We start from the raw sequence: 57,671 nt of genomic DNA, 5'->3' as shown, positions 1-57,671 counted from the left end.
CGTGGTGTCCAGGAAGGCGTTCGGGATGGTGCCGCCCATGTTGTTGACCACGATGTCGAGGCGGCCGAGGCCCTCGACGGCGCGCGCGGCGAGCTCGGCGGCCGCGTCCGGCCTGCTGAGGTCGGCGGGGACGACGAGGGCGCGCCGGCCGGCCGCCTCGATCTCCGCGGCCACCTTGCGCAGCTGCTCCTCGGTGCGGGCGGAGATCGCCACGTCCGCGCCGGCCTGGGCGAGCGCCACCGCGGCGGCCGCGCCGATCCCGCGGCCCGCGCCGGTCACCACCGCGACCCTGCCCTCGATTCGGAACCGGTCCTGGATCACCGGCGTCACCTCCCGGTCGTTCGCCCGTGACCGCCCAGCCTAGACAGGAACTAGAACCTGTTTCAATACGCTGCGCGCGGCGGTGCGGTCACGCCAGGAAGTCGGTCTCCCGGCCCGTCCCCGCGGCGCGGGCGGCCCGGTAGGCCGTCCAGCTCAGCGCGAGGTCCTGCCAGGGCAGGCCGACCGGCGCGTACACCGTCACCTCGCCGTCCTTCACCCGGCCCGGCACCTCGCCGAGCAGCAGGTCGCGCAGCGTCCCGGCCGCGTGCTTGACGTCCAGGCCCGCGCCCGCGAGCACCCCCATCTCGACCGCGAGCGGCACGTCGTCGACCACCACCCGGGCGCCCTCCAGCAGGTCGGCCGCCAGCTCGGCCTTCCCGGGCTCGTCCGCGCCGAGCGAGGTGACGTGGGTGCCCGGCGCGACGTCGGCGGCGTGCAGCAGCGGGCGGCGCGCCCACGTCGCGACGACGACGATGCCGGCGCCCCGGACGGCGTCGCGCGGGTCGGCGGCGACCGACGCCCGCGCGCCGAGCCGCTCGCCGTGCCGCTCCGCGAACGCGGCGGCGCGCTCGGCGTCCAGGTCGCAGACGGTCAGCCCGCGCACCGGCCGCAGCTCCGCCAGCCCCCGCATCACCAGCTCGGCCTGCGCGCCCGCGCCGATGACCGCGACCGTGTCGGCGGCGGGACGGGCCAGCGCGTGCGTGCCGAGCGCGGCGGCGAGGCCGGTGCGCCACGCGGTGACGGTCGCCGAGTCCAGCAGCGCGAGCAGCTCGCCGGTGCCGAGGTCGTGCAGGCACACCACGCCGCGCAGCGCGGGCCGCGATCCCGGGAACTTGGCGTTCACCTTCACCGTGTAGGCGGGGATGTCCTCCACCACGCCGGGCAGCAGCGCCGTGGCGGTGCCCTGGCCCGGCACCTTCGCCACGACGCGCCGCGGCACCGTGCCGTCCTCCGCGGCGGTGAAGCCGCGGCGCAGCGCCTCGAGGCACGCGGCGGGGACGAGCAGCGATTCCAGCTCGGAACGGGACAGAAGCAATGTCACCGGATCATTCTCCCGTCCCCGCCGTCAGGTGTCACGTGCGTCACGCCCGGCCCGGGGGTCACTCCGGACGGCGCCGGGCCGCGGTCAGCCGGTCCCAGTCCGCCAGCCAGTCGTTCCCCTGCCCGTCGATGAACGACCCGGGCGGCGGCGTCACGCCGTGCTGCCGCAGCCAGGCGCCGGGGCGGCGCATCGCGGGCCGGACGCTGCCGTCGCTCGGCATCAGCTGCGGCGGGATCGGCCCCGGCATCGCCTGCGGGACGTGCGCCTCGCCCGCCACGTCGGCCAGGTCCTTCTCCTCGGCCATCCCGATCGGGCCCTCACGCCGCGCGTTGAAGAACTGGTTGACCGCCGGGTGCGTGCTGGACAGCACCATCTCGCGCGGCCCGAACATCACCAGCCCGCGGCGGAACAGCAGGCCGAGGTTGTCGGGCAGCACGCGGGCGGTGCCGATGTCGTGCGTGACGATCAGGAACGTCGCGCCCATCTCGGCGTTGAGGTCGACGAACAGCTGGTTCAGGTAGGCGGTGCGGACCGGGTCCAGGCCGGAGTCCGGCTCGTCCGCCAGGATGATGTCGGGGTCGAGGACGAGCGCGCGGGCCAGCCCGGCGCGCTTCTTCATCCCGCCGGAGATCTCGCCGGGCAGCTTGTGCTCGGAGCCGGAGAGCCCCACCATCTCCATCTTCTCCAGCACGATCCGGCGGATCTCCGACTCGCCCTTCCGGGTGTGCTCGCGCAGCGGGAACGCGATGTTGTCGAAGATGTTCATCGAACCGAACAGGGCGCCGTCCTGGAACAGCACGCCGAAATGGCGGCGCATCTCGTAGAGCCGGCCCTCGGCGAGCCGGGGGACGTCTCCGCCGCCGACGTAGACGTGGCCGCGGTCGGGGCGCAGCAGCCCGACGAGGTTCTTCAGGAACACCGACTTGCCGGTGCCGGACGGCCCGAGCAGCGCGGAGATCTCGCCCGCCGGGACGGTGAGCGACACGTCCTCCCAGATGACCTGCCGCCCGAACGACTTCCTCAGCCCTTCCACCCGGATCTCGACTCCCATGGGCACTCCCGTGCCGGGGAACCGGGGGCGGGGGATCCGCGTCATATGTCCGGTCCCCCGTCGCCTCGACCCTACGACGCGGAGCGCCGCGCGGGGAGGCCCATTGGACTCCGCGTCCAGCCGCGGCCCGGTTCGCCGCCCGGCCGCCGAACCCGCGCGCCCGGCGGGCGCGCCGCTCCCCCGCCCGCGACCGGCGGCGCGCACCCATGGTGACAAGACGATCACCAGCACTTAGGCACTTTCTTCCCTTTCGTCCCGGATGACGCTTCTTCCACGATGTGCGGAACCTCCGGTGCACCACACGGGTGTGCCCGCTCCCCCCTGGAGGCACAGTGAAGATCCGTCACGCACGCGTCGGCGGCGCCGTCACCCTGACGGCGACCGGCCTGCTGGCGACCGCCCTCGCAAGCGTCCCCGCGCACGCGGCGTCCCCGTCCGCCGCGTCCGCCGCCGGCACCGTGTTCGCCGCGAGCACCGCGGCCGGGCAGGAGGCCGTGGGCGCGGCGCTCGCGCAGCGGCTCGGCTCGCACACCGCCGGCTCCTACCTGAAGGGCGACCGGCTGGTCGTCACGGTGACCGACGCCGCGTCCGCGCGGGCCGTCCGCGCCGCCGGCGCGGTGCCGCAGACGGTCGCGCGCAGCGGCGCCGACCTGAAGAAGGTCATGGCCGCGCTCAAGCGCGACGCGACCGTCCCCGGCACCGCCTGGGCCGCCGACCCCGCCACCGACCAGGTCGTCCTGACCATGGACGGCAGCGTCAAGGGCGCCGCGCTGAAGAAGGTGAAGGCCGCCGCCGCCAAGCAGGGCGCGGCCGTCCGCACCGAGCGCGTCGCCGGGAAGTTCCGCACGTTCACCCGCGGCGGCGAGGCCATCTACACGAGCGGCGCCCGCTGCTCGCTCGGCTTCAACGTCCGCAGCGGCAGCACCTACTACTTCCTCACCGCCGGGCACTGCACCAACATCGGCACCACCTGGACCGACTCGTCCGGCCGCACGCTCGGCCGCACGGTCCGCAGCGTGTTCCCCGGCCACGACTACGGGCTCGTCCAGTACACCTCCACCCCCGCCGACACCCAGGGGTCCGTGAGCCTCTACAGCAGCGGCACCCGCGACATCACCGGCGCCGCGAACGCCACGGTCGGGCAGACCGTGTACCGCAGCGGCAGCACCACCGGCCTGCACAGCGGCCGCGTCACCGCCCTCAACCAGACGGTGAACTACCAGGAGGGCAGCGTCAGCGGCCTGATCCGCACCACGGTGTGCGCCGAGCCGGGCGACAGCGGCGGCTCGCTGTTCGCCGGGTCGAGCGCGCTCGGCCTCACCTCCGGCGGCAGCGGCGACTGCACCTCCGGCGGGACGACGTTCTTCCAGCCCGTCACCGCCGCGCTGAGCGCCTTCGGCGTCTCGGTCTACTGAGTCGCAGCGGTCGAGATCGGCGGCGGGGCGGTGTCCGGGGCTTCCTGGACGCCGCTCCGCCGCCGTCCCATGTCAGGCCGGGACTTCGAGCGTGCGGTGGATCTCCTTGATGACCTGCGGCTGCCGGGGCGTCAGGTAGAAGTGGTCGCCGGGCAGGACCGTCAGCGCGAAGCGGCCGGTGGTGACCGTCCCCCAGCCCTTCGCCTGCTCCTCGGTCACGTGCGGATCGGCGTCCCCGATGATCGCGGTGATCGGGACGGTGAGGCGCGTCCCGTCCCGGTGCTCGTACGCCTCGATCAGCGCGAAGTCGTTGCGCACGTACGGCAGGACCAGCTCGCGCAGCTCCGGGTCCTGCAGCGCATCGGCGTCGGTGCCGCCGAGCTCGACCATCGCCTCGACCACGCCGTCGTCGTCCCGGTCCGCCACGCGCTCGTCGCCCCGGTCGTGCGGGGGACGGGCGCCGGACGCGAAGACGTGCACGGGCGGGGTGCCCCGCTCCTGGAGCAGCCGCGCCACCTCGTAGGCCAGCACGGCGCCCATGCTGTGCCCGAACAGCGCGGCGGGACGGTCCATCAGCGGCGCCATCGCGCCGGCGATCAGCCGGGCGAGCTGGTGCGCGTCGGTGACGAACGCGTCCGCCATCCGGTCGGCGCGGCCCGGGTACTGGACGGCCTGCACCTCGACGGCCGGGCTGACCGCCTGCGCCCACGGCCGGTAGAACACCGCGGACCCGCCCGCGTGCGGGAGGCAGAACAGCCGCATCGACGCCCACGGCCGGGTCTCCGGGCAGCGGAACCAGCTCACGTGATCAGCTCCTCCTCCTGGAACCGGCGGGACGCGGACCGCGGGTCGTGCGGCAGCGGCCACGGCGCGACCCGCGGGTCCGGGACCAGCTTCGGCCCGGTCGTCTCGGCCGCCACCTTGAAGCCGCGGCGCCGGTAGTTGGCCATCGCGTTCGGATGATCGAGCGTACTGGTGCGCAGCCAGACCCGCGAGGCGGGGCCGCTGCCGGCGGCCCACAGCTCGCCGCGCTGCCACGCCCGCCGGGTGCACTGCTCGACCAGGTAGCCGCCGTAGCCGCGGCCGACGAACGCGGGGGTCAGCCCGACGAGGTGGATCTCGGTGTCGCCGCCCGGCTGGGCCTCCAGCTCGAAGAACCCGGCGATCGTCCCCTCGGCCATCGCGAGCCAGGTGGACAGCTCGGGGCGCTCCACCCAGGCGCGCCAGTCGGCGTGCGTCCAGGGGAAGCGGTCCGTCCAGCAGACGCGGGCGCCGACCATCGCGTACAGGGCCCGGTTGACGTCCGCGGACGGCACCCCGGCCAGGGTGAAGGTCATCTCGACGGCGGGCAGCGGCGCGGGCCGCAGGTCGGCGGCGTCGAGCATCTCCATCGCCCACTCGGTGACCGCGGGGATCTCCAGGGCGCGCCCCGCCGCCGGGTCACTCACCCATGGCCTCGACGAGGCTCTTCGGCCGCATGTCGGTCCAGTTCTCCTCGATGTACTCCAGGCAGGCCTGCCGGGTGTCCTCGGCCTTGGCGACCGTCCACCCGTCCGGGACCTCGGCGAACGACGGCCACAGCGAGTGCTGGCCCTCGTCGTTGACGAGGACGACGTACGTGCCGTCGGCGTCCTCGAAGGGGTTCGTCATCGGCGTCCCTTTCCAGTGTTTCCAGGTGTCTGGTCGTTGACGTGCAGTTTGTCGAGCTTGGCGGCGAGCACGGCGCCCATCTCGGCGGCCGGGCCGGGCTCCAGCAGGAAGTGGTGCTCGACGTCCAGGGGGTAGTCCTCGATCTGCCCCTCGACGAGCGGCCCCCAGTTGGACGGCCCGGTCGGCGAGTCCGCGGTGCGGCCCTGGAGGGCGGTGAAGAAGACGACGTCGCCGCGGTACCGGCCGGGCCGGTACCGCTCGGCCTGGCGGAGCCCGTTCTCGTAGTTGCGGTAGACGTTGACGAGGTCGTCCTCCTGGAGGGTGGCGAGGGCGTCGTCGCGTTCGGCGAGCACCGCCATGATCTGGGCCATGTCGGGGTTGCCGTCGTCGGCGACCATCTTCGCGTCGATCCCGATGGACTCCAGCAGCTCGGGCAGGATCTCCCGCTTCTCCGACTCCAGGTCCTGGGTGTGGTAGGCGTCGATGAGCCCGAGCAGCCCGACGCGCTCCCCGGCCTCCTGGAGCCGGACGGCCATCTCGTAGGCGATGAGGCCGCCGAGCGACCAGCCGACGAGGTGGTAGGGCCCGGACGGACGGACGGCGCGGATCTGCTCGATGTAGTCCCGCGCCATCTCCTCGACGGAGCCGGGCAGGTCCGCGCGGGTGAACGCGCTGCCCTGCAGGCCGTAGATGGGCTGGTCGGGGCCGAGGTGCCGCTGGAACTGCAGGTAGCTCCAGGCGAGGCCGCCGGCGGGGTGGACGAAGAAGACCGGCGGACGGGTCCCGGTGGTGCGGATCGGCAGCAGCACCTCGAAGCCGAGCCGGTCCTCGGGCTGCCCGGCGCGCAGCAGCGCCTCGACGGTCTGGTGGGTGAACACGTCGCGGGGCGTCAGCTCGATCCCGGCCTGGCGGGCGCGGGTGACGAGCTTCAGCGCGGCGATGCTGTCGCCGCCGAGGTCGAAGAAGCTAACGTCGGCGCCGACCCGGTCGAGGCCGAGGACGTCCGCGACGATCCCGCAGAGCGCCTCCTCCTCGGGGGTCGCTGGGTCGCGCCCGGCGGCGGCTTCGGCGTAGTCGGGGGCGGGCAGGGCGCGCCGGTCGAGCTTGCCGTTCGGGCCGACGGGGAAGGTGTCGAGCCGGACGAACGCGGCGGGCACCATGTACTCCGGCAGCCGCTCGGTGAGGAACTCCTTGAGGCCGTCGGTCGCGGGCGCGATGACGTAGGCGACGATGGTCTTGACGCCGGGCGCGTCCTGGCGGGCGACGACGGCGGCGTTCGCGACGTCCGGGTGCGCGGTGAGGGCGGCCTCGATCTCGCCGAGCTCGATCCGGAACCCGCGGACCTTCACCTGCTGGTCGGCGCGGTCGACGTACTCCAGCGCGCCGTCGGGGCGGTGCCGGACGAGGTCGCCCGTCCGGTACATGCGGGAGCCGGGCGGCCCGAACGGGTCGGGCACGAACCGCTCCCCCGTCAGCGACGCGCGCCGCAGGTAGCCGCGGCCGACGCCCGGCCCCGCGATGTAGGCCTCGCCGACGACGCCCGGCGGGACGGGCCGCAGCGCCGGGTCGAGCACGTACGTCCGCCGGTCGTCCATGGGGCGGCCGAGCAGCGCGGACGTCTCGCCGGGGTCGGTGGTCAGCCGGGGCCGCTGCCGGTCGATGGTGGTGTAGGTGGTCGCCTCGGTGGGCCCGTAGACGTTGCCGACCTCGGTGTCCGGGCAGGCGGCGAGGACCCGCCGGACCGCCGCCATCGAGCCGGACTCGCCGCCGGTGAGCACCTCGCGGAGCCCCGCGAAGGCCTGCGGCCGCTCGTCGGCGATCAGGTTGAACAGCGTCGTGGTGAGGAACAGGCCGGTGACGCCGTGCGCGCGGACCAGGTCCTCGACGGCCTCGCCGGTGAGGTGGCCGGGCGGCGCGACGACGGTGGCGCCGCCGTGCAGCAGCGGCGTCCAGATCTCGTAGATGTGCGCGTCGAAGGCGTGCGGCGAGTGGAACAGGACGCGGTCGTGGGCGCCGCCGCGCAGCTCGCCGTCGGTGGCGAGGCTGACGGCGTCCTGGTGGCGGAGCATGACGCCCTTCGGCACACCGGTCGAGCCGGAGGTGAACAGCACGCAGGCGAGCTGCTCGGGGTGGCACGGGACGTCCGGGGCGGTGGCGGGCTGCGCGGCCGTCTCCGGGTCGTCGTCCACGACGAGGACGTGCGCGGAGGTGTCGAGGCGGGCGACGCGGCCGCGCATGGCGGTGTCGACGAGCAGGACGGGCGCGTCGACCTCCTCGATCGCCCAGGCCGTCCGTTCGGGAGGGTAGGCGTGGTGGATCGGCGCGTAGGTGCCGCCCGCCTTGAGGACGGCCAGGGACGCCACGACGCTCGCGGCCGACCGTTCCAGCAGGACGGCGACGGGCGTCTCGCGGCGGACGCCGAGCCCGATGAGGCGGTGCGCCAGCCGGTTCGCGCACTCGTCCAGCTCCGCGTACGTGAGCGACTCGCCGCCCGCGACGACGGCCTCCGCGTCGGGGGTCTTCGCGAGCTGCTCGGCGAAGCGGCCGGTCAGCGTTCCGGGGCGGCGCTGCGTGCCGGCTCCCTGCCAGGCGCGCAGGACGAGGTCGCGCTCGTCGTCCTCCAGCACGTCGATGCGGCCGAGCGGCAGGTCGGGACGGTGCGCGACGGACTCCAGGATCCGGACGAACCGCCGCATCAGCCGCTGCGCCTCGTCCTCGCCGTACAGGTCGGTGCGGAAGTCCAGCCGCAGCGACAGCCCCCGGCCGGGGACGGCGGCGAGCGTCAGCGGGTAGTGGGTGGCGTCGTGGCCGTCGACGTTGTGGAGGGTGAGGCCGCCGAGGTCGGTGCCTGCCGCGTCGGGGTCGAACGGGTAGTTCTCCAGGACGGTCATCGTGTCGAACAACGGCCCGGTCCCCGCGAGCCGCTGGACGTCCGACAGGCCGAGGTGGTGGTGCTGCATGAGCGCGGCCTGCTCGTCCTGCAGGCGGGTGAGCGCGGCGGCGACGGTGTCGGCGGGACGGACCCGGACGCGGATCGGCAGCGTGTTGATGAACAGGCCGATCATCTGCTCGACGCCCGGCAGCTCGGGCGGGCGCCCGGACACGGCGGCGCCGAACACCACGTCCGTCGCCCCGGTGAGGCGGCCGAGCAGGACGCCCCAGCCGAGCTGGAGCACCGTGTTGAGGGTGACGCCCTGGGCGCGGGCGCGCGCGGACAGCGCCGAGGTGAGGTCCTCGGTGAGCCGGATCCGGACGCGACCGGGCGCCTCCGTGCCGGGCTCCGGGGCGGCGGGCGCGACGAGGGTCGGCCCGTCGACGCCGTCGAGCGCGCGGCGCCAGGCGTCCTCGGCGGCGGCGCGGTCCTGCGCGGCGATCCACGCGAGGTAGTTCTTGTACGGGGCGACGCGCGGCATGCCGGTGTCGTCGCCCTTGGCGAGGTACAGCGCGAACAGCTCGGTCTGCAGGACGGGCGTGGACCAGCCGTCCAGCAGGATGTGGTGGTTGGTGAACACCATCCGGTGCAGGCCGTCCGCCAGCTTGATCAGCAGGAAGCGCAGCAGCGGCGGCCGGGTCATGTCGAACGAGCGGGTCCGCTCGGCCTCGGCCAGCTCCCGCGCCCGCGCGTCCCGCCCGGCCTCGGGCAGGCCGGTCAGGTCGGCGTCCTCCCATGGCAGCCGGACCTCCCGGTGCACGACCTGGACGGGCGAGCCCTCCTTGCGCTGCCGGAACCCGGCCCGCAGGTTCGCGTGCCGGCGCAGCAGGGTCGCGGCGGCGGCGCGCAGCGCGTCCACGTCGAGGGGGCCGCGCAGGTCGAACACGATCTGCGCGGTGTAGACGTCGTGCCCCGAGTCGTACAGGGCGTGGAAGAACAGGCCCTGCTGCAACGGGGACAGCGGGAGGATGTCCTCAAGCTGCGACTTGCTCAATCCAGCTCCCATTCACCGTCGAGTTCGGCGGCGAGCTCGTCGATCTCGTCCTGGCTGACGTCGACCAGGGACAGGTCGGAGGGGGTGAAGCCGCCCACGGGCCCGTCGGCGGGCGCGTCCACGACGTGCGCGACGAGGCCGCGCAGCGCGGCGAACCAGCGGTCGGCGAGGTCGCGGACGGCGTGCTCGTCGAACAGCCCGCCCGCGTAGGTCCAGGTGGCGGACAGCTCGGGGCCGTCCGGCAGGTCCCGGGTGTGCGCGTTGACCTCGATCGCGTGGACGAGGCCGAGCGCGCCGTCCTGCCCGCCGCCGAGCGCCTCGGCGTCGGCCTGCCCGGCGGGCCCCCAGTCGGTGGCCTCGGGGACGGCGGACCGGCCGAGGTAGTTGAACGCGATCTGCGGGTGCGGGCGCCCGGCGAGGCGCTTCCCGGTGGCCGGGTTCAGGTGGCGGAGCAGCCCGTACCCGATCCCGTTGTCGGGGATCTCGCGCAGCTGCTCCTTGACCCGCTTCAGCGCGGTGCCGACGGCCTGCCCGCCCTCGCGGACGTCGCCGGGCTCGACCCAGCCGGCGTCGAGCCGGACCGGGTAGATCGCGGTGAACCAGCCGGCGGTGCGGGACAGGTCGACGCCCGGCACGACCTCCTCGCGGCCGTGCCCCTCCAGGTCGATGAGGACGGCGGTGTCGTCGGACACGCCCCGGTCGCGGCGCCACTCGGCGACGGCGAGGGCGAGGCCGGTGAGCAGGACGTCGTTGGCGCGGCCGTGGAACGCGGCCGGGACGTCGGTGAGCAGCGGCCCGGTGACGTCGGCGGGCAGGTCGACGGTGAGGTGCCGGGCCGTCCCGAACGTGTCGGTCCCCGCGTCCAGGGGGCGGGCGCCGAGGACGGGGTCGGGGGTGGCGAGGACGTCCTCCCACAGCGGCAGCTCGGCGGTGCGGGACGGGTCGGACGCCTCCGCGACCAGGCGCTGCGCCCAGCGGCGGAACGAGGTCGGGACGGGGTCGAGGGTCCCGCCCGCCCAGGCGGCGACGAGGTCGGGCAGCAGGATCCGCCAGGACACGCCGTCCACGACGAGGTGGTGCAGGGTCAGCAGGAGGCGGCCGGAGTGTTCTGGTCCCGCGTCGAACCACACGAGCTGCGCCACCGTCCCGGTCTCGGGGTCGAGGCGGTCGCGGGCGGCGCGGGCCTGCTCGGCGAGGACGGCCCGCAGCGCGTCGTCGTCGAGGCCGGTCACGTCGACGCGGTGGACGAGCGGCGCCGCGTCGACGGTGCCCGGCTCGGTGACCTCGAACTCGCCGTCCCGGACGCGGAGCCGCAGCATGTCGTGGTGGTCGAGGACGGCTTGGAGCGCCGCCGTCAGGTCCTCGATGCCGAGGCCGGGCGGGACCTGGAGCAGCATCCGCTGGCTGTAGCCGGCGGTCGGGCCGTCCAGTTCCTGGAACCAGCGCATGATCGGGGTGGCCGGGACCTGGCCGACGCCCGCGCCGGGCGCCTCCGCCTCGACCCGCTCGCCCTCACCCACGGGGCGCGACGCCGCCGCCAGCTCCTCGACCGTCTGGTGCTGGAACACCTCGCGGGGCGTGATGACCAGGCCGGACTGCCGGGCCCTGGACACCAGCTGGATCGCGATGATCGAGTCGCCGCCGAGGTCGAAGAACCCGTCGTCGATCCCGACCCGCTCCAGGTTGAGCACCTCGGCGAACAGCCCGGCGAGCGTCTCCTCCTCGGGGGTACGGGGCGCGCGCGACGACGCCTTCGCGGAGAAGTCGGGCGCGGGCAATGCGTTGCGGTCGAGCTTGCCGTTCGTGGTCAGCGGCAGCGCGTCCAGCATGACCACGGCGGCCGGGACCATGTAGTCGGGCAGCCGGTTGCCGGCGAACGCGCGCAGTTCCGCCGCGTCGACCTCGCCGGTGGTCACGACGTAGCCGATCAGGCGGTCGTCGCGGACGATCACCGCCGCGTCCGCCACGGCGTCGTGCCTGGTCAGCGCGGACTGGACCTCGCCCAGCTCGATCCGGAAGCCGCGCAGCTGCACCTGCTGGTCGGCGCGGCCGAGGTATTCGAGCGTCCCGTCGGCGCGCCAGCGGCCGAGGTCGCCGGTGCGGTACATGCGGGTGCCCGGCCTGCCGTGCGGGTCGGCGACGAACCGCTCGGCGGTCAGGCCGGGACGGTTGAGGTAGCCGCGCGCGAGGCCGGGGCCCGCCACGTACATCTCCCCCGCCACGCCTGGCGGGACGGGCTGGAGCCGGTCGTCCAGGACGTAGACGCGCAGGTCGGGGATGCCGGCGCCGATGACGCTGCCCGGCGCCGTCGCCGCGGTGACCCGGTCGAGCGCGACGTACGACACGTGGACGGTCGTCTCGGTGATCCCGTACATGTTGACGAGCGTCGGCGCGTCCTCGGCGTGCCGGGAGTACCAGTCTTCGAGGCGTCCGAGGTCGAGGGCCTCGCCGCCGAACACGACGTACCGCAGCGCCAGGTCGGCGCCCGGGTTCGCCTTGTCGGCGGCCATGAGCTGGTAGAACGCCGACGGCGTCTGGTTCAGGACGGTCACGCGCTCGTCTGCGAGGAGCTTCAGGAACTCGTCCGGCGACCGCGACGTCAGGTACGGGACCACCACGAGCCGGCCGCCGTGCAGCAGCGGACCCCACAGCTCCCACACCGAGAAGTCGAACGCGTAGGAGTGGAACAGCGTCCACACGTCGTCGGGGCCGAAGTGGAACCACTCTTCGGTGGAGCGCAGCAGCCGGACGACGTTCTGGTGCGGGATCACGACGCCCTTGGGACGTCCGGTGGACCCCGATGTGTAGATGACGTACGCCGGGTTGTCGGGCGAGATCTCGACGCCCAGGTTCGCGTCGTCGTAGCCGGACGCGTCCAGGTCGTCCGGACGCAGGGTCAGGACGGGCGCGGCGTCCTCGACCATGTACGCGATGCGGTCCTCGGGGTAGTCGGGGTCGATCGGGACGTACGCCGCCCCGGCCTTCAAAACGGCGAGGATCGCGACCACGAGATCGGCGGAACGCGGCAGCGCGAGCGCGACGAACTGCTCCGGGCCGACGCCCTGCTCGGCCAGGCGACGCGCCAGCCGGTTCGCCCGCGCATTCACCTCCCCATAGGTCAGCGACGTGCCCTCGAACGACACCGCCACCGCGTCCGGACGCGCCGCCGCCTGCGCCTCGAACAGCGCCGGGATCGTCGACCGCTCCACCTCGGGCGCCTTGCCGCCGGCCCACTTGCGCAGGATGGTGCGGCGTTCGGCGCGTTCCAGGATCTCGGCGGTGCCGATGGGGGCGTCCGGGTCGGCGACGAGGTCGCGGACGAGCCGCTCGAACCGGCCGGCGATCGCGGCGGCGGTCACCGGGTCGAACAGGTCGAGGGCGTATTCGAGGCCGGCCTCGATCCCGCCGGGCGCGCCGTCGCCGCCGTGCCGTTCCTCCAGGTAGAGGGACAGGTCGTACTTCGCCGTCCCGGCGGTCAGCGGTTCGGCGCCGCCGGTGAGGCCGTCCATCTCCAGCCGCGCCTCGGGGTTGTTCTGGAACGACAGGGCGACCTGGAACAGCGGGTGCCGGGCCATCGACCGCGCCGGGTTCAGCACCTCGACGAGCCGCTCGAACGGCAGGTCTTGGTGGGCGTAGGCGGCGAGGTCGGTCTCCTTGACCCGCGCGACCAGCTCGCGGAACGAAGGGTCGCCGGAGGTGTCGGTGCGCAGCACGAGCATGTTGACGAACATGCCGACGAGGTCGTCCAGGGCCTCGTCCGTGCGGCCCGCGATCGGCGACCCGACCGGCACGTCCGTGCCCGCGCCGAGCCGCGTCAGGAGCGCGGCGAACGCGGCCTGCATGACCATGAACAGGCTCGCGCCGCTCTCCCGGGCGAGGCGCAGCAGGCCCGCGTGCAGCTCGGCGTCCAGCTCGAAGGCGTGCGTGCCGCCCCGGTAGGACGCCTCCGCCGGGCGCGGCCGGTCGGCGGGCAGCCGCAGCTCTTCCGGCAGCCCGGCGAGCGCGTCCCGCCAGTAGGCGATCTGCTTGGAGATCAGGCTGTCCGGGTCGTCCTCGGAACCGAACAGCTCGCGCTGCCAGAGCGTGTAGTCGGCGTACTGGACGGGCAGCGGCTCCCATTGCGGCGCCCGGCCCTCCGCGCGCGCCGCGTAGGCGAGGATCACGTCGCGGGCCAGCGGCGCCATCGACCAGCCGTCCGCCGCGATGTGGTGCAGCACCAGCACCAGGACGTGCGCGCCGTCATCGAGGGCGAAGAGCCTGGCCCGCAACGGCGGCTCCACCGAGAGGTCGAAGCCGCGCCCGACCTCGGCGGCGAGCGCCGCCGGCAGCGCCGCCTCGGCGACCGGGGCGACGTCGACGCGCGGCCGGGCGGCAGCCGGGTCCAGGACGAGCTGGCGGGCGCTGCCGGACCCGTCCGGGAAGATCGTCCGCAGCGACTCGTGCCGCTCCGCGACGTCGGCGAGGGCGGCGCGCAGCGCGTCCAGGTCGAGGGCGCCGTCCAGCCGCAGCGCGACCGGCATGTTGAACGTCGCGGACGCGCCCTCGAACCGGTTGAGGAACCAGAGCCGCTGCTGCGCGTACGACAGCGGCACGACCTCGGGGCGCTCGGCGCGCCGCAGCGGCGGCCGCACGTCGCCGCCGGCCTCGGCGAGGCGTTCGGCGAGGCCCGCGACCGTCGGGGCCTCGAACAGCGCCCGGACGGGCAGCTCGGCGCGCAGCGCGGTCCGGATCCGGCCGACGAGCCGGGTCGCGGTGAGCGAGTCGCCGCCGAGGTCGAAGAACCCGTCGTCGACGCCGACGCGCGGCACGCCGAGGATCTCCGCGAACAGCCCGCAGAGGATCTCCTCCTGCGGGGAGCGCGGCGCGCGGCTCACCGGCGCGCCGGTGTCGGGCGCGGGCAGCGCGGACCGGTCCAGCTTCCCGTTCACGGTGAGCGGCAGCGCGTCCAGCGCGGTGAACGCCGGGACCATGTAGTCGGGCAGCCGCTCGGCCGCGAACCGCCGCAGCGCGGCGATGTCCACGCCCGCCGCCCGGTCCGCGGGAACGACATAGGCGGCGAGGCGCTTGTCGCCGGGCCGGTCCTCGCGGACGACCACGGCGGCCCGCGCGACGCCGTCGAACCCGGCGATCACGTTCTCGATCTCGCCGGGCTCGACCCGGAATCCGCGGATCTTGACCTGGTCGTCGGCGCGGCCGAGGTACTCGATGGTGCCGTCGGGCAGCCAGCGGGCGAGGTCGCCGGTGCGGTACATGCGGTCGCCCGGCGCGCCGAACGGGTCGGCGACGAACCGCTCGGCGGACAGCGCCGGCCGTCCGAGGTAGCCGCGCGCGAGCTGCGCGCCCGCGAGGTACAGCTCGCCGGGGACCCCGGCGGGCGCGGGCTGGAGCGCGGCGTCCAGCACGTAGGCGCGGGTGTTGCGGTGCGGGCCGCCGATGGAGACCCGCTCGGCCCGCGCGACGACCTGGTTCATCGTGTCGATGGTCGACTCGGTCGGGCCGTAGAGGTTCCGGGTGGTCAGGCCCGGGATCGCGCGCAGTTCCGCCCAGAGCGCGTCGCTGACGGCCTCGCCGCCGAGCAGCAGATGCGAGGGCAGGTGGCGGCCGTCGCCGCTGAGCAGGCCCGCTTCGCGAAGCGAGGCGAAGTGCGACGGGGTGGTGTTGACCAGGTCGATCCGCGCGCGCGCCACGTACGCGGTGTACGCCTCGACGTCGCGGCGGGTCGCGTCGTCGATGAGGTGCAGCTCGTGGCCGTGCATCATCCACAGCAGGCCGTGGAACGAGGTGTCGAACGAGAACGACGCGAGGTGCGCGAACCGCATCCGCCGCCCGCCGGCGGCCTCGATCGCCGGGTCCATGAACGCGTCCCGGTGCGCCTCGAAGTAGTTCAGGACGCCGGTGTGCGGGATCGTCACGCCCTTGGGGCGTCCCGTCGATCCGGAGGTGTAGATGACGTAGGCGGCGTTGCCCTGCCGCAGCGGCCGGACGCGGTCGGCGTCGCCCGGGTCGTGCGCGGGGCCGCCCTCACCGAGGGGCAGGTCGTCGGCGGTGACGGTGAAGGCGGGACGGCAGTCGTCCAGCATGTACGCGATGCGGTCCGCCGGATATTCGGGGTCGATCGGCACGTACGCGGCACCCGCCTTGAGGACGCCGAGGATCGCCACGACGATCTCGGGCGTGCGCGGCAGGACGAGAGCGACGCGGTCCTCGGCGCCGATCCCCCGCGCGATCAGCTCGTGCGCGAGGCGGTTGGCGCGCTCGTTCAACTCGGCGTAGGTGAGGGACGTGTCACCGCAGACGAGCGCGGTCTCGCCGGGGGTGCGGGCGGCCTGGGCCTCGAACAGCGCGGGAAGGGTGCCGGTGGGGGCGTCGGCGGCGGTGTCGTTCCAGCGCTCCAAGGTCTCGCGTTCCTCGTCGCTCGCCAGCGCAACGGCGCCGATGAGCTGGGACGAGTCCTCCGCGAACGCCTCCAGGAAGCGGCGGACGCGGGCGAGCAGCGCCTCGACGACATCGCGCTCGAACACGTCCGGGCGGTAGTGCAGGCGCAGCGACAGCCGGTCGTCCGGGACGGCGACGAACGACAGCGGGAAGTGGGTCGCGTCGTAGGAGTCGGCGGCGGCGATGCGGACCCCGTTGAGCGAGCCGTCCAGCATCGCCGGGTCGAACGGGTAGTTCTCCAGCACCGTCATCGTGTCGAACAGCGCGCCGCCGTGGCCCGCGATCCGCTGGATGTCGGTGAGGCCGAGGTGGTGGTGCGCCAGCAGCGCGGTCTGCTCCTCCTGGAGCCGCTCCATCAGCGCGGCGAGCGACTCGCCGGGGCGGTGCCGGACGCGGATCGGCAGCGTGTTGATGAACAGGCCGATCATCTGCTCGATGCCGGGCAGCTCCGGCGGGCGGCCCGAGACGGTCGCGCCGAACACAACGTCCTCGCTGCCGAGGAACCGGCCGAGGACCAGCCCCCACGCGCCCTGCAGGACGGTGCTGAGCGTGACGCCGTGCCGCCGGGCCGCGCGGGAGAGGCGGCGGGTGGTGCGCTCGTCCAACTCGGCGATGGTGCGTTCCGGCGGGCGCGGCGCGCGCGCGGCGGCCTCCGGCGCGACGAGGCTCGGCTCCTCCACCCCGTCGAGGGCGCGGCGCCACGCCTCCTCGGCGGCGGCGCGGTCCTGCTTCGCCAGCCACGCCAGGTAGTTCTTGTACGGGGTGACGCGCGGGAACCCCGCGTCGTGGCCGCCCTGCACGTACAGCATGAACAGCTCGGTCGCCAGGATCGGCGTGGACCAGCCGTCCAGCAGGATGTGGTGGTTGGTGAAGATCAGCCGGTACCGCTCGGGGCCCGTCCGGACGAGGACGAACCGCAGCAGCGGCGGCGCGGTCATGTCGAAGCCGCGCGCCCGCTCCCGCGCCACGATCGCGTCGGCCTCGGCGGCGTCCGCGGCGTCGGTCTCCTCCCACGGCAGCTCGACGGTGCGCGGGATCACCTGCACGGGCCGCGACAGGTCCTCGTGCCAGAACGCGGCGCGCAGGTTGGAGTGCCGGCGCAGCAGCGTCTCGGCGGCCGCCCGGAGCGCCCCGGCGTCCACCGGCCCTTCGAGGTCGAGCACGATCTGCGCGGTGTAGACGTCTCGGCCGTCCGCGCCGTCGCCCTCGCCGGTGCCGGTGCCGGTGCCGCCGTCGGCGTCGAAGAGCGCGTGGAAGAAGAAGCCCTGCTGCAAGGGAGACAGCGGCAGGATGTCCTCGAGGTCCCCCCGGTTCACGACTGGCCCCTCCACGCGTTCTGCAGCTTGTCGATCTCGCTCTGGTCCAGGTCCACGAGCAGGTCGGACGGGGTGAACCCGCCGGCGGGCGCGGCGTCGCCGGCGGCCGCGACGTGCGCGACGAGGCCGCGCAGCGCGGTGAACCAGCCGTCGGCCAGCTCCCGGACCGCGGCCTCCTCCAGCAGCCCGCCGGGCCACGTCCACGTCGCCGACAGCACCGGGCCGCCGGGCACGTCGCGGGTGATCGCGTTGATCTCCAGGACGTGCGCGACCGGCATCCGCGGGTCCTCGCCCGCGGGCGTCTCCTCGGGCGCGATCGTCCAGTCGCCGTCCCCGTCGCCGGGCGCGACGCGGCCGAGGTAGTTGAACGCGATCGGCGCGGCGGGCGATTCAGCGAGCTCCTCGGCGGCCTCGCCGCCGCCGTAGCGCAGCAGCCCGTAGCCGATGCCGCCGTCCGGGACGGCGCGGAGCTGCTCCTTCACCTTCTTGATGGCGGTGCCGACGACCGCACCGCCGTCGCGGACCGCGGCCCAGTCGGCGGTGCCCGCGTCGAGCCGGACGGGGTGGATGGAGGTGAACCAGCCGGCGGTGCGGGACAGGTCGACGCCCGGCACGACGTCCTCGCGGCCGTGGCCTTCGAGGTCGACGAGCACGTCGGTGCCGCGGCCGGCGCCGTGGTGGCGGCGCCACTGCGCGACGGCCAGGGCGAGGCCCGTGAGCAGGACGTCGTTGGCGCGGCCGTGGAACGCGGCGGGCACGTCGCTGAGCAGCGGGCCGGTGACGTCGGCGGGCAGCTCGACGGTCAGCGACCGGGCGCGGGCGGCGATGTCCACGCGCGGGTCGAGGGCGCGCGGGGCGAGCCGCTGCGGCGGGCCGTCGACGATGTCGAGCCAGTCCTCCAGCTCGTCCTCGCGGTCGGCGGCGGTGGCGGTGAGCCGCTGCGCCCACCGCCGGAACGAGGTCGGGACGGGCTCGAGGGTGCCGCCCGCCCACGCGGTGACGAGGTCGGGCAGCAGGATCCGCCAGGTGACGCCGTCCACGACGAGGTGGTGCAGGACGACGAGGAGGCGGCCCTGGTCGCGGCCCGCGTCGAACCAGACGAGCTGCGCCGTCGTGCCGGCCTCGGGGTCGAGGCGGTCGCGGGCGGCGGCGGCCTGCTCGCCGATGACCACGGCGAGCTTGTCGGCGTCCAGGCCCGCGACGTCCACCCGGGTGACGAGGGCGGCGGCGTCCACGGCGCCGGGCTGCCGGACGACCGGCTGCCACCGGTCGCCGTCGGTGTCCAGGCGCAGCCGGAGGACGTCGTGGTGGTCCGCGACGGCCTGGAACGCGGCCGCCAGCTCGTCGGCGCCGAGCGCGGGCGGGGTGCGCAGCAGCATCGACTGGTGGAAGCCCCTGATCAGGGACGCGTCGCCGCCGGCCCGCTCGCGGAGCCACGCGACGATCGGGGTGACCGGGACCGGTCCGACGCCCGCGCCGGGCGCCTCCGCCTCGACGCGCTCGTCCTCGCCGACCGGCCGCGCGACCGCGGCGAGCTCCTCGACGGTCTGGTGCTGGAACACGTCGCGGGGCGTGATGACCAGGCCGGACTGCCGGGCCCTGGACACCAGCTGGATCGCGATGATCGAGTCGCCGCCGAGGTCGAAGAACCCGTCGTCGATCCCGACCCGCTCCAGGTTGAGGACTTCCCGGAACAGGCCGGAGAGGGTCTCCTCCTCGGGGGTGCGGGGCGCGCGCGACGACGCCTTCGCGGAGAAGTCGGGCGCGGGCAGCGCCTTGCGGTCGAGCTTGCCGTTGACGGTGAGCGGCAGCGCGTCCAGCTCCACGACGACGGCCGGGACCATGTGGTCGGGCAGGTCGCCGCCGGCGAACCTGCGCAGCTCGGCCGGGTCGACGGGCGCGGAGGCGACAACGTAGGCGACCAGGCGGTCGTCGCGGACGACGACGGCCGCGTCCGCCACCGCGTCGTGCCTGGTCAGCGCCGCCTCGATCTCGCCGAGCTCGATGCGGAAGCCGCGCAGCTGCACCTGCTGGTCGCTGCGGCCGAGGTATTCGAGGCGGCCGCCGTCCAGCCACCGCCCGACGTCGCCGGTGCGGTACATGCGGGTGCCGGGGGCGCCGTGCGGGTCGGCGACGAACCGCTCGGCGGTCAGGCCGGGACGGTTGAGGTAGCCGCGCGCCAGCCCCGGACCGGCGACGTACAGCTCGCCGACGACGCCCGGCGGGACGGGCTGGAGCCGTGCGTCCAGGACGTAGACGCGCAGGTCCGGGATGCCGGCGCCGATGACGCTGCCGGGTGCGGTCGCGGCATAGGCGCGGTCCAGGGCGATGTACGAGACGTGCACCGTGGTCTCGGTGATCCCGTACATGTTGACGAGCGTCGGCGCGTCCTCGGCGTGCCGCGAGTACCAGTCCTCCAGGCGGCCCAGTTCGAGGGCCTCGCCGCCGAACACGACGTACCGCAGCGCGAGATCCGAACCGGGGTTCGCCTTGTCGGCGGCCATGAGCTGGTAGAACGCCGACGGCGTCTGGTTCAGGACGGTCACGCGCTCGTCCACCAGCAGCTTCAGGAACTCGTCCGGCGACCGCGACGTCAGGTACGGGACGACGACGAGCTGCCCGCCGTAGAGCAGCGAACCCCACAGCTCCCAGACGGTGAAGTCGAACGCGTAGGAGTGGAACAGCGTCCACACGTCGTCGGGGCCGAAGTCGAACCAGTGCTCCGTGGAGCGCAGCAGCCGGACGACGTTCTGGTGCGGGACCACGACGCCCTTGGGGCGCCCGGTCGAACCCGACGTGTAGATGACGTACGCGGGGTGGTCGGGCGAGATCGCCACACCGAGGTTCGCGTCGTCGTAGCCGGACGCGTCGAGATCGTCCGGGCCGATGGTGAGGACGGGCTTGGCGTCCTCGACCATGTACGCGATGCGGTCCTCGGGATAGTCCGGGTCCATCGGGACGTAGGCGGCGCCCGACTTCAGCACGGCCAGGATCGCGACCACGAGGTCCGCCGAGCGCGGCAGTTTCAGCGCGACGAACTGCTCCGGGCCGACGCCCTGCTCGGCCAGGCGACGCGCCAGCCGGTTCGCCCGCGCGTTCACCTCCCCGTACGTCAGCGACACGCCCTCGAAGGACACCGCCACCGCGTCCGGACGCGACGCCGCCTGCGCCTCGAACAGCGCCGGGATCGTCGACCGCTCCACGTCCGGCGCCTCACCGCCGGCCCAGTCGCCGAGGATCAGGTCCCGTTCGGCCGGGTCGAGGACGGCGGCGGCGCCGATGGGCGCGTCCGGGTCGGCGAGGAGCGCGGTCAGGTACCGCTCGAAGCGGGCGACGAGCCGCTCCGCCGTCGCCGGGTCGTACAGGTCGAGCGCGTACTCCAGCTCGCCGTCGAGGCCGTCCTCCCGCTCGGTGAGGATCATCAGCAGGTCGAACCGGGACACGCCGGCGTGCAGCGGCTCCACCTCGGCGGTGAAGCCGGGCATCTCCAGCCGCGCCTCGGGGTTGTTCTGGAACGTCAGCCCGACCTGGAACAGCGGGTGCCGGGCGAGGTGGCGCGGCGGGTTGAGTACCTCGACGAGCCGCTCGAACGGGACGTCCTGGTGCGCGTAGGCGGCGAGGTCGGTCTCCTTGACCCGTGCGACCAGCTCGCGGAACGACGGGTCGCCGGAGGTGTCGGTGCGGAACACCAGCATGTTGACGAACATGCCGACGAGGTCGTCCAGGGCCTCGTCGGTGCGGCCCGCGATCGGCGAGCCGACCGGCACGTCCGTGCCCGCGCCGAGCCGGGTCAGGAGCGCGGCGAACGCGGCCTGCGCGACCATGAACGGGCTGGCGCCGGTGTCGAGCGACAGCTTCCGCAGCGCCGCGTGAACGTCGGCGCCGAGGCGGAACCGGGCCGTCGCGCCGCGGTAGGACGCCTCCGCCGGGCGCGGCCGGTCGGCCGGAAGCTCCAGTTCCTCGGGCAGCCCGGCGAGCGCGTCCCGCCAGTACGCGATCTGCTTGGAGATCAGGCTGCCGGGGTCATCCTCGGACCCGAACAGCTCCTGCTGCCAGAGCGTGTAGTCGGCGTACTGGACGGGCAGCGGCGCCCACTCGGGCGCCCGGCCCTCCGCGCGCGCCGCGTAGGCGGTGAGGACGTCGCGGGCGAGCGGCGCCATCGACCAGCCGTCGCCGCCGACGTGCTGCAGGAGCAGCAGCACGACGTGCTCGTCCGGCGCGAGCCGGAACAGGTGGGTGCGCAGCGGCGGCTCGGCGGAGATGTCGAAGGCGTAGCCGGCGGCCATCGCCAGCCGTGCCGGCAGCGCGGCCTCGGTGGTCTCGGTGATCTCCAGTTCCGGCCGGGCCGCCGCCGGGTCCAGTACCTGCTGGCGCGGGACGCCGCCGCTGTCGGGCAGGATCGTGCGGAGCGTCTCGTGCCGCTCCACGATGTCGCCGACGGCGGCGCGGAGCGCGTCGACGTCGAGCGGGCCGCGGATCCGCAGCGCGATCGGCATGTTGTACGTGGCGGACGGGCCCTCGAACCGGTTGAGGAACCACTGCCGCTGCTGCGCGTACGACGGCGGCACGACCTCAGGCCGCTCCCGGGGCTCGAGCGCGGGGCGGCCGGGCGCGGCGTCCCGGCGGTCCAGCAGCGCGGCGAGACCCGCGACGGTCGGCGCCTCGAACAGCGCGCGGACGGGCAGCTCGGCGTCCAGCAGCCGGCGGACGCGGCTGACGACCCGCATCGCGATCAGCGAGTTGCCGCCGAGCGCGAAGAAGTCGTCGTCGGCGCCGACGCGGTCGAGGCCGAGCAGGTCGGCGAAGACGGCGGCGACGGCCTCCTCCGCCTCCCCGGACGGCGGCCGGTGCGCGGTGGCGGGGGCGGCGGGCGCGAGGTCCGGCTTCGGCAGCGCCTTGGTGTCGACCTTGCCGTTCGGGGTGAGCGGCAGCTCGTCGAGCACGACGACGGCGGCGGGGACCATCGCCTCGGGCAGGTTCGCGCGGACGTGCGCGCGCAGCTCCTCCGGGTCGAGGGTCTGGCCGGGCGCGGCGACGACGTAGGCGACGAGGCGCTTCTCGACCGGCCCCGCGGCCGGTTCGGCGACCTCGACGAGGGTGACGCCGGGCAGGTCGAGGCCGTCCACGGTGACGGCGGCGCGCGTGGCGGCGACCTGCTCCAGGGTGGTGAGGTACCAGCCGGTGAGCCGCTCGGCGGTGCCGGCGTCGAACAGGTCCCGCGCGTACTCCAGGATCCCGGTGAGGCCGCCGTCCGGGGCGTCCTCCAGCAGGAACTCCAGGTCGAACTTCGCGACGCCCGGGTCCACCGGCTCGACCGCGACGTTCAGCCCGGGCAGCTCGACGGACGCCTCGGGGTTGTTCTGCAGGGTCAGCATGACCTGGAACAGCGGGTGCCGGGCCAGCGACCGGACCGGGTTCAGCACCTCGACGAGCCGCTCGAACGGGACGTCCTGGTGCGCGTAGGCGGCGAGGTCGGCCTCGCGGACCCGCGCGAGCAGCTCGGCGAACGACGGGTCGCCGGAGGTGTCGGTGCGCAGCACGAGGGTGTTGACGAACACGCCCACGAGGTCGTCGAGGGCCTGGTCGGTGCGGCCCGCGATCGGCGAGCCGATCGGCACGTCGGTGCCGGCGCCGAGCCGGGTGAGCAGCGCGGCGAGCGCGGCCTGCAGCACCATGAACACGCTGACCTGGTGGTCGCGGGCGACGGCGCGCAGTCCCGCGTGCAGGTCCGCCGGGACCTCGAACGCGGCCCGCCCGCCCCGGTAGGAGGCGCGCTCGGGGCGCGGCCGGTCCAGCGGCAGGGCGATCTGGTCGGGGAGCCCGGCGAGGGCGTCCTTCCAGTAGGCGATCTGGCGGGCGGCGAGGCCGTCCGGGTCGTCCTCGGAGCCGAGCAGCTCGCGCTGCCAGAGCGCGTAGTCGGCGTACTGGACGGGCAGCGGCGCCCACTCGGGCGCCTTCCCGTCGCGGCGCGCCAGGTAGGCGGTGACGACGTCGCGGGCCAGCGGCGCCATCGACCAGCCGTCGCCCGCGATGTGGTGCAGGACGAGCAGCAGCAGGTGCTCGTCCTCGCCCGCGTCGTCCTTGCCGAGGCGGTACAGGTGGGCGCGGACGGGCAGCTCGGACGCGAGGTCGAAGCCGCGCGTGGCGTCGGCGAACACCGCGCCGAACACATCGTCCGGGTCGGCGTCGCCGATCGTCAGCGGCGGGTTGGCGTCGGCCGGGTCCAGGATGATCTGGACGGGCTCGCCGTCGGCGTCCCCGAAGACGGTGCGCAGCGACTCGTGCCGGGCGACGACGTCGCGGAGCGCGGCGCGCATCGCGTCGACGTCGACCGCGCCGGTCAGCCGCAGCGGGATCGGCAGGTTGTAGGTCGCGGTGAGGCCTTCGAGGCGGTTGAGGAACCAGAGCCGCTCCTGCGCGTGCGACACCGGCAGCGGGTCGGGCCGCTCCACCGGCCGCAGCGCGGGCCGCCGCGCCTCGCCGCCGGACGCGGCGATCCGCTCGGCGAGGCCCGCGACGGTCGGCGTCTCGAACAGCGCCCGGACGGGCAGCTCGACGTTCAGCGCGGCGCGGGCCCGCGCGACGACGCGGGTCGCCTTCAGCGAGTCGCCGCCGTGGTCGAAGAACCCGTCGTCGACGCCGACCCGCTCGACGCCGAGGACGTCGGCGAAGATCCCGCTGAGGATCTCCTCGCGGGCGTCGCGCGGGCCCCGCGCGGACTCCGGCGCGGCGAGGTCCGGCTCGGGCAGCGCGGCCCGGTCGAGCTTCCCGTTCGGGTTGAGCGGCATCGCGTCCAGCGCCACGATCGCCGACGGGACCATGTAGCCGGGCAGGGTCCGGCCGACGTACGCGCGCAGCTCCTGCGCGGGCACCGCCCGGGCGTCGGGGCCGACGACGTAGCCGACGAGGACGGTGTCGCCGGCGGCGTCGCGGCGGGCGACGACGACGCTCTGCGTCACCGCGGGATGCGCCGACAGCGCCGCCTCGATCTCGCCCAGCTCGATCCGGAAGCCGCGGACCTTCACCTGGTGGTCGAGGCGGCCGAGGTACTCGATGTTCCCGTCGCGGTTCCAGCGGACGAGGTCGCCCGTCCGGTACATCCGCTCACCAGGGCCGCCGAACGGGCACGCCACGAACCGGTCGGCGGTCAGCCCCGGGCGGCGCAGGTAGCCGCGCGCGAGGCCGTCGCCGGCCACGTACAGCTCGCCGGGCACGCCGACCGGGACGGGCCGCAGCCGCTCGTCCAGCACGTAGGCGCGGGTGTTGGCCATCGGGCCGCCGATCGGCGCCATCCCGGAGGCGTTGCCGTCGTCGAACCAGCCCGTCACGAAGACCGTCGCCTCGGTGGGGCCGTAGATGTTGGAGATCCGCGCCTCCGGCAGCAGCGCGCGGACGTCGCGCAGCAGCCGCGGCGAGAGCGCCTCCCCGCCGAGCGCCACGTCCCCGACCTCCAGCCGGAAGTCCTTGCGGGCGAGCAGCACCGACACCGCCGACGGCACGCCGCTGATCAGCGAGCCCGACCAGCCGCCGCGCTCGGCGACCTCCAGCAGGTCGCGGACGACCTCGATCTCGCCGCCGATCGTCAGCGGCACCAGCCACTCGAACAGCGACACGTCGAAGTTCAGCGACGTGGAGAACAGCACGCGGCGCATCCGCTCCGGGCCGTAGCTCACCATCGACTCGGCGCAGAAGTCGATCACGTTCGCGTGCGAGATGACGACGCCCTTCGGGCGGCCCGTCGAGCCCGAGGTGTAGATGACGTAGGCGGGGTTCTCCGGGCGGAGCGGCCGGACGCGGTCGGCGTCGGTGACGTCGTCGCCCGGCAGGCCGCCGAGGTCGAGGGCGTCGAGCTCGACGCGGGGCGTGCCGCCGGGCAGCTCCGCCGACCGGGTCGTGATGACGCAGGCGGGCGCGGCGTCGTCCAGCATGTAGGCGATGCGGTCCGCCGGGTAGGCGAGGTCGATCGGCTGGTAGGCGGCGCCCGCCTTCAGCACGGCCAGCGCCGCGACGACGAGGTTCTCGTCGCGCGGGAGGGCGAGCGCGACGAAGTCCTCGGCGCCGACACCGCGCGCGATGAGGTGCCGGGCGAGCCGGTTCGCGCGCGCGTTGAGGTCGGCGTAGGAGAGGCGGACGTCGCCGGCGACGACGGCGGCCCGCTCCGGCGTCCGCGCCGCCTGCGCCTCGACGAGCTCCGGCGCGACGGCGGGCGCGACCGGGTGCGCCGTGTCGTTCCACTGCCGCAGGACGAGGTCGCGCTCCGCGTCGTCGAGCAGTTCCACGTCCCGCAGCGGGGTCGAGGGGTCCACCGCGCCGAGCGTGCGCATGAACCGGATGTACCGGCCGTGGTGCGCGGCGACCTGCTCCTCGCTGTACAGGTCGGGGTGCGCCTCGAAGTCGACGCGGATCCCGGCGCCGTCGAGGTTGTCGTAGATGTTGATCGCGAGGTCGTCGATCGGGCCGATCGTGATGGCGTGCATCCGCGCCGGCAGCCCGGCGAAGTCGAGCCGGTAGTCGAACGCCATGATGTTGATGACGGGCCCGTACAGCCGGCGCCGCTCGCCGAGCAGCTTCAGGTCGCGCAGCAGGTCCTCGCGGCGGTACCGCTGGTGCCGCAGCGCCCGCGCGCTCGCCCGCGTCGCCGCGCGGACCAGCTCGTCCACCGTCATGTCCGGCCGGACGTGCACGCGCAGCGGCAGGATCGTCGACAGCATCGCCGGCGTCTCCCGGGCGACCTGCGTGGTGCGGCCGCTGACCGCGAGGCCGAGGATGACGTCCTCGGTGCCGGTCATCCGCGCCACGTACGCGGCGGTCGCCGCGATCGCGAGGCCCTGCGTGGCGGTGCGGAGCCGCCGCGCCCCCGCCGCGAGCGCCGCGGACTGCTCCGGCGGGACGACCTCGACCCGGCTGATGAAGTCGGCGGTCGGCTCGGCCATGTCGTCGGCCAGGCTCACCGCGACCGGCTTGTCGGCGAACCGCTCCGTCCAGTAGGCGCGGTCCCGCTCGAACCGCTCCGACGCCCGGTACTCCTCCTCCTCGGCGAGCACCCGGCGGTAGTCGCCCAGCTCCGCCGGGACGTACTCGCCGCCGTTCGCCAGCGACGTGTACACCTCCGCGGCCCGGTGCATGATCAGCGGCCCGCTGTGGCCGTCCTGGATCGCGTGGTGCGTGCGGATGAACCACCGGTGCAGGACGGGCGACAGCCGCAGCATCGCGGTGACGAACAGCCGCTCGCCGTCCAGCGGCAGCGGCTCGGCCATCCGCGCCTTCATCCACGCCCGCGCCGCCGCGTCCGGATCCGCCTCGCCGGACAGGTCCACCAGGGGGATCGAGACGCTCGCGTCCGGGTCGAGGATCTGCCGCACCGCGCCGTCCCGCTCGGCGAACCGGGCGTGCAGCGCCAGCACCTCGTGCGCCCCGATGCGCGCCACCCGGTCGAAGAGTTCGTAGTCGAGCGGGCCCTCGATCTCGATGTACTGCGCGATATGGATCGGCGTTTCGGGCGCCAGCTGCTGCGCGTACCAGACGCTCTGCTGAGCGGCCGAAAGAGGGACGTACTCGGTGGACGACATCAAGTGCTTTCCCGGTCGAAGGGGGGTTGCTTTATGCCAGGCAACGGCACCAGGAAGGCGCCGGCGGGCGGAAATTCAAAGAGAATGACCACAGAACTGATCGGGCTGCTCCCCGTCCCCTTTCACCCGAGTCCCTTCCGGGAACGCGGCGGCGGCGCGCGGACCCCGGGGATCGACGCCCCGTGGTCCCGCCAATACAGAGCGCCGCCGCTTTCCGCCCTCGACCGGGACCCGCCCCGCGACCCATCGTCCTACTCAGGAGTAGCGGGGCCACAGTTAACCAGCCTGTCACATGCCTCGCAATCCCCTCGAAAGTAGAACTTGGCCCCCGCAATTGCTCACGGGAGTGACAAAAGACCCGGTCACCGGCATGGGCGGTCGCGCACCGGACGCTCACCCGATGACAAAGGTTGACAACTCAACACGGACAATGCGATTACGGAGCGTTAAATGATCTCCGTGCGGGCGGTGCCGGCGGCCGCCCGGTCCCGGCCGCTACCTGGCCGGGTACTCGTGCACGACCACGGCCGCGGCGCGCACCCCGGGGTGCCGCTGCAGCACCGCCTCGATCTCGCCCAGCTCCATCCGCACGCCGGAGATCTTCACCTGCCGGTCCACGCGCCCCAGGTACTGCAGCGTGGGCCGGTCCTCGCCGCCCGCCCCCGCGGGCAGCAGCCGCACCGCGTCGCCCGTCCGGTAGAGCCGCCCCGTCGGCGACGCGCCGAACGGGTCCCGGTAGAAGGCCTCGCGGGTCCGCTCGTCGTTGCCCAGGTAGCCGCGGCCGACGGCCACGCCGCCGACGAACAGCTCGCCGGTCTCGCCGACGTCGCAGGCCGTCCACGTGCCGTCGTCGCCCTCCCGCAGGACGTGCAGGCGCGCGTTCACGACGGGGGTGCCGATCGGCAGCCGCAGCAGGTCCAGGTCCCCGGCGGTCACCGTGTGGTGGGTGACGTCGTCGGAGCACTCGGTGGGGCCGTAGGCGTTGAGCAGCCGCGCGTGCGGCATCGCCTCCAGCCAGCGGCGCGCCAGCTCGGCGGGCAGCTCCTCGCCCGTCGCGATCATCCAGCGCAGTCCGCCCAGGCTGCCCTCGGGGGCGCCGGGCAGGTCGTCCAGCAGGTGCCGGACCATGGTCGGGACCAGCTCGACGACGGTGATGCCCTGGTCGTCGACCGCCCGCGCGAACGCGACCGGGTCGTGCGCCACCTCGTCGCCGATCACGTCCACCCGGCCGCCCACCAGCAGCGGGGCCAGCATCTGCCAGATCGAGATGTCGAACCCGAGCGGCGCGGTGAACGCGAGCACGTCGTCCCCGGTCAGCCCCAGGTCGACGATCTTGGCCCAGAGGTGGTTGAGCATCCCCTGGTGCTCGACGACGGCGCCCTTCGGCCGGCCCGTGGACCCGGACGTGAAGAGCACGTACCGGGGGCGGTCCAGGCCGTGCAGGCGCGGCTCGCCCGCCCACGGCGCGAGGCCCGCCGCGTCCGCCGCGCGCAGCACCCGGCACCCAGCCGCGGCGGCGCCCTCCAGCAGCGCCGGCGCGCTCCCGCCCTCGTCCACCGCCACCAGCACCGACGCGCCCGCCTGGTCGAGGACGTCGCGGACGCGCCCGGCCGGCCAGGTCTCGTCGGCCGGCACGTACAGCGCGCCGACCAGCTCGATCGCCAGGAACGCCGCCACCACCGCGGCGCAGCGCCCGCCGCCGACGCCGACCACGGTGCCGGGCTCGACGCCCGCGCCCTCCAGCAGCGCGGCCAGCCGGCGGGCCTCCGCCGCGAGCCCGGAGTAGGACAGCGACCGGGTCCGGTCGGCCACCGCGGGCCGGTCCCGCTCGGCGGCGAACCGCTCCACCCGGGTGATCAGCGGGTCGGCGAGGTCGACGCCGTGCTCGCGCACCAGGCCGTGCCGCGCCGCCAGCTCCCGCGCCCGGTCCGCCTCGCCGGCGGGCACGGCGAGGACGGGCAGGCCGTCCAGGGGCAGCAGCCGATCCACGGCCGGGCCGCGAGCGCTCATCTTCACTCTCCGTGATGTCGTTCTTCTCCACCGTCATCGGCAAAAGAAGTGGAGGCCATAGCTTATGTCCGGCTCCGGTCGGCGCCGCTCCGGATTCCCTAGATTGGACCCTACTCGCAGGTAATCGGGGGTTGCGACGGAACATGCCCGAAGGTACGGTGAGGCTCCGCCATGGTCTGGCGTGAGGCCCGCGGCGACTTCGGGGGAAGATGAGGGAATTGTTTCTTCAGTCCAGGGTGACAGCGTGCCGATAATCACCTCGCCGCAGGATTTCAATGTGGACGACCTTTACGTCGATCTGCGCCACGTCCTCGACCGTCCACTCTTCCTCAAATGCGAGGGATTCAATTTCGCCGGCTCGGTGAAACTGAAGGCGGCGGCCGCGATGGTGGAGGCCGCCGAGCGGGAGGGCGTGCTCTCCCCCGGCTCGACGATCGTCGAGTCGTCCTCCGGCAACCTCGGCATCGCGCTCAGCCTGATCGCCGCCGACCGGGGCCTGCGGTTCGTCTGCGTCACCGACCCGCGCTGCAACCCCGCCTCGGTGCGGGTCATGCGCGCCCTCGGCGCCGAGGTCCGCGTCGTCGCCGACAAGGACGCCAACGGCGGCTACCTCGGCGGCCGCATCAAGTACGTCCAGGACCTGTGCGCGTCCGGCGACGGGTACGTCTGGCTGAACCAGTACGCCAACCGCAACAACTGGCTCGCCCACTACCGCGGGACCGCGCCGGCGATCGACAGGCAGTTCCCCGACCTGGAGGTCCTGTTCGTCGGGGCGGGCACCACCGGCACCCTCATGGGCTGCGCCCGCTACTTCCGCGAGCACCATCGCCCCGTCACGATCGTGGCGGTCGACGCCGTCGGCTCGGTCACCTTCGGCGGCATCCCCGAGCAGCGCATGGTCCCCGGCCTCGGCACCAGCGCGAAGCCCGCGCTCGTCGACGAGTCCTACATCGACGACGTCGTGCACGTCGCCGAGCCCGACACGATCCGCACCGTGCACGCGCTGTCCTCGCGCGGGTTCCTGTTCGGCGGCTCGACCGGCACCGTGGTGTCCGGCGCGTCCCGCTGGCTGGACGCCAAGTACCCCGGCGAGCAGCCCGTCGCCGTCGCCATCGCGCCCGACCTCGGCGAACGCTACCTCGACTCCATTTACGACGAGGGCTGGCTCGGCGAGCACTTCGGCGACCTGCTCCCCGGCCTCGATCTCCCGGCCGCCGGTATTCTCGGCGTCTGATCATCCCGAGCAGCGCGAAAAGGACACGGAGTTCCCCCATGACGCAGGCCCCCACGTTCGCCGTGATCTCCGGCGCCCAGGTGCACGACGCGATCGCCGGGCGCGAGCGGCAGGTCATCGGCATGGTCGAGGCGGCCTACCGGCTGCACGGCGAGGGCGCGACCGTCAACCCCGACTCCTACTTCCTGCGCTTCCCGGACCGTCCGTCCGACCGGATCATCGCGCTGCCCGCCTCGGTCGCGGGCGACGTCGGCGTGCACGGCATCAAGTGGATCTCCAGCTTCCCCGGCAACGTCGCGAACGGGATCCCCCGCGCGTCCGCCGTGCTGGTCCTCAACGACGCCGAGACCGGCTACCCGTTCGCGTGCCTGGAGAGCTCCATCATCTCCGCCGCCCGCACCGCCGCGTCCGCCTCGCTCGCCGCCGCGACCCTCGCCGACAAGCGCGGCGACCGGCCGCGCCGCGTCGGCTTCGTCGGCGTCGGCCTCATCGCCCGGTACATCCACACCTACCTGGCGGGCAACGGGTTCGCGTTCGACGAGCTCGGGATCCACGACCTGTCCCGCGAGCACGCCGAGGGCTTCAAGGGCTACCTCGAACGCTCCGAGAAGGGCACGGTCACGATCCACGACTCCGCGGAGTCGCTGATCCGCTCGTCCGACCTGATCGTGTTCGCGACCGTCGCGGGCGAGCCGCACGTCACCGACCCGGCCTGGTTCGCGCACAACCCGCTCGTGCTGCACGTGTCGCTGCGGGACCTCTCCCCCGAGATCATCCTGTCCGCGTACAACGTCGTGGACGACGTCGAGCACTGCATGAAGGCCAACACGTCCCCGCACCTGGCCGAGCAGCAGGTCGGCAACCGCGACTTCGTCGCCGGCACCCTCTACGACGTCCTCACCGGCGCCACCACCCCGCCCGCCGACAAGCCGGTGGTCTTCTCGCCGTTCGGCCTCGGCGTCCTCGACCTCGCCGTCGCCAAGTACGTCCACGACCAGGTCACCGCCGCCGGGACCCTGAACACGATCCCCGGCTTCTTCCACGAAATGAAGCGCTACGGCTGACACCCCACCCGAACCTATAGGCACGGTGTGACGGGGCGAGTGCGCCTCGTCACCGGAGGGGCGGGCTCGTTACGGCCCGGTGGGTAGGCGGGACGGGAGCGGGCACGTTTCCGCCATGGACGAGCGAGACGATCCGCGTGGGGACGTTCAGGAGCTGAGCGACTTCGAGCTGGCGGTGTACGAGACCGTGGCGGAGATCGACGTCGAGGGCCGCGCGGCGGACTTCGAGACGATCGAGGAGCTGATGAAGGCGCCCGAAGAGGACCTCTGGGCCGCGCTCGGGCACCTGGTGTCGATCAACCATCTGCACTCCACCCCGAAGGGTTACGTCCTGGGCCCGCACGACTGGGACGCGTAACATCGAGGGTGCGGGCGTCCCGGTGAGCGGGAGCGGGGCGGTCGCGGGCGAGGGTGCGGCGAAAGGATGGGCGATCGTCGTACCCGTGTCTGGTCAGGGAGGCCGCCGGATGGAGCTCGTCGTCACCGAGGAACAGCGGGAGCTGCGCGACGCGCTGCGGCGGTTCTTCGCCGACCGGTCGCCGTCCGCCGAGGTGCGGCGGCTGATGGAGACGGCCGAGGGCCACGACCCGAAGATGTGGGCGCAGATGGCCGAGCAGCTCGGGCTGCAGGGCCTGGCGATCCCGGAGGAGCACGGCGGCGCGGGCTTCGGCGTGCGGGAGCTGGCGGTGGTGTTCGAGGAGATGGGGCGGGCGGTCGTGTGCGCGCCGTTCCTCGCGACGATCACCGCGGCGGCGGCGCTGCGGGCCGGGGACGGCGGGCACGACCTGCTGCCCGGCATCGCCGACGGTTCGACCATCGCCACGCTCGCGATCGCGGAGGACGGCGGGAGCTGGGACCTCGACGCCGTGAAGGCGCGGTTCGAGGACGGTGTCCTGCACGGGACCAAGAGCTTCGTGGTCGACGGCTGCGTCGCCGGGCTCCTGCTCGTGGCGGCGCGGGACGAGGGCGGTGCCGGCCTCTACGCGGTGGACGCCGGCGCGGAGGGCATGACCAGGACGTCCATGCCGACGCTCGACCAGACGCGCAAGCTCGCCCGGATCGTGTTCGACGGGACCCCGGCGCGGAAGGTCGGCGGCGCGGACGCGATCCGGCACGCGCTGGACGTCGCGGCGGTGGCGCTGGCGGCCGAGCAGCTCGGCGGCGCGCAGCGGACCCTGGACATGACGGTCGAGTACGCGAAGGTGCGGCACCAGTTCGGCCGGCCGATCGGGTCGTTCCAGGCGATCAAGCACCGGTGCGCGGACATGTTCGTGCTGGTGGAGTCGGCGCGGTCGGCGGTGCTGAACGCGGCGGCCGCCGCCGACGAGAGCCCGGAGGAGCTGCCGCGCGCGGCGGCGCTGGCGAAGGCGTACTGCTCGGAGGCGTTCTTCCACACCGCGGGCGAGGCGATCCAGCTGCACGGCGGGATCGGGTTCACCTGGGAGCACGACGCGCACCTGTACTTCAAGCGGGCGCAGTCGTCGCGGCAGCTGTTCGGGTCGCCGGACGCGCACCGCGAGCGGCTCGCCGCGCTCGCCGGCATCACGGGTGCAGCCTGAGCCCCTTGAGGGCCTTGTCCACGCCGTTCTTCGGCCCGTGGACGGCGAACCCGACGAGCGGCATGTCCTCGGCGGTGACGGCGCGGACGGTGGCGCGGTTGGCCTCGTCGTGGCCGGTCTTGAACATGTCCTCGATGTAGACGGCGATGTCCATCCCGCGGGCGAGGGCGCGCGCGTGGGCGGCCTTGATGGCCGTCGCGTCGGCCTCGTAGACGAGGACGGGCTGGCGGAACATCGCGAGGTAGGTGTTGCCGGAGGCGTCCTCGTAGGGGTCGCCGATGACGCCGGGCACTCCCCCGGCCACCGCGCTCGCCAGGAACGCGGTGACGTTGAGCCGCTGCCACGCGGCCAGGTCGTCGCGGACCACGATGCCGATCTTGGTGTCGAAGCGCATGCCGTCCAGGCTGGCGGGACGGGCGCGCGGCCGTCTTGAACGCTCGTGCGCCGGGCCGGTCCGGAGGCGGGCCAGAATGAAGGCGTGGACTGGAGCAGGTACTGGCGGTCGCCGGACCGCCCGCTGGAGGCGATGCACGCGCATTTCGAGCGGCACGCCTACCACCGGCACAGCCATGAGACGTACTCGTTCGGCGTGACGGAGGACGGCTACCAGGCGTTCAAGTGCCGGGGCGGCGCCCATACGAGCGCCGCCGGGATGGTCATCGCGTTCAACCCGGACGACCCGCACGACGGCCGTCCGGCGGACGCGCTCGGCTTCACCTACCGCATCGTGCACATCGGCCCGGAGCTGGTGGCGGGGGTGCTGGCCGACATCGGGGGGCGTCCGGCGGGGCTCCCGCTGTTCGACGCGCCGGTGGTCGGCGATCCCGTCCTCGCCGGGAACCTGCGGGCCCTGCACGCCGCGCTGCTCGGCGGGGCGCCCGCGCTGCGCCGCGACGAGCTGCTCACGGCGGCGGTCGGCGCGATGGTGAACCGCGCGGCGTCCGGGCGGCTGCGCGTCGGGCCGTCGTCCGGTGCCGCCGCGCGCGCCCGGCGCCGCCTGGAGGAGCGCTACCTGGACGACGTCGGGGCGGACGAGCTGGCCGAGGCGGCGGGGTGCAGCAGGTTCGCGCTGTACCGGGCGTTCCGGCGGGCGTACGGGATGGCGCCGAGCGACTACCAGCGGCAGCTGCGGCTGCGGGCGGCGCGCGTCCGGCTGGCGCGCGGCGAGCCGATCGGTGAGGTCGCGGCGGCGACGGGGTTCGCCGACCAGAGCCATCTGACGCGCTGGTTCGTGCGCTGCTACGCGATGACGCCTGGGAGATTTCGTGGTGCGTGCGGCGGTTGAGGAACAATGTCGCCCATGATGCGGGCGAGTGGAGCGATGTTCGGGCTGGCGTACGGGGACGCGCTGGGCGCCCCCACCGAGTTCCTCACCATGAAGCAGATCGAGCGGCGCTTCGGTGAGATGGGCCCGGCGGAGCCGGAGGGCGATCCCGCGCTCGTCACCGACGACACGCAGATGGCGATCGCGGTGGGCCTCGCCCTCCTGGACGCCCTGGCGAACCCGCCCTTCACTCCCGACCTGGTCGCGCCGATGTGGCGGCGGCGGTTCGTCGACTGGCTGAACAGCCCCGACAACAACCGCGCTCCCGGCAACACGTGCCTGCGGGCCTGCCGGGGCCTGGCGGCCGGACGGCCGTGGGTGGAGGCGACCGTCGCGGGCTCCAAGGGCTGCGGCGCGAACATGCGGGTGGCGCCGGTCGGGCTCGCGCCGGGCCTGACGGACGAGACGCGCGCCGGGGCGTCGCAGTTGCAGGCGGCGATGACGCACGGGCATCCGACCGGCCTGGCGGCGAGCGAGCTGACCGCGTTCGCCGTCCGGTGGCTGGCCGGCGGCATGGCGCCCGCCGACCTGCCCGCCGCGCTGCGCGACCGCTGCCACGAGCAGCGGGCCGTCTACCACGAGCGGTGGCTCGGCACGCTGTGGCAGCGGCCCGGCATGGACTCCCCCGGGACGTTCATCGCGCGCGGCTGGGACGAGTGCCTGGACGTCCTCGACCGGCTCGACGAGGCCCTCGCGCGGGGCGACCGCGCGTCCGACCCGTGCGAGATCACCGGCGCGGGCTGGTGCGCGGAGGAGGCCCTCGCCACCGGGCTGCTGTGCTTCCTGCTGTTCCCGGACGAGCCCGTCGCGGCGATCCGGCGCGGCGCGGCGAGCTCCGGCGACTCCGACTCGATCGCGTGCCTGGCGGGCGCGTTCGCGGGCGCACACCTCGGCATGGACGCCTGGCCGGGCGAGTGGGCCGGGCGCATCGAGTACGCGGACCAGCTGACCAGGCTCGGGAGCGCCTGGGACTAGCGGAGCCCGGCCGGGACCAGCACCCGGGCGGCGAGCGCGCGGATCTCTCCGGACGAGCCCCTTGACCTCGCCGCACCCGAAAGCTAATCTCATTAGCCATAGGGCTACACCGAACAAACCGGAGCGCGCCATGAGCGACCAGACGCAGTACCTCGACCTTCCCGGCGGACGCCTCGCCTACGACGACGAGGGCGACGGTCCGCTCATCGTGTGCCTGCCGTCGATGCTCGACCTGCGGTCCCAGTTCCGGTTCCTCAGGCCGCGGCTGCTGGAGGCCGGCTACCGGGTCGTCACCGTCGACCAGCGCGGGATGGGCGAGAGCAGCGCGGACTGGCCCGAGTACGGCAGCACGCCGCTGGCGCACGACCTGATGGCGCTGCTGCGGCACCTGGACGCCGGACCGGCCCTGGTCTACGGCTGCTCGAACGGCGCCGCGGCGGCCGTCTACGCCGCCGCCGAGGCGCCCGAGCTGGTCAAGGGCCTGGTCCTGGCGGCGCCGTTCGTCCGGAACGCGCAGGGCGGCCTGGTCATGAAGCTGACGATGTCGCTCTTCCGGATCCCCGGGCTGGCGCTGCCGCTGTACATGTCGTACTACCCGAAGTGGGAGCCGAAGCGCCCCGCGGACTTCGACGAGCACGCGGCGCTGCTGAAGGCGAACTTCAAGGAGCCGGGACGCGGCAAGGTCATCGCGTCGTACATGGGCATGTCGCACGACGAGGCCGAGGCGCGGCTGGACAAGGTCACCGCCCCCGTCCTGGTCATCATGGGCACCGCCGACGTCGACTGGCCCGACCCGGCCGCCGAGGCGCGGTGGGTCGCCGGACGGCTGAACGGCGAGGTGGTCATGCTGGACGGCGCGGGCCACCACCCGCACGTGGAGTTCCCCGCCGAGATCACCGAGGCCGTCCGGGCCTTCGACGCGGGGCTCTAGGCGGACGCGGCCGTCCAGCCCGTCCAGGCGTCGATGGTGATCGCGATGACCGGGCCCTCGGGCGGGCGGTCCCGGTACTGGGCGTAGCGGGCGGCCAGGAGCCGGACGGGCTCGGCGCGGCGCGCGTCGTCCTCCACCACGGCGGCGTGGCCGTCGACGCGGACCCACCAGAGCCGGTCCCAGTCGTCCTCGTAGTGGTCGGCGAGCAGCGCGACGCGCGGGTTGGCGCGGACGTTGGCCAGCCGCCGCAGGTCGCGCGTGCTCTTCGGCTTGTGGTCGACGGCGGTGTAGACCGACCCGCGGTGCACGGCGAACGTGACGGGGACCAGGTGCGGGCGGCCGTCCTCCCCGACGGTCGCGAGCCGCGCGACGGGCGCGCTCGCGAGCAGCCGGCGCGCGCCGTCCGGTGAGAGCTTGGGCACGGGGTGCAGCCTGTCACGGCGCGGCCCCGGTTCCCAGGCTCCCCCGCGCGGGCGAGGCGGATCGCTCCCCGGCGGGAGGCCCGCCCCGGCTCCGCCCGGAAGGCTCGGACGCATGGGAACGATCTTCAGACGGTGGCCGGCGTGGGCCGGGTACGCGGCCGGCGCGTGGGCGGCGGGCGCGGCGGCACTGGCCCTCTACTGGGCCGCCGGTGGGACGGCCGGCTACCCGCTGCGGGACGTGCGGGACGCGGCCGCGGCGGCCTGGCCGATCGGGGCGGTCCTGCTGGTCGGCGGGATCATGGCGGTGTCGAGCGTCCGGGACGTCGGGCGGCTCATGCCGCGCGCGTGGCCCCTCGCGGGGCTCTGGGCGGCCTGCGCGGTGGCGGGCGCCGGCACGTTCGGGATCGTCATGAGCGCGCTCCAGTTGCTGTTCACCGGGACGGTGGACGACTGGCCGGTGTTCGGCGTCGAGGTGTCCTGCACGGTCGGCGCGGCCCTGCTCGCGGGGGCGGCCGTGGCGTTCCGGCGCCGGACCGAGGGGACGTGCGCGCGCTGCGGGCTCGTGCACGCCGCGACGGGCGTCGCGAAGGTGGCGGCGCCGGTGACGGACGCGCCGCGCGGCGTCCGGCGGGCGGCGTGGGCGGGCGTGCTCGCGTTCGTCCCGTACATGGCAATGAAGACGATTTGGGCGTTCGGCGGGACGTTCGCAGGGATCCCGGGTGACGAGGTCGTCGCGGAGTTCCGCCGCAACGGCGCGTCGGGGCTGATCCTGACGCTGGAGCGGTACGGGCTGGACTTCACGACGCTGTCCGCGCTCGCCGGGATCTTCCTGCTGCTCGGGCTGACGCACCGGTGGGGGCAGGTGTTCCCGCGCTGGGCGCCGCCGCTCACCGGGCGCCGGGTGCCGCGCTGGCTCCCGCTCGTCCCGGCGTGGCTCGGTGCGGCGACGCTCGGCCCGTACGGGGTCGTGGGGACGCTCGCCTACCTGCTGCCGATCGCCGCCGGCGTCCGCGACCTCCCGCACGACGGGCTCATGAGCGGCTGGTCCGGGTGGACGGTCGCCGCGTGCGGGATCGGCGCGTTCGGCGTCTACGGGATCGCGCTCGGCGCCGCCGCGCTGTCGTACCAGCGCCGCACCCGGCCCCGCTGCGCCGCCGCCCTTCCGGGAGACGCCGTCCGGGCCGCCGCGCCGGAGGTCAGTCCTTGAAGTCGGGCGGGCGGTTCTGCTTGCGCGCCGCGATGGCCTCGTCGAAGTTCTGCGTGGTGAGCCGGACGTACAGCTGGCCGAGGCCCTCCTGCCCCATGTGCGCGTCGAGGCTCGACGCGTCCAGCCCGGACCACAGCGACCGCTTGGTCAGCTCGACGCCGGGGCGGCTGAACCCGGCGATCCGCTCGGCGAGGTCGTAGCAGGCGTCGAGCAGCTTGTCGCCCGGGACGGTGCGGGAGACCAGGCCGATCCGCTCGGCCTCGGCGGCGTCCACGTCCCGGCCCGACAGCATGATCTCGAACGCGCGGGACGCGCCGATCGCGCGCGGCAGCAGGTAGCTGAGGCCGAGCTCGCTCGCGGTGAGCCCGTTGTTGATGCCGGCGGCGCGGAACAGCGCGGTCTCGGACGCCAGCCGGATGTCGGCGGCGAGGCTCAGGCACATCCCGCCGCCGATCGCCGGGCCGTTGATCGCCGCGATCACCGGCTGGTGGACGCGGCGCATCGCGCGGACGACGTCGTCCAGCAGCTCCATGGAGCGCAGCGCGATCGTCGACAGCGTCAGCCCGTCGATGCCGGGGGGCGCGCCGGCCGACTCCAGGTCGGCGCCGGAGCAGAAGCCGCGCCCGGCGCCGGTGATGACGACGGCGCGGGTGTCGTTGTCGCGGCTCACCTCCTCGAGCGCCTCGCGGAAGGGCACCATGACGTCGAACGCCATCGCGTTCATCCGCTCGGGCCGGTTGAGGGTGATGAGCGTGACGTGCGGGCGCGGCTTGTCGATCAGGACGAACGGCAACGGGACCTCCTGGTTGGCCTAGCAAGCGCTAGGTTACACAGGCGGGAACTCCGGCGGCGTGAGGCCCCGCTCGACCACCTTCGCCAGCTGCTCGTCCGTCAGGATCCGCGGCTCGCCGATCATCTTGGCCCGCACGTACACCCCGCACAGCCACTCCAGCAGCCGCGCGTTCTCGAACGCCTCGTCCAGGTCGCGGCCGATCGTGACGCCGCCGTGGTTGGCCATCAGCGCGGCGCGCTTGCCGCCCTCCATCGCGGCCCGCACGTTCTCGGCCAGCTCCGGCGTCCCGTAGGTGGCGTACTCGGCGACCTTCACCACGCCGCCCAGCAGCAGCGTGTTGTAGTGGATCGGCGGCAGCTCGGCCATCGTCGTCGCGACGACGGCGCCGTACGTCGAGTGCGTGTGGACGATCGCCGCCGCGGGCGTCTCCGCGTACAGCGCGAGATGCATCGGCGTCTCCGACGACGGCGCCCGGTCGCCCTCGACGAGCCGGGCGTCGAGGTTCACGATCGGGCAGTCCTCCGGCCGCATCCGGTCGAGCATCATTCCGCCGGGCGTCACCGCCACCAGGTCCCCCGACCGTACGCTGACGTTGCCCGACGCGCCGGTCACCAGGCCCGTCTCGGCCAGCCTGCGGCCCACCGCGCACAGCGCGCGCCGCTCGTCCTCCAGCAACATGCGAATCCCTCTCACGTTCTAGGCCCTGCCCGTCGTACGCTACGGCCCTGACGATCACGAGGGAGAACCCGGCATGGCAACTGTGGTCACGGTCGGAGCGCACATCCTGGACGTGCTGGCCCGGCCCGTCGAGGGCATCCCGGGCGGCCAGGACACCGTGGTCGTCGACCAGATCAGGGTGACCGCCGCCGGCGCCGCCGCCGGGACCGCGGTCGCGCTCGCCCGGCTCGGCAACCGGGTCGTCTCGGTCGGCGCGATCGGCGACGACGACCTCGGCGACCTGCTCGTCACGATCATGAACCGGAACGGGGTGGACGTCACCGGGCTCGTCCGCCGCACCGCCGAGCAGACCAGCGCGTCGATCCTGCCGATCCGCCCGGACGGCGGCCGGCCGAGCTTCCACGTCCCCGGCGCGAACCTCACCCTCACCGCGCACGCGGTCGAGCCCGGCCTGCTCGCCGCCGCGAACGCCGTCCACCTCGGCGGCCCCGACGTCACGTTCGGGCTGAACGACCCGGAGTTCTTCGCCGCCCTCGACGCGGCCCGCGCGTCCGGCACCGTCGTCACCATGGACCTGCTGTCCAACATGCCCGACCTGGTCCGGGGCGCCGCCGCGTTCCTCCCGCACGTCGACCACTTCCTGCCCAACGAGGAGCAGGCCGCGGCGATGACCGGCGAGGACGACCCGGAGAAGGCCGCGCGCGCCCTGCTCGCCGAGGGCCCCGCCACGGTGGTCGTCACGCTCGGCGCGGAGGGCAGCCTCGTCGCCACCGCCGGCGGCGTGCACCGGCTGCCCGCCCTGCCCGTCGAGGTCGTCGACACCACCGGCTGCGGCGACGCCTACTGCGCCGGGTTCATCACCGGCCTCGGCCGAGGCGAGGACGTCCTGGAGTCCGCCCGCCTGGGCACCGCCGCCGCCGCGACCGTCGCCCAGGGCCTCGGCTCCGACGCCGGCCTCACCGACCTCGACTCGATCCTCGCGCTGCTCTGATTGCATTGCCCTCGGCGGTCGGGCGCTGGACGCCCTCCCTTCAACGGGCAATGCGTGCGATCGCTGCATCGCTCCGGCTCGCCCAGGGGCTCGCTGCGCGATCGAGTTCTCGCAGGCTCGAACTCGGCTTCGCTCGCGATCGCAGCGCTTGCGGTGGGTGCGTGGCCGGTGCGCGGGCTGAGGCGTTCATCGGAAGGCTCAGCGGGCGTCCTGCCAGTAGGGGTCGCGGAGGAGGCGCTTGTAGAGCTTGCCGGTGGGGGTGCGCGGCATCGCGTCGACGAAGTCGACCGAGCGCGGCGCCTTGTAGCCGGCGAGGGACGCGCGGACGTGCCCGATCAGCTCGTCCGCGAGCGCGGCGGACGGCTCCACGCCGTCGGCGAGCTCGACGGCGGCCTTCACCTGCTCGCCGAACTCCTCGTCCGGGACGCCGAACACCGCCACGTCCCGGACGGCGGGATGGGTGATCAGCACGCCCTCGATCTCGGCCGGGTAGATGTTCACCCCGCCACTGATGATCATGTCGATGACCCGGTCGGCGAGGAACAGGTAGCCGTCCTCGTCGAGGTGGCCGGCGTCGCCGGTGGTGAACAGCCCGTCGGAGCGGTGCACCGAGCGGGTCTTCTCCTCGTCGCCCCAGTACTCCACGTCGTCGCCGCTGGCGTAGCGGAACCAGATCTGGCCGCGCTCCCCCGGCGCGGCGGGCTCGCCGTCCTCGCGCAGGACGTGCACCTCGGTGGTGGGCAGCGGGCGGCCGACGCTCCCGGGCCGCTCCAGCCACTCCGACGCGGTGATCACGCTGTTCACCGACGCCTCCGTGGACCCGTAGTACTCGTGCACGATCGGGCCGAACCAGTCGATCATCGCGCGCTTGACGTCCGGGGAGCACGGCGCGGCGCCGTGCCACACCGCCTTCAGGGAGGAGCCGTCGAACGCCTTGCGGGTCGCCTCGTCCAGCCGCAGCAGCCGGACGAACTGGGTCGGCACGAGGTGGACGTTCGTGATCGCGTGCTCGTCGATGAGCCGCAGCGTCTCGGCGGCGTCGAAGCCGCGGCGCATCACCACCGACCGCCCGCCGAGCAGGAACACGTGCGACCACAGCCACTGCGCCGAGTGGTAGACGGGCCCGACGAGCAGGGTGCGGCCGTGCTCGGGGATCTGCAGGACGCCCGCCATCAGGTCGCCGAGCAGCCGCGCGTTCTCGATCGGGCCGCCCGCGTCGGTGAGCTTGCGGGTGACGCCCTTCGGACGGCCGGTGGTGCCGGAGGTGTAGAACATCGGCAGCCCCGTGGACGGGTCCGCGATCTCCTCCTCGGCGCCCGTCGCGAGGAACTCCTCGTACGGGGTGAAGCCGTCGACCGGCTCGCCGAACGCGACGCGCGCGGTGAGGCCGAGGCCGGCGGACGCCTCGCGCGCGACGCCGCCGAAGGCGTCCTCGGTGAACAGCACGCGGGCCCCGGCGTCCTGGAGGACGTAGCGCAGCTCGTCGGCCGTCCAGTGCCAGTTGACCAGGACGTAGCGCAGGCCGATGTGCCCGGCGGCGCACATGGCCTCGAAGAACTCGCGGCGGTTGCCGGAGTGGATCGCGATCACGTCGCCGGTGGCCAGCCCCAGGCCGCGCAGCGCGTTCGCCAGCCGGTCGGTCCTGGCGTCGAGCTCGCGCCAGGTGGTGGTGCCGCGCTCGTCGGTCAGCGCGGGCTCGTCCGGACGGGCGTCGGCGTGCGGGCGGAGCAGTTCGGCCATCGGTCGCCTCCTGGAACGGGACAAATCCTAGAATTCGACTCTAGAACTTTCCGCGCCGCGATGGCCAGAGCCGGGTCACGACGTCCGGACGAGATCGGTGGCCAGCACCGCCTCCGCCGCGTTCACCAGCTGCTCCAGCCGCAGCACCTCCGTCCGGTGGAACGGCGGCGCGCCCTTGCGCGCGACGACCAGCGCGGCCCGCCCCTCCGACAGCGGGCAGACCGCGTACTCGGTGCCGTCCGCCCCGGCGAAGGCGCGCGGGCGCAGCGGCGGCAGCACCGGCAGCTCGGCGCCGGTCAGCCCGCCGACGCTGGCGTGCACCAGCACCGCCGCGTCCTGCTCCCCCAGCTCGGCGATCCCCGCCCAGTCGGCGCTGAGGATGCCGGGCACGGCGTCGGCCAGCGTCGCCGCGCCGCGCTCGGGCACCGCCGCGACCTGCCCGATCACGGCGGCGTCCGGGTGGGCGCCCTGCGGCTCGACGGTCGGCCAGATGCCGACGATCTCCACCCCGTTCACCGAGCCGAGCCCGTCGCGCAGCCGCTCGACGCCCGCTCCCGCGGGCCACGTGACGGTGAAGTCGTCCAGGGCCCGCCCGTTGTCGCGCTCCAGCACCGCCATCTGCGCCACGTCGGCGCCCGCGGCGCCCAGCGTGCGCGCCACCTGGCCCAGCGAGCCCGGACGGTCGGGCAGCCGGACGCGGATCCGCAGCAACATCGCCACCTCCTTCTTCCATGTCCCCTCAGCTTCCGGGAGACCCGTTTCCCACGTGTTACCCATTCGTGTCGACGCGAAGAAGTCGGTGCTGGAACGGCGGGGAGGCGTCAAACTAGAGTCCAATGAAGGTCAACAGCAGACCTATCGCCTCTGCCGCCTCATCATTAAGGTGACTGCACGTGTCGAGCGACGGGGATCGCACAGTCAACGACGGGGCCGACTCCGGCATGGACGGCGCCGCGCCGGGGGCGGACGGCGCCTCCGCGCCCGCCGGGACGGCGCCCGGGGCCGTGTCCGGGGCGGCGTCCGGGGCCGTGTCCGAGGCGGTGTCCGCCGAGGTCGCGGGGGACGGCCGCGCCGCGTTCGAGGCCGAGGTCAGGGACGCCCTCGCGGCGCTGACCGCGCGGCTGGACCGCGAGCACGAGCGCGCCGCGCACCGGGAGGCGGTCATCGACCGGCTGCACGAGGAGAACCAGCGGCTGCGGCGCGGGGAGCTGCAGGCGATGCTGGAGCCCGTCCGGACCGCGCTGTACCGGCTGCACGACCAGGCCCGCCGCGAGGCCGACCGGCTGGCGGGGCCGGGCGCCGCGGAGCCGCCCGACCCGGTCCGCACCGCCGGGCTGCTCGGCGCCGTCGCCGACGACGTCGCCGACGCGCTCGCCCGGCTCGGCGTCGAGCGGTTCGGCGTGACGCCCGGCGAGCCGTACGACGCGTCCCGGCACCGGCCCGTCGCCGTCACCCCGGTCACCGACCCGGGCCGCGACGGCCTGGTGACCGGCGTGCAGGCGGACGGCTTCGAGCAGGGCGGCAAGGTGCTGCGCAAGGCGGCGGTCAGCGTCGGCCGCCTCGACCCGGCCGCGAACGGCACCGCGAACGGCACCGCCAACGGCACGGCGAACGGCACCGCGAACGGCACTGTGGACCGCGCCGGGGACCGCGCCGAGCCCGCCGCGAGGGCCGGGTCGGGCCGCCACCGCGCGGCCGGCCGCGGCGAGACGACGAACAACCGACTCGGCACCGATGGGTGAGAGGGACATGGCTGTCTACGGGATCGACCTGGGAACCACGTACTCCTGCATTGCCTCCATCGACGACGTGGGGCGGCCGGCGGTCCTGCGGAACCTGGAGGGCACCGACACCACGCCGTCGGTGGTGTACTTCGAGAGCGGCGAGAACGTCGTCGTCGGCGCCACCGCGAAGGACACCGCGGTGCTGGAGCCCGACAACGTCGTCAGCCTGATCAAGCGCGACATGGGCCGCGACGTCACCCGCCCCATCCACGGGATCGACTTCACCCCCGAGGAGCTGTCGGCGTTCATCCTGCTGAAGCTCGCGACGGACGCGCGGACGACGACGGGCGAGGAGACCCGCGACGTCGTCATCACCGTTCCGGCGTACTTCGGCGCGGCGGAGCGGGACGCGACCCGCAAGGCGGGCCGGATCGCGGGGCTGAACGTCATCGACATCGTGTCGGAGCCGATCGCCGCCGCGATCACCTACGGGGTGCTGAACCCCGACGCCGACCGCACGATCCTGGTCTACGACCTCGGCGGCGGCACGTTCGACACGACCGTCATCGCGCTGCGCGACGGGCACATCGAGGTGATCTGCACCGACGGCGACCACGAGCTCGGCGGCGCCGACTGGGACGCGCGGCTGGTGGAGTACCTGGCGGAGCGGTTCCGCGCCGAGCACCCCGACGCGGGCGACCCGCTCGACGACAAGCAGACCGAGCAGCAGCTGCGCCGCGACGCCGAGGACGCCAAGAAGGCGCTCACGACCCGCACCGCGCACACCGTCCGGGTGATGCACGCCGGGCGGGTCGCGGCGATCGAGGTGACGCGGGAGAAGCTGGAGGAGCTGACCAAGGACCTCCTCGACCGCACCGTGGAGATCACCGGGCGGACGCTGTCGACGGCCGCCGAGAAGGGCGTGCACGACTACGACGACCTGGTGCTGGTCGGGGGGTCGACGAAGATGCCGGTGGTCGCGGCGCGGCTGGAGACCGAGCTGGGGCTGTCGCCGCGGCTGCAGGACCCGGACCTCGCCGTCGCCAAGGGCGCCGCGCTGTACGCGTTCGAGGAGACGTACCGGCGGCTGATGCGGGAGGGCGCCGCCGAGCGCGCCGAGGAGATGGCGAGCCGGGCGGGGCTGTCGGCCGAGCAGCAGAAGCAGATCGCCGGGCGGCAGATCCGCACGGTCGCCTCGCACGCGTTCGGGATCGTCGTGGTCGACCGCGACTCCGGCGCCGAGCACGTCGCGCACCTCGTGCACGCCAACGACGAGCTGCCCGCCGCCCGCACCGAGGACTTCTTCACCGTCTACGACGACCAGACCTCCGCCGACGTCCGGGTGATGGAGCAGGCGGGCAGCGTCGAGTCCGCCGAGCTGATCGACAACACCGAGATCGCGACCGGGGAGATCCGCGTCCCGCCGGGCAAGAAGGCGGGCTGGCCGATCGGCGTGACGTTCGCGCTCGACGCGTCCGGGCTGCTGAACGTGACGGCGGTGGAGAAGGAGTCCGGCGAGCGGCTGGAGCTGAAGGTGGACGTCGGGGGGATGTCCGAGGAGGAGGTCGAGCGCTCCCGCAAGGCCCTCTCCCGGGTCCAGGTGAGCTGAGGGCCGGCGCGCCGCGGTGACGTTCGACGAGGAGTACCGGCGGGAGGTGCTGGAGCCGGCGCGGGCCGCGGGCGACCAGCCGCCCGAGGACCTGCGCGTCCGGTACGCGCTGGCCGACCCGCTGTCCGGGCCGGGCGTCGAGGCGCGGGTGAAGCAGGTGCGGCAGTGCTGGCGGCGGGCGCGCGGCCAGCTGAAGTACCGCAAGCTGATCGACCGGCTGGAGGCCGAGCACCGGGAGCTGGCGCCGCTGTTCGCCGCCGCCGGGCGCGGCGACCTGCGGGCGCTGCAGGAGCGCCTCGCGGGCGGCCGGGAGCGCGGCGAGCGGCGCCGCGCGCAGGCCCGCGCGGGCCTGGCGGACGCGGCCGGGTTCCTGCGCATGGTGACGCCCGCCGAGGTCGAGGCGATCGCCCGGACGGGCGGGGTCGCGCGCGCCGAGCTGGAGGCGCTCGCCGCCGGCGAGGGCATCGCCGTCCGCGAGCCGGACCCGCTGCCGTCCGCCGCGCCGTACGCGGCGTACCGGAAGGTGCGCGAGTCGCTGGGCGTGCTGGGCAAGCGGCACCTGGCCGACTTCCTGTTCGGGGCGCGGATCGCGGGCCCGATCCGGGTGCTGGACGGGTTCGCCGCGCCCGCGGCGCCCGGCGCGCCGGGCGCGTCGGCGCTGCGCGGCGGGACGCTGCGGCTCGACGCGGACGCGGTCGCCGCCGCCGGCGACGAGTGGGCGCGCCGCAGCCGCGACACCAGCACCACGCACGCCGGGACCGTCCTCGCGGCGCTGCGGTCCGGCGCCGACCTGGCCGAGCTCGTCCGGTACGACATCGTGGACCGGCTGCGGGAGCGGTTCCGGCAGCGGGCGTCCGAGCGGGCGCTGCTGCGGCACGCCACCGAGGACCTCGGCGTGCACGCCGAGGACGCGCGGCGGCTGGTGTTCGCGGTCGTCCGCGAGACGGGGCCGGGCGGCGGCCTCGCCGGGCGGCTGCGGTCGCTGCTGGACGCGGGCGAGGTGTACGCGGCGGCGGAGCTGGCGGACGCGTCCGGCGTCGCGGCCGCCGCGGAGGGCGAGCCGTCCGAGGAGGAGGTGCTCGCCGCCGAGGCGCGGCACCGCCTCGACACGGCGCTGCGGCTGCGCGAGACCGCCGCCGCCGACCCCGACCCGGACCGGGCGTGGCGGCTGCTCGCCGACGCGCTGCGGCTCGTCCGCGACCTGCCCGGCGCCCGCGACCACCAGCGCCGGCTGCCGCCTCGGCCCGTTCCGGCGCTGCGCGCGGACGTCGACACGGGCGAGGCCGGTGCCGTCGTGCGGCTGTCCTGGGCGGCGTCCCCGTCGACCGGCGGCGAGATCGGCTACCGGCTCGTGCGGCGGGCCGGGCGCCCTCCGCGCGGCGCGGGCGACGGCGAGGCGATCACCGGGGAGCGCGACGAGCGGCCCCCGGTGAACGTCCCGCTGTACTACGGCGCCGTCGCGGTGCGCGGCGACGCCGCCGCGCCGCCCGCCGTCGCGGGCCCGGTCGTCGTGCGGCCGGAGCCCGGCGAGGTCGAGCTGCTGTCCGGGGACGGGCAGGTCACCGGCCGGTGGCGGTGCCCGGCGGAGGCGGCGCGGGTCGTCGTCGTCCGCGACGGGACGCCGGTCGAGGCGGGCCGCGACGGGTTCCGCGAGCGGGTGCCGAACGGCCGCACCCACCACTACCTGATCAGCGCCGTCTACCTGGACGCGGCGGGCCGGGAGGTCGCCACGCCGGGCGTGCGGGCGTCGGTGACGCCGAGCGCGCCGCCCGTCCCGGTGTACGAACTGTCCGCCGAGCCCGACCCGGCCGACCCGGGCCTGCTGCGGGTGCGGTTCGCGCCGCCCGCGCACGGGACGGCGGAGCTGGTGCTGTCGGCGGGGCCGCCGCCGTGGCCGCGCAGCGCGCTCGTCCCGGTGGAGGAGGTGCGGCGGGAGACGCGGCGGCTCGCGGGCACGCCGACGGCGGGCGGGCTCGCGGTGCGGCCCGGCGCGGGCGGCTGGCTGCTCGCCGTGACCGTCGCGGAGGGAACCGCCGCGATCGGCGCGTACCACCGGTACGTGAACCTGCCGCCGCCGCGCCGGCTCGTCGCCGAGCGGCGCGGCGACCACGTGCACGTCGGGTTCGACTGGCCGCCGGACGTCACGGAGGTCGACCTCGTGTATCGCATCGGGGCGCACCGGATCGGCCGCGACCCGCGCCGCCCGTCCGACCCGGACGCGGAACGGCACGCGACGGTCACCCGCGCCGCGTACGACACGCAGGGCGGCGTCCGGCTGCCCGTCCCCGAGGACGAGCCCGTCGAGGTGGCCGTCGCGGCGGCCGGCACCGTCGGCGGGACGCGGGTGACCGGCCCGCCGGTGACCGCCGAGGTCGCGGCGCGCACCGTCGTCCGCTACGACCTGGAGCGGTCGGGGCCGCCGTGGCGGCGGTCGCTGACGCTGCGGCTCACCTGCGCGCGGCCGCTGCGGGTGGCGCGGCTGTCGCTGGTGCTGCGGCGCGGCCGGGTGATGCCGCACCGGGCGGGCGACGGCGAGACGCTCGGCACGTGGGAGCAGGTGCCGGTGCCGGGCGAGCTGTCGGTGGCCGTCCCGGACGCGTCCGCGCCGTACTGGCTGCGCTGCTTCGCCGATGATGATGTCATCGAACTCACCGATCCCCCGATCCGCCGACTCCAGGTCCCGTGATGACCAGACCCCTCGCCCGGCTGCCGGGCGCGCCCGCGCGGCTCTTCCCCCGGCAGGGCGTCACCTGCCCGTACTGCTTCGCGTCCGTCGCGCCGCAGCGGATCCTGTTCCGCTGCCGCGGGCAGGCGGGGCGGCGGCAGGGCTGCGCGCCCGTCCTCGACGAGAAGCTGGCCGCCTACACGGGATCGACGGCGGGCGCGTCGCTTCCGCCGGTGTTCGCCGCGCCGGGACGCAAGGGCCGCGCCGACTGCCCCGAGTGCGGCGTCCCGACCGGGAACCGGGCGTGCCCGGAGTGCCACAACCCGCTGCCGTCGGCGTACTGCGACTCCCCCGGCCGGATCGTCGCGCTGGTCGGCGCGAAGAACGCCGGCAAGAGCACCTACATCGCGGTGCTGCTGCACGAGCTGATGAACCGCGTCGGCACGGAGCTGGACGCCTCGCTCGTCGCATGCGACGACCGCACCATCGAGCGCTACAAGCGGGACTTCGCGCGGCCGCTGCTGGAGGAGCGGCGGCTGCTGCCGACGACCGCGAGCGCCGCCACCGGCCCGCGCGAACCCCTCGTCTACCTGCTGACCCGGACGCGGCGCGGACGCTGGTCGCGCGCGCGCAACGACTCCCTCGCGCTGGTGCTGTTCGACACCGCGGGCGAGGACCTGCGCAGCCGCGAGGTCACCGACCTGCACCTGCGCTACCTGGAGGCGGCGGACGCGATCATCTTCCTGGTCGACCCGCTGGAGCTGCCGGGCGCGCGGGCGGGGGTCTCCGACACCGTCCCGGAGCCGCGCGGGCCCGGCGACGACCCCGACAGCGAGCCGCTGAACATCATCGCGCGGGTCACCGACGCGCTGCGGCAGCGGCACGGCACCCGCCCCGGCGAACCGCTGCCGGTGCCGGTCGCGGTCGCCCTCACCAAGATCGACGCGCTGCGCCCGGACCTGCTGCGGCAGTCTGCGCTGCGCCGGTCCAGGGCCGGGACGGGCGTGCTCGACCTCGACGACCGCGAGGCGGTGAACGAGCAGGTCCGGGCGCTGCTGCACGAGTGGCAGGCCGGGCAGCTCGACACCTACCTCGGGCAGCAGTACGCCGAGCACGCGCTGTTCGGGCTGTCGGCGCTCGGCGGCGTCCCCGAGGACGGCCGGGTCGGCGCGGGCGGCGTCCGCCCGCACCGCGCCGAGGACCCGCTGCTGTGGCTGCTGTACCGGTTCGGGATGCTCGACGGCGTCCGCCCCGGAGGTCCGTGACGGTGGCGTGGCAGCTGCACTACACCTCCGCGCGGCGCGGGCCCACCGGCCGGGCCGGGTTCCAGTTCGTCGCCGAGACGCCTGGCCTGCCCGACGGGGTCCGGGCGGCGGTCACGCCGTACATGTCGTACCGTCCGCCGCCGGACGCGCCGCTGTCCCCCGACGACGCCGAGCTGGACGGGTTCCCCGTCTCGCTGCTGTACGACCGGGTGGACGGGCGCCCGCTGCTGCTGCGCTGCCGCTACCTGGGCCGCGACTACTCCGGCCGGTACGGCAACTTCTTCGCGCACGCGGTGGTCGCCGACGACGACGAGCTGGAGGGGCTGCGTCCCGCCGAGCTGTGGCACGCGCCGCTGTGGACGCCGCTGCCCGGCGACGGCGACCTCGGCGTCCTGGACGACCTCGCGCCGGGCGCCGCGCTCGACCCCGAGTCACTCGCGGCGTGGCTCGCCGCCGGGTCCGGGCCGCCGGACGCGTACGGCACCCTCGCGCGGCTGGTCGACGCGGTCGCCGGGGTCCTCGGCCGGGGCCACGGCCGGATCGTGCTGGTCGCCGCCGACGTCGAGCTGATCGCCCGCTGGATCGCGGTGGTGTCGTACTCGCTGCCGGTCGCGGCGGCGGCGCGGCTGTCGTTCACCACCTACACCGCCGACCCCGACGGCGCCGCGCAGCGCCTCGTCGGCACCACCCCGGACGTGTGGAACGCGGTGCGGCACCACGCGTCCCACGCGCTGGCCGTCGACCTGCGCGCCGGCCTCGGCGGCGGCGGGACGTCCCGCTTCGCGCGGACCGTCGCGGCGTGCTGGCGCGACGCCGACTTCCCCGCCCTCGACGCGCTCGGCGAGCTCGCGCTCCTGGACGGCGCGGCGCCGTCCGACCCGGCGGCGCTGGACGGCGCCGCGACGCTGCTGGCGCTGTGCCGGCGCGACGGCCCGGTGACGGCGGCCGAGGAGGGCGCGGCGGCGGCGCTGCTGTCGCGGCCCGGCGCTGACGTCCCCGACTGGGTGTGGCGCGACCTGGCGCCGGGCGTCGCGTCCATGGGCCTGGAACTGGCCCTCGCCGTCCACGAGCGCGCGCTCGCGGCGGGCGCGACCGGCGTCGCGCGGGACTGCGCGGCGCGGATCGCGGTGCTGGCCCTGTCCGACCCGGCCGCGCGGGACCGGATGCCCGAGCTGCCGGAACGCGCCGACGAGCTGGAGCCGCGCGTGGCGCAGGCCCTCGCGGACGCGCCCGACCTGGCCGAGGTCGCGGCCGTCGCGGCGGTCGCCGCGCGCGCCGGCACCCGTCTCGACCTGGAAGGACTCGCGGCGGCCGCGGCGCGGCGGGCGCGCCTCGGCGCCGCCGACCTGCCCGCCGCGTTCCGGGCCTGCCCGGCGTCCGCGCGCGGCGCGCTCCTCGACGGCGCCGTCACCGGCCTCGCCGAAGCGGCGGACCGCGACCGCGCCGCCGCGCTGACGGCGGGCACGTGCGACCTGCTCTACGAGCACGCCGCCGAGCGCCTGCGCGCCGTCCCCGCGGTCGCCGTGCCGGTCCTCGCCTCGGTCGGCCGCCGCGACCTGCCGCGCCGCATCGCGATCACCGCGGACCTCCTCCGCCTGACCTGCGGGGACGCCGCGCGTGACGCGGCGCTCGCCGAGGTGTGGGCCGCGCCGCCGTCCGCGACCGAGTGCGTCGACCTGCTCGACGCGTTCGGCAAGGAGCTGGCGGACCACCCGGTGCTGGCCGTCCTGCCGTCGCGGACGTTCGAGCGCCTCGGCTGCGACGCGCTCGCCGACGCGCCGACCCTGCGGCTCGCGGCGCGCGTGCTCGCGGTGCTGCCGGACGGGCGGGCCGCCGCCGACGCGGCCGCCGTTCGCGCCTACGCCGACGCGATCACCGCCTCCCGGCCCGACGACGCGGGGCGCGCGATGGACGCGCTGGCGGGCGCCCGCGGAGCGTCTGCGCGGCTCACCGGAGAGGCGTTCGAGTCGGCCGCGCGGCGGCTGTGCCGCCGCCCGCCCGCGTTCCGCGCGGCGCTGCTCGCCGCGGTGCCCGCGCGGGTCCGGGCCCGGATCGCCGGGCGCTGGACGGCCGAGCTGCCCGCCCGCGCCCGCGCCGGCCGCGCCCAGCTGCGCGGCGCCGACGTCGAGCGCCGCAACGACCTGATCGAGATCGTGCTGCGGCTGCGGGCGCGCGGGGTCGCCGAACCGGACCTGGAGGCCTGGGCGCGCGGCGCCGCGGGCCGGTGGCTCGCCGCCCGGCAGCTCGACGCGCGCCTGGCCGACCGGCCGGAGCTGCGCGCCGCGCTGAGGGACCTCCTCGCCGGGGACGAGGGGAGGTGAGCCCGTGCAGATCCTGATCGTGCTCTTTCTGGCCGCCGTGTGGGCCGGCGCGATGTGGCTCGGGTTCTGGTACGTGTTCCCCGTGCTGTTCCCCGCGACGCTGATCGTCGCGGGCGCCGCCGCGCTCGGCGTCTACTACCTGAACGCCTGCCGCACCCTCGCCCCGTCCGCCCTCGACGGCCCGTCCCCGGTCGCCTCGCCGGACGTCGCGTACCGCAACTACCTGCTCGCCCAGGTGTGGCGGGACTGGTGGACGATCAGCCGGACCGTCGTCCCGCAGGTGTACCGGATCGCGTCCGGGATCGTCGTGCGGCTCACCCGGACGCTGCTCGGCGGGCTTTGGGGGTTCTTCGCGTTCCCGATCTGGCTGGCGCTGTGCGCGGGGATCGTGGCGGCGGCCGTCCCGGCGGCGGCGTTCGTGCTGGCGCTGACGGTCCTGTACGGGGTCGTCGCGGCGGCAGGGCTGGCGGCGTGGCTGGCGTGCGTGCTGGTCCTCGCGGCCGTCGAACGGATCTTCATGGCGTACGGGCGGATCCTGCAGACCTGCCCGCACCCGTTCTGCTACGAGCGGATCGGGCTGCCCGAGTACGAGTGCCCGGGATGCGGCGCCCGGCACAAGCGCCTGTCGCCCGGGGCGGCCGGGGCGTTCCGGCACGTGTGCCGGTGCGGCGCGCGGCTGCCCACGACCGTCCCGCTGGGCCGGTTCCGGCTCGCCGCGTACTGCCCGCACTGCGGCGGGCGGCTGCCCGAGCGCATCGGACGCGTCCGCGTCGAGCCGCTGCCGTTCGTCGGCGGGCCCGCCGCCGGGAAGACCACGTTCATGTTCCTCGGCATCCGGGCACTGCACGCGCGCGCCCGGTCCGTCCAGGGACGGCTGGCGTTCGTCGAGCAGCGGCACGCGCAGGCGTACGCGGGCGCGATCCGCGAGTTCCGGCGCGGCGGGCGGCCCGCCAAGACCGGCCCGGAACTGCCGCTCGCCACCATGGTCGACGTCGACCTGCCCGGCCGCGCCCGCCGCATCCTGTACCTGTTCGACCCGGCGGGCGAGCACTACACCGGCGCCACCGAGGTCGAGTCGCTGCGCTACCTGGACCACGGCGAGGCGCTGCTGTTCGTCGTCGACCCGTTCGCGCTCCCCCAGGTCCGCCGCGCCCTCACCCGGGACGAGCGGGACCTCGTCGACCACGCCGCCGCGTCGTCGGAGGAGGACCCCGCCGACACCCTGCAGCGGGTCCTGAACGACCTGCGCTCCCGCCCCGACCAGGGCCGGCAGAAACGCGTCGCCGTCATCGTCACCAAGGCCGACCTGCTCGTCCGCACCGAGATCGGCCGCTGCCTCGGCCACGACGGCGACGTCCGGGCCTGGCTCGGCGGCGTCGGGCTCGGCAACACCGTCCGCACCCTCGACCAGGTCGCCGGGCAGGTCCGCTACTTCGCCTCCGGCCTGGCCACCGAGCCCGCCGACGTCGCCGACCTGCTCGGCTGGGCGTCCGGCCTCGCGCCCGCCGGCCCGTCCGGCGGCGACCATCCCCTCACCGCCGGCGACGCGCAGGAGGTCCCCGGCACCGCGCCGCTGCGCGCCCCGTGGCCGGTCCGCGGCCGCGGCTCGGCCCGCGTCCCCGCCGGCTACCAGGCCGGACGCTGGGCCGTGCTGTGCGGGCTGTCGGTGCTCACCGTCGCGGCCGTCACCGGCGCCGTGGTGGCCGCCGCCGAGCGGTTCCCGTTCTGAACCGGCGGCGCCCGCCCGGGTGTGACGCATCGCACTCCCTGACGTGGCAGATAACGTACCGTCATCCGGTTACACCTTCTCGGAGCCGGAGACCCCGCGGCTCCCCCAGCCGAACGAGAGGTGAAGCCATGACGACGATCGCGCCCGAGGGGCTGCTCGCCATCGACGCGTCCGCGCAGGACCTGCTGTTCCGCGAGGCCCGCACCGCCAACACCTTCAGCGCCGAACCCGTCACCGACGAGCAGCTGCGCGCGATCTACGACCTCGTCAAGTGGGCGCCGACCGCGATGAACGCCCAGCCGCTGCGCCTCGTCGCCGTCCGCACCCCCGAGGCGCGCGAGCGGCTCCTGCCGCTGATGGCCGAGGGCAATCGCGCCAAGACCGCGTCCGCGCCGCTCACCCTCATCGTCGCCGCCGACGAGGACTTCCACGAGCACCTCCCGGTCACCTTCCCGCACAAGGAGGGCGCCCGCGAGGCCCTGCACGACAGCCCCGGCCGCCCCGCCATGGCGCGCTTCAACGCCTCCATCCAGCTCGGCTACCTCATCCTCGGCATCCGCGCCGCCGGCCTCGCCGCGGGCCCGATGGCCGGCTTCGACGCCGCCGCCGTCGAGAAGGAGTTCCTCGGCGGCAACCAGCGCGCCATCGCCGTCGTCAACGCCGGCAAGCCCGGCCCGGACGCCTGGTTCCCCCGCAACCCCCGCCTCGACTTCGAGCAGGCGGTGAAGGTTGTCTGACCCCGGAGCCCGGGCGGCCGCGCCCGCGCGCGCGGCCGCCCGGCCCGACCGGCGGATCGTGCTGATCGGGGTGCTGGGGGCGCTGACCGCGATGGCGCCCCTGTCGATCGACATGTACCTGCCGGCGCTGCCGAAGGTCGCCTCGGACCTGTCGACCGGGGCGGTGCAGGCGCAGCTCACCCTGACCGCGTGCGTGGTCGGCCTCGCCGTCGGCCAGGCCGTCGCGGGCCCGCTGAGCGACGCGCTCGGACGCCGCAGACCGCTGCTCATCGGGCTGGCCGCGTACGCCGTCGCGTCGCTGCTGTGCGTCGCGGCGCCGAACGTGGAGACGCTGATCGCGCTGCGCGTCGTGCAGGGCGCGGCCGGCGCGGCGGGGATCGTGATCGCCCGCGCCGTCGTCCGCGACCTGTACGACGGGGTCGCGGCGGCGAAGTTCTTCTCGACGCTGATGCTGGTCAACGGGCTGGCGCCGATCCTCGCGCCGGTCATCGGCGGGCAGCTGCTGCGGGTCATGCCGTGGCCCGGCGTGTTCGGCGTGCTCACCGGCATCGGCGTCGCCCTGCTGCTGGCGACGCTCGCCGGGCTCGGCGAGACGCTGCCGCCGGAGCGGCGCGAGACCGGCGGCCTGCGCGCGACCGTCCGGACGTTCGGGACGCTGGCGCGCGACCGGTCGTTCGTCGGCCCCGCCCTCGCGCTCGCGCTGGCGTTCGCCGCGATGTTCACCTACATCTCCGGCTCCCCGTTCGTGCTGCAGGACATCTACCACCTGTCGCCGCAGGCGTTCAGCGTCGCGTTCGGCGTGAACTCGCTCGGCATCGTCGCGGCGGGCCAGCTCAGCGGGTGGCTCGCCGGACGCGTCGCGCTGGCCCGGCTGATGGCCGCCGGGCTCGCGACCGTCGCGGCGGGCGGGCTGCTGCTGCTCGCCGCCGTGCTGGCCGGGGGCGGGCTCCCCGCGGTGCTGCCGGCGCTGTTCCTCGTCGCGTCCGGGCAGGGGCTGATCATGCCGAACGCGACGGCGCTCGCGCTGGCGGACCGCCCGCCGCGGGTCACCGGGAGCGCGTCGGCGCTGCTCGGGCTGTCGCAGTTCGCGCTCGGCGGGGCCGCCGGGCCGCTCGCCGGGATCGCCGGACCGCGCACCGCCGTGCCCATGGCGGTGACGATCGCGGTGCTCTCGCTGCTCGCCGCCGCCGTCGCCACCGTCGCACCGAAGAGGGTTGCGTCAGCGAACTGACCGTGCGTACGGTCGGGACGTGATCGTTCGCATCGGCATGGCCCCCGCGTCCGGCGCCCTCGGACCCGACTCCCTCACCGCCCTCGCCCTCGGCCTCGAACGCGAGGGCTTCGACTCCCTGTGGGTCTCCGAGCGGGCGTCCGGGCGGACCCTCGACCCCGTCGTCGTGCTCACGCACGCGGCGGCGCTGACGTCCAGGATCAAGCTCGGCACCGCCGTGATGACGGTGCCGGGCCGCTCCCCCGCCCTGCTCGCCAAGGAGCTCGCCTCGCTGGACGTGCTGTCGCGCGGCCGGCTCCTGCCCGCCTTCGGGCTCGGCCAGCGGCTGCCCGCCGAGCAGCAGGCCTTCGGCGTCCGCCGGGAGGAGCGCGCCGAGATCTTCGAGGAGGCGCTGCCGCTGCTGCGCCGCTTCTGGGCCGGCGGCGCCGTCGTCCACGACGGGCCGCGCTTCCGTTACGACGGCCTGCGGATCGAGCCGCGCCCCGTCAAGGGCTTCTTCGACGTGTGGATGGGCGGGACGTCGGACGCGGAGCTGCGCCGCACCGGGCGGCTGTCGGACGGCTGGCTCGCCGCGTTCACCACGCCCGCGGAGGCCGAGCGCGGCCGGATCGCGGTCCAGGACGCCGCCGCTGCCGCCGGACGCGAGATCGAGGAGGAGCACTTCGGCGCCGTCGTCCCGTACCGGCGCGGCCCCCTGCCGGAGGAGGCCGCGGCCCGGTTCGCGCGCGTCCGCCGGGTCAGCGGCCCCGCCGACCCCGCCGACGTCGTCCCCGACCTCGACGGCCTGGAGACGCACCTCAAGCGGCTGATCGAAGCGGGCCTGTCGAAGTTCGTCCTCGCCCCGCTCTCCCCGCCCGCCGACTGGGACACCGAACTCGCCGACCTCCGCGACGCAGCGCTTCCCCTCCAGACCCGCCGTTAGTCGAGCGCGGCGAGGATGAAGTCGGCTACCTCGGCGGCGAGTTCGGCGGCGGGCTTCGGGCCGTCGGTCCGGTACCAGCGCGGGAGCTGGTTCACCATGCCGAGCGCGACGATCGTGACGGTGTCGGCGGGCGTCGGGGTGGTGAACGAGCCGTCCCGCTTGCCCTGCTCCACCAGGCCGCGGAACGTGTTGTGGTAGCGGCGGCGGTCGGCGCGGACGGCGTGCATGCGCGCGTCGTCGAGCCGGTGCATCTCGCGGCCGAACACCTTCGCCTCGTCGATGTGCTCGGCGGTGCTGAGGATCAGCCCGGTCAGCACCCGGCGGACGGCCTCGCGCGGCGGCAGCCCCTCGGCGAGGACGGCGTCGAGGTCGGCGAGCTGCCGGGCGATGAGCGAGTGGTAGATCTCGTAGAGCAGGGCGTCCTTGGAGTCGAAGTAGTGGTAGAGGGCGCCCTTGGTGACCTCGGCGGCCTCGACGATGCCCTGCACGGACGTCCCGTCGAAGCCGCGCTCGGCGAACAGCCGCAGCGCGGCGTCCAGGATCCGCCGCTCGACGGGACTGCGGCGGACCGGCGCGGAATCCGCGCCGGCATCCGCGACCGCGTCCGCCGCGGCGTCCGTAGGCTGGGTCTCGGTCATCGGCGTTCCTCCCATTGACGCGCCCGCGTCCACGGACATAGCTTGCCAGAAACCGACCGGTCGGTATGCACCCGTCCCGCCTGGATCGAGGGAGACCCCTGATGCCCGCAGTCGAGACCGTCCGCGGACCCGTCGACGTCGCCGCCCTGGGCCGCACGTACATGCACGAGCACGTCTTCTGCCTCAGCACCGAGCACGTCGAGAACTACGGCGCCGGCGACTGGTGGGACGAGGAGGAGAAGGTCGCCGACGCGGTGGCCAAGCTGCGGGAGCTGCCCGCGCGCGGCATCACCACGATCGCGGACCCGACCGTGTGGGGGCTCGGCCGGTACATCCCGCGCGTGCAGCGGATCGCCGCGCAGGTCCCGGAGCTGAACATCATCGTGGCCACCGGCATCTACACCTACAACGACGTGCCGTTCCAGTTCCACCTGCGGGGGCCGGGCACGCCGCTGGACGGCCCCGAGCCGATGATCGACTACTTCGTCCGCGACCTGACGCAGGGCATCGCCGGCACCGGCGTGAAGGCCGCGTTCCTGAAGTGCGCGATGGACGCCCCGGGCCTCACCGCCGGCGTCGAGCGGGTGCTGCGGGCGGTGGCGGGCGCGCACCGGGAGACGGGCGCCCCGGTGACGGTGCACACCGAGAGCTCGATCCACGCGGGCCGGACGGTCGTGGAGATCCTCGGCAAGGAGGGCGTCGACCTCAGCAAGGTCGTCATCGGGCACGCCGGGGACAGCAACGACCTCGACTACCTGATGGAGCTGGCCGACACCGGCGCGATCCTCGGCATGGACCGGTTCGGCCTGGACGTGATCAACCCGACCGCCGACCGGGTCCGCACCGTCGCGGCGCTGTGCGAGCGCGGGTACGCCGACCGGATGGTGCTCAGCCACGACGCGAGCTGCTTCATCGACTGGTTCGGCCCCGACCCGGCGACCGTGCCGGCGTTCGCGCCGAACTGGAACTACCGGCACATCAGCGACGACGTGCTGCCCGCGCTGCGCGAGGCGGGCGTGCCGGACGGGCAGATCGACCAGATGCTCGTCGGGAACCCGCGCCGGTACTTCACGAGCTGAGAACGCCCCCCAGGACGGGGCCCCGGCCCGGCGGCCGAGCACGGGCGCCCGGGCGCCGCCGGGGGGGGGGGGGGCGCGCGACGCCGAGCCGGGGCGGG

At 74.8% G+C, this 57,671-nt stretch carries 37 protein-coding genes (1 of these 37 running past the window's edge); 20 read left to right on the top strand and 17 right to left on the bottom strand.

What is annotated here, in order from left to right; translation table 11 throughout:
- The 3 genes from AB0C78_RS32760 to AB0C78_RS32750 form a co-directional block, all read right to left on the bottom strand.
- Positions 1-321, bottom strand: partial view of an SDR family oxidoreductase gene (locus tag AB0C78_RS32760; protein ID WP_360755473.1) — the 5' portion only. The gene continues 480 nt to the left of window position 1, outside the view; only the first 321 of its 801 coding nucleotides appear in the window; its start codon is at positions 319-321; its stop codon lies off the left edge, out of view.
- Between the two features lie 88 nt (positions 322-409).
- Positions 410-1,363 carry an ornithine cyclodeaminase family protein gene (locus tag AB0C78_RS32755; RefSeq protein WP_360755471.1) on the bottom strand — a complete coding sequence of 318 codons (954 nt, stop codon included), beginning with the start codon at positions 1,361-1,363 and terminating at the stop codon, positions 410-412.
- 58 nt (positions 1,364-1,421) lie between these two features.
- On the bottom strand, positions 1,422-2,414 hold the full coding sequence (locus AB0C78_RS32750) for an ABC transporter ATP-binding protein (protein ID WP_360755469.1): 993 nt from the start codon (positions 2,412-2,414) through the stop codon (positions 1,422-1,424).
- A 332-nt stretch (positions 2,415-2,746) separates the two neighbouring features.
- On the opposite strand from AB0C78_RS32750, the gene AB0C78_RS32745 reads away from it, so the two are divergent.
- Entirely contained in the window at positions 2,747-3,829 is a 1,083-nt protein-coding gene (locus AB0C78_RS32745) for a S1 family peptidase (RefSeq protein WP_360755466.1), read from the top strand.
- Between the two features lie 72 nt (positions 3,830-3,901).
- On the opposite strand, the gene AB0C78_RS32740 is transcribed toward AB0C78_RS32745, so the two are convergent.
- From AB0C78_RS32740 to AB0C78_RS32710, 7 genes are all read right to left on the bottom strand, one after another.
- Positions 3,902-4,633: an alpha/beta fold hydrolase gene (locus tag AB0C78_RS32740; protein ID WP_360755463.1), complete on the bottom strand. Its 732-nt coding sequence runs from the start codon at positions 4,631-4,633 to the stop codon at positions 3,902-3,904.
- The gene (locus AB0C78_RS32735) at positions 4,630-5,277 is read right to left on the bottom strand and encodes a GNAT family N-acetyltransferase (RefSeq protein ID WP_360755460.1); all 648 of its coding nucleotides are present in this window, start codon (positions 5,275-5,277) and stop codon (positions 4,630-4,632) included. The genes AB0C78_RS32740 and AB0C78_RS32735 overlap by 4 nt, the downstream gene beginning before the upstream one ends.
- Positions 5,270-5,479 carry an MbtH family protein gene (locus AB0C78_RS32730; protein ID WP_151541603.1) on the bottom strand — a complete coding sequence of 70 codons (210 nt, stop codon included), beginning with the start codon at positions 5,477-5,479 and terminating at the stop codon, positions 5,270-5,272. The genes AB0C78_RS32735 and AB0C78_RS32730 overlap by 8 nt, the downstream gene beginning before the upstream one ends.
- The gene (locus tag AB0C78_RS32725; RefSeq protein ID WP_360755456.1) at positions 5,476-9,405 is read right to left on the bottom strand and encodes an amino acid adenylation domain-containing protein; all 3,930 of its coding nucleotides are present in this window, start codon (positions 9,403-9,405) and stop codon (positions 5,476-5,478) included. Before AB0C78_RS32725 ends, AB0C78_RS32730 begins: the two co-directional genes overlap by 4 nt.
- Positions 9,402-17,156: an amino acid adenylation domain-containing protein gene (locus AB0C78_RS32720; protein ID WP_360755453.1), complete on the bottom strand. Its 7,755-nt coding sequence runs from the start codon at positions 17,154-17,156 to the stop codon at positions 9,402-9,404. The genes AB0C78_RS32725 and AB0C78_RS32720 overlap by 4 nt, the downstream gene beginning before the upstream one ends.
- Positions 17,153-26,725, bottom strand: coding sequence for an amino acid adenylation domain-containing protein (locus AB0C78_RS32715; RefSeq protein ID WP_360755451.1), 9,573 nt, complete (start codon positions 26,723-26,725; stop codon positions 17,153-17,155). Before AB0C78_RS32715 ends, AB0C78_RS32720 begins: the two co-directional genes overlap by 4 nt.
- Before the next feature lie 495 nt (positions 26,726-27,220).
- Positions 27,221-28,735 carry an amino acid adenylation domain-containing protein gene (locus tag AB0C78_RS32710; protein ID WP_360755448.1) on the bottom strand — a complete coding sequence of 505 codons (1,515 nt, stop codon included), beginning with the start codon at positions 28,733-28,735 and terminating at the stop codon, positions 27,221-27,223.
- Positions 28,736-29,012: 277 nt separating this feature from the next.
- On the opposite strand from AB0C78_RS32710, the gene sbnA reads away from it, so the two are divergent.
- The 4 genes from sbnA (at position 29,013) to AB0C78_RS32690 (ending at position 32,592) form a co-directional block, all read left to right on the top strand.
- The gene (gene sbnA / locus AB0C78_RS32705; RefSeq protein ID WP_360755446.1) at positions 29,013-29,969 is read left to right on the top strand and encodes a 2,3-diaminopropionate biosynthesis protein SbnA; all 957 of its coding nucleotides are present in this window, start codon (positions 29,013-29,015) and stop codon (positions 29,967-29,969) included.
- Between the two features lie 38 nt (positions 29,970-30,007).
- The gene (sbnB, locus tag AB0C78_RS32700) at positions 30,008-31,033 is read left to right on the top strand and encodes a 2,3-diaminopropionate biosynthesis protein SbnB (RefSeq protein WP_360755443.1); all 1,026 of its coding nucleotides are present in this window, start codon (positions 30,008-30,010) and stop codon (positions 31,031-31,033) included.
- 115 nt (positions 31,034-31,148) lie between these two features.
- Positions 31,149-31,391 (top strand): hypothetical protein, encoded by a 243-nt coding sequence (locus tag AB0C78_RS32695; protein WP_360755440.1) that lies wholly within the window; start codon positions 31,149-31,151, stop codon positions 31,389-31,391.
- Positions 31,392-31,500: 109 nt separating this feature from the next.
- Positions 31,501-32,592: an acyl-CoA dehydrogenase family protein gene (locus tag AB0C78_RS32690; RefSeq protein ID WP_360755438.1), complete on the top strand. Its 1,092-nt coding sequence runs from the start codon at positions 31,501-31,503 to the stop codon at positions 32,590-32,592.
- On the opposite strand, the gene AB0C78_RS32685 is transcribed toward AB0C78_RS32690, so the two are convergent.
- Positions 32,576-32,986: a DUF2000 domain-containing protein gene (locus AB0C78_RS32685; RefSeq protein ID WP_360755435.1), complete on the bottom strand. Its 411-nt coding sequence runs from the start codon at positions 32,984-32,986 to the stop codon at positions 32,576-32,578. The two genes, AB0C78_RS32690 and AB0C78_RS32685, sit on opposite strands and share 17 nt — an antisense overlap.
- A gap of 84 nt (positions 32,987-33,070) precedes the next feature.
- Here AB0C78_RS32685 and AB0C78_RS32680 point away from each other — a divergent pair, with 84 nt between their 5' ends.
- From AB0C78_RS32680 to AB0C78_RS32670, 3 genes are all read left to right on the top strand, one after another.
- Complete coding sequence (locus AB0C78_RS32680) at positions 33,071-33,877, top strand: AraC family transcriptional regulator (RefSeq protein WP_360755432.1); 807 nt, start codon at positions 33,071-33,073, stop codon at positions 33,875-33,877.
- 15 nt (positions 33,878-33,892) lie between these two features.
- Entirely contained in the window at positions 33,893-34,891 is a 999-nt protein-coding gene (locus tag AB0C78_RS32675) for an ADP-ribosylglycohydrolase family protein (RefSeq protein ID WP_360755429.1), read from the top strand.
- 130 nt (positions 34,892-35,021) lie between these two features.
- Positions 35,022-35,822: an alpha/beta hydrolase gene (locus AB0C78_RS32670; protein ID WP_360755427.1), complete on the top strand. Its 801-nt coding sequence runs from the start codon at positions 35,022-35,024 to the stop codon at positions 35,820-35,822.
- Here AB0C78_RS32670 and AB0C78_RS32665 read toward each other — a convergent pair.
- Positions 35,819-36,244 carry a TIGR03668 family PPOX class F420-dependent oxidoreductase gene (locus AB0C78_RS32665; protein ID WP_360755424.1) on the bottom strand — a complete coding sequence of 142 codons (426 nt, stop codon included), beginning with the start codon at positions 36,242-36,244 and terminating at the stop codon, positions 35,819-35,821. The genes AB0C78_RS32670 and AB0C78_RS32665 overlap by 4 nt on opposite strands.
- Positions 36,245-36,356: 112 nt before the next feature.
- On the opposite strand from AB0C78_RS32665, the gene AB0C78_RS32660 reads away from it, so the two are divergent.
- A complete protein-coding gene (locus AB0C78_RS32660) occupies positions 36,357-37,451 on the top strand; it encodes a hypothetical protein (protein WP_360755421.1) in 1,095 nt (364 codons plus the stop codon).
- On the opposite strand, the gene AB0C78_RS32655 is transcribed toward AB0C78_RS32660, so the two are convergent.
- The gene (locus AB0C78_RS32655) at positions 37,441-38,244 is read right to left on the bottom strand and encodes an enoyl-CoA hydratase (protein ID WP_360755418.1); all 804 of its coding nucleotides are present in this window, start codon (positions 38,242-38,244) and stop codon (positions 37,441-37,443) included. The genes AB0C78_RS32660 and AB0C78_RS32655 overlap by 11 nt on opposite strands.
- A 33-nt stretch (positions 38,245-38,277) precedes the next feature.
- On the bottom strand, positions 38,278-38,922 hold the full coding sequence (locus AB0C78_RS32650) for a class II aldolase/adducin family protein (RefSeq protein ID WP_360755416.1): 645 nt from the start codon (positions 38,920-38,922) through the stop codon (positions 38,278-38,280).
- A 73-nt stretch (positions 38,923-38,995) separates the two neighbouring features.
- Between AB0C78_RS32650 and AB0C78_RS32645 the strand changes: the two genes are divergently transcribed.
- Positions 38,996-39,913 carry a sugar kinase gene (locus tag AB0C78_RS32645; RefSeq protein ID WP_360755413.1) on the top strand — a complete coding sequence of 306 codons (918 nt, stop codon included), beginning with the start codon at positions 38,996-38,998 and terminating at the stop codon, positions 39,911-39,913.
- 198 nt (positions 39,914-40,111) lie between these two features.
- On the opposite strand, the gene AB0C78_RS32640 is transcribed toward AB0C78_RS32645, so the two are convergent.
- Entirely contained in the window at positions 40,112-41,653 is a 1,542-nt protein-coding gene (locus AB0C78_RS32640; protein ID WP_360755410.1) for an AMP-binding protein, read from the bottom strand.
- Positions 41,654-41,728: 75 nt separating this feature from the next.
- The gene (locus AB0C78_RS32635; RefSeq protein ID WP_151541586.1) at positions 41,729-42,367 is read right to left on the bottom strand and encodes an amino acid-binding protein; all 639 of its coding nucleotides are present in this window, start codon (positions 42,365-42,367) and stop codon (positions 41,729-41,731) included.
- 179 nt (positions 42,368-42,546) lie between these two features.
- On the opposite strand from AB0C78_RS32635, the gene grpE reads away from it, so the two are divergent.
- The 9 genes from grpE to AB0C78_RS32590 all read left to right on the top strand — a co-directional run bounded on the left by grpE (position 42,547) and on the right by AB0C78_RS32590 (position 55,856).
- Complete coding sequence (gene grpE, locus AB0C78_RS32630; protein WP_360755407.1) at positions 42,547-43,395, top strand: nucleotide exchange factor GrpE; 849 nt, start codon at positions 42,547-42,549, stop codon at positions 43,393-43,395.
- A gap of 7 nt (positions 43,396-43,402) precedes the next feature.
- Positions 43,403-44,986, top strand: coding sequence for an Hsp70 family protein (locus AB0C78_RS32625; RefSeq protein WP_360755405.1), 1,584 nt, complete (start codon positions 43,403-43,405; stop codon positions 44,984-44,986).
- Positions 44,987-45,002: 16 nt separating this feature from the next.
- Positions 45,003-47,672 (top strand): hypothetical protein, encoded by a 2,670-nt coding sequence (locus AB0C78_RS32620; RefSeq protein ID WP_360755403.1) that lies wholly within the window; start codon positions 45,003-45,005, stop codon positions 47,670-47,672.
- Entirely contained in the window at positions 47,672-48,916 is a 1,245-nt protein-coding gene (locus AB0C78_RS32615) for a hypothetical protein (RefSeq protein WP_360755401.1), read from the top strand. The genes AB0C78_RS32620 and AB0C78_RS32615 overlap by 1 nt, the downstream gene beginning before the upstream one ends.
- Complete coding sequence (locus AB0C78_RS32610; RefSeq protein WP_360755398.1) at positions 48,913-51,237, top strand: hypothetical protein; 2,325 nt, start codon at positions 48,913-48,915, stop codon at positions 51,235-51,237. Before AB0C78_RS32615 ends, AB0C78_RS32610 begins: the two co-directional genes overlap by 4 nt.
- A gap of 4 nt (positions 51,238-51,241) precedes the next feature.
- Positions 51,242-52,966, top strand: coding sequence for a hypothetical protein (locus AB0C78_RS32605; RefSeq protein WP_360755396.1), 1,725 nt, complete (start codon positions 51,242-51,244; stop codon positions 52,964-52,966).
- Positions 52,967-53,094: 128 nt separating this feature from the next.
- A complete protein-coding gene (locus tag AB0C78_RS32600) occupies positions 53,095-53,703 on the top strand; it encodes a malonic semialdehyde reductase (RefSeq protein WP_360755393.1) in 609 nt (202 codons plus the stop codon).
- Positions 53,696-54,934: a multidrug effflux MFS transporter gene (locus tag AB0C78_RS32595; RefSeq protein WP_360755391.1), complete on the top strand. Its 1,239-nt coding sequence runs from the start codon at positions 53,696-53,698 to the stop codon at positions 54,932-54,934. The genes AB0C78_RS32600 and AB0C78_RS32595 overlap by 8 nt, the downstream gene beginning before the upstream one ends.
- Before the next feature lie 19 nt (positions 54,935-54,953).
- A complete protein-coding gene (locus tag AB0C78_RS32590; protein ID WP_360755388.1) occupies positions 54,954-55,856 on the top strand; it encodes an LLM class flavin-dependent oxidoreductase in 903 nt (300 codons plus the stop codon).
- Here the strand turns inward: AB0C78_RS32590 and AB0C78_RS32585 are convergent.
- On the bottom strand, positions 55,853-56,494 hold the full coding sequence (locus AB0C78_RS32585; protein ID WP_360755385.1) for a TetR/AcrR family transcriptional regulator: 642 nt from the start codon (positions 56,492-56,494) through the stop codon (positions 55,853-55,855). The genes AB0C78_RS32590 and AB0C78_RS32585 overlap by 4 nt on opposite strands.
- 101 nt (positions 56,495-56,595) lie before the next feature.
- Here AB0C78_RS32585 and AB0C78_RS32580 point away from each other — a divergent pair, with 101 nt between their 5' ends.
- Positions 56,596-57,573, top strand: coding sequence for a phosphotriesterase-related protein (locus AB0C78_RS32580; protein WP_360755383.1), 978 nt, complete (start codon positions 56,596-56,598; stop codon positions 57,571-57,573).
- Positions 57,574-57,671 lie beyond the last annotated feature (98 nt).

This window comes from Actinomadura sp. NPDC048394 (assembly GCF_040651755.1).
Lineage (GTDB): Bacteria > Actinomycetota > Actinomycetes > Streptosporangiales > Streptosporangiaceae > Spirillospora > Spirillospora montaniterrae.
Note: the sequence above shows the minus strand (reverse complement) of the source record. Positions and strands in the feature narration are given on the sequence as shown.

What these genes read in the sequence shown, in the direction of transcription:
- AB0C78_RS32730 (WP_151541603.1), bottom strand. Translation starts at nt 5,479, where the DNA reads ATGACGAACCCCTTCGAGGACGCCGACGGCACGTACGTCGTCCTCGTC.
- AB0C78_RS32635 (WP_151541586.1), bottom strand. Translation starts at nt 42,367, where the DNA reads ATGTTGCTGCGGATCCGCGTCCGGCTGCCCGACCGTCCGGGCTCGCTG.
- AB0C78_RS32640 (WP_360755410.1), bottom strand. Translation starts at nt 41,653, where the DNA reads ATGGCCGAACTGCTCCGCCCGCACGCCGACGCCCGTCCGGACGAGCCC.
- AB0C78_RS32715 (WP_360755451.1), bottom strand. Translation starts at nt 26,725, where the DNA reads ATGTCGTCCACCGAGTACGTCCCTCTTTCGGCCGCTCAGCAGAGCGTC.
- AB0C78_RS32695 (WP_360755440.1), top strand. Translation starts at nt 31,149, where the DNA reads ATGGACGAGCGAGACGATCCGCGTGGGGACGTTCAGGAGCTGAGCGAC.
- sbnB (WP_360755443.1), top strand. Translation starts at nt 30,008, where the DNA reads ATGACGCAGGCCCCCACGTTCGCCGTGATCTCCGGCGCCCAGGTGCAC.
- AB0C78_RS32580 (WP_360755383.1), top strand. Translation starts at nt 56,596, where the DNA reads ATGCCCGCAGTCGAGACCGTCCGCGGACCCGTCGACGTCGCCGCCCTG.
- AB0C78_RS32690 (WP_360755438.1), top strand. Translation starts at nt 31,501, where the DNA reads ATGGAGCTCGTCGTCACCGAGGAACAGCGGGAGCTGCGCGACGCGCTG.
- AB0C78_RS32650 (WP_360755416.1), bottom strand. Translation starts at nt 38,922, where the DNA reads ATGTTGCTGGAGGACGAGCGGCGCGCGCTGTGCGCGGTGGGCCGCAGG.
- AB0C78_RS32670 (WP_360755427.1), top strand. Translation starts at nt 35,022, where the DNA reads ATGAGCGACCAGACGCAGTACCTCGACCTTCCCGGCGGACGCCTCGCC.
- AB0C78_RS32625 (WP_360755405.1), top strand. Translation starts at nt 43,403, where the DNA reads ATGGCTGTCTACGGGATCGACCTGGGAACCACGTACTCCTGCATTGCC.
- AB0C78_RS32645 (WP_360755413.1), top strand. Translation starts at nt 38,996, where the DNA reads ATGGCAACTGTGGTCACGGTCGGAGCGCACATCCTGGACGTGCTGGCC.
- AB0C78_RS32750 (WP_360755469.1), bottom strand. Translation starts at nt 2,414, where the DNA reads ATGGGAGTCGAGATCCGGGTGGAAGGGCTGAGGAAGTCGTTCGGGCGG.
- AB0C78_RS32615 (WP_360755401.1), top strand. Translation starts at nt 47,672, where the DNA reads ATGACCAGACCCCTCGCCCGGCTGCCGGGCGCGCCCGCGCGGCTCTTC.
- AB0C78_RS32710 (WP_360755448.1), bottom strand. Translation starts at nt 28,735, where the DNA reads ATGAGCGCTCGCGGCCCGGCCGTGGATCGGCTGCTGCCCCTGGACGGC.
- AB0C78_RS32685 (WP_360755435.1), bottom strand. Translation starts at nt 32,986, where the DNA reads ATGCGCTTCGACACCAAGATCGGCATCGTGGTCCGCGACGACCTGGCC.
- AB0C78_RS32585 (WP_360755385.1), bottom strand. Translation starts at nt 56,494, where the DNA reads ATGACCGAGACCCAGCCTACGGACGCCGCGGCGGACGCGGTCGCGGAT.
- AB0C78_RS32600 (WP_360755393.1), top strand. Translation starts at nt 53,095, where the DNA reads ATGACGACGATCGCGCCCGAGGGGCTGCTCGCCATCGACGCGTCCGCG.
- AB0C78_RS32675 (WP_360755429.1), top strand. Translation starts at nt 33,893, where the DNA reads ATGATGCGGGCGAGTGGAGCGATGTTCGGGCTGGCGTACGGGGACGCG.
- AB0C78_RS32660 (WP_360755421.1), top strand. Translation starts at nt 36,357, where the DNA reads ATGGGAACGATCTTCAGACGGTGGCCGGCGTGGGCCGGGTACGCGGCC.